The 57,671-nt window shown below is 49.6% G+C and carries 44 protein-coding genes, 1 tRNA gene and 3 pseudogenes (1 of these 48 running past the window's edge); 17 read left to right on the top strand and 31 right to left on the bottom strand.

Annotation, left to right across the window (positions count from 1 at the left end):
- The 5 genes from BZG75_RS07580 to BZG75_RS07560 all read right to left on the bottom strand — a co-directional run.
- Positions 1-51, bottom strand: partial view of a propionyl-CoA synthetase gene (locus BZG75_RS07580; RefSeq protein WP_077576612.1) — the 5' portion only. 1,833 nt of this gene lie to the left of the window's left edge; only the first 51 of its 1,884 coding nucleotides appear in the window; the start codon lies at positions 49-51; the stop codon falls past the left edge of the window.
- 65 nt (positions 52-116) lie between these two features.
- Complete coding sequence (locus BZG75_RS07575) at positions 117-1,568, bottom strand: bifunctional 2-methylcitrate dehydratase/aconitate hydratase (RefSeq protein ID WP_077461087.1); 1,452 nt, start codon at positions 1,566-1,568, stop codon at positions 117-119.
- Between the two features lie 43 nt (positions 1,569-1,611).
- The gene (gene prpC, locus BZG75_RS07570; protein ID WP_077461086.1) at positions 1,612-2,763 is read right to left on the bottom strand and encodes a bifunctional 2-methylcitrate synthase/citrate synthase; all 1,152 of its coding nucleotides are present in this window, start codon (positions 2,761-2,763) and stop codon (positions 1,612-1,614) included.
- A gap of 114 nt (positions 2,764-2,877) precedes the next feature.
- Entirely contained in the window at positions 2,878-3,747 is an 870-nt protein-coding gene (gene prpB / locus BZG75_RS07565) for a methylisocitrate lyase (RefSeq protein ID WP_077576611.1), read from the bottom strand.
- Positions 3,748-3,818: 71 nt separating this feature from the next.
- A complete protein-coding gene (locus tag BZG75_RS07560) occupies positions 3,819-4,532 on the bottom strand; it encodes a GntR family transcriptional regulator (RefSeq protein WP_077461084.1) in 714 nt (237 codons plus the stop codon).
- 229 nt (positions 4,533-4,761) lie between these two features.
- On the opposite strand from BZG75_RS07560, the gene BZG75_RS07555 reads away from it, so the two are divergent.
- Both BZG75_RS07555 and BZG75_RS07550 read left to right on the top strand, forming a co-directional pair.
- Positions 4,762-5,364 (top strand): YitT family protein, encoded by a 603-nt coding sequence (locus tag BZG75_RS07555; RefSeq protein ID WP_077461083.1) that lies wholly within the window; start codon positions 4,762-4,764, stop codon positions 5,362-5,364.
- Positions 5,365-5,539: 175 nt separating this feature from the next.
- A complete protein-coding gene (locus BZG75_RS07550; protein ID WP_077576610.1) occupies positions 5,540-6,412 on the top strand; it encodes a (2Fe-2S)-binding protein in 873 nt (290 codons plus the stop codon).
- Here BZG75_RS07550 and BZG75_RS07545 read toward each other — a convergent pair.
- Both BZG75_RS07545 and BZG75_RS07540 read right to left on the bottom strand, forming a co-directional pair.
- Entirely contained in the window at positions 6,409-7,524 is a 1,116-nt protein-coding gene (locus BZG75_RS07545) for an endonuclease/exonuclease/phosphatase family protein (RefSeq protein WP_108742897.1), read from the bottom strand. The two genes, BZG75_RS07550 and BZG75_RS07545, sit on opposite strands and share 4 nt — an antisense overlap.
- Positions 7,525-7,552: 28 nt before the next feature.
- Positions 7,553-8,038, bottom strand: a complete 486-nt coding sequence (locus BZG75_RS07540) for a hypothetical protein (protein ID WP_077576609.1) — start codon at positions 8,036-8,038, stop codon at positions 7,553-7,555.
- Between the two features lie 314 nt (positions 8,039-8,352).
- Between BZG75_RS07540 and BZG75_RS07535 the strand changes: the two genes are divergently transcribed.
- The gene (locus tag BZG75_RS07535; RefSeq protein WP_025744664.1) at positions 8,353-8,808 is read left to right on the top strand and encodes a methylglyoxal synthase; all 456 of its coding nucleotides are present in this window, start codon (positions 8,353-8,355) and stop codon (positions 8,806-8,808) included.
- Positions 8,809-8,873: 65 nt separating this feature from the next.
- Here BZG75_RS07535 and helD read toward each other — a convergent pair whose 3' ends face one another.
- Positions 8,874-10,949 carry a DNA helicase IV gene (gene helD / locus BZG75_RS07530; protein ID WP_077576608.1) on the bottom strand — a complete coding sequence of 692 codons (2,076 nt, stop codon included), beginning with the start codon at positions 10,947-10,949 and terminating at the stop codon, positions 8,874-8,876.
- A 243-nt stretch (positions 10,950-11,192) separates the two neighbouring features.
- On the opposite strand from helD, the gene yccS reads away from it, so the two are divergent.
- Together yccS and BZG75_RS07520 are read left to right on the top strand one after the other, a co-directional pair.
- The gene (yccS, locus tag BZG75_RS07525) at positions 11,193-13,454 is read left to right on the top strand and encodes a YccS family putative transporter (RefSeq protein ID WP_077461080.1); all 2,262 of its coding nucleotides are present in this window, start codon (positions 11,193-11,195) and stop codon (positions 13,452-13,454) included.
- Between the two features lie 236 nt (positions 13,455-13,690).
- On the top strand, positions 13,691-14,860 hold the full coding sequence (locus tag BZG75_RS07520; protein ID WP_077461079.1) for a Card1-like endonuclease domain-containing protein: 1,170 nt from the start codon (positions 13,691-13,693) through the stop codon (positions 14,858-14,860).
- Between the two features lie 118 nt (positions 14,861-14,978).
- Here the strand turns inward: BZG75_RS07520 and udp are convergent, their stop codons facing one another.
- The 5 genes from udp to BZG75_RS07495 all read right to left on the bottom strand — a co-directional run bounded on the left by udp (position 14,979) and on the right by BZG75_RS07495 (position 21,347).
- Positions 14,979-15,740: a uridine phosphorylase gene (gene udp / locus BZG75_RS07515; protein ID WP_077461078.1), complete on the bottom strand. Its 762-nt coding sequence runs from the start codon at positions 15,738-15,740 to the stop codon at positions 14,979-14,981.
- A 228-nt stretch (positions 15,741-15,968) separates the two neighbouring features.
- The gene (locus BZG75_RS07510; protein ID WP_077461077.1) at positions 15,969-18,227 is read right to left on the bottom strand and encodes a zinc/cadmium/mercury/lead-transporting ATPase; all 2,259 of its coding nucleotides are present in this window, start codon (positions 18,225-18,227) and stop codon (positions 15,969-15,971) included.
- A gap of 156 nt (positions 18,228-18,383) precedes the next feature.
- Positions 18,384-19,610, bottom strand: coding sequence for a sodium/glutamate symporter (gltS, locus tag BZG75_RS07505; protein WP_077461076.1), 1,227 nt, complete (start codon positions 19,608-19,610; stop codon positions 18,384-18,386).
- 400 nt (positions 19,611-20,010) lie between these two features.
- Positions 20,011-20,427, bottom strand: a complete 417-nt coding sequence (locus tag BZG75_RS07500) for a CBS domain-containing protein (protein ID WP_025744667.1) — start codon at positions 20,425-20,427, stop codon at positions 20,011-20,013.
- Positions 20,428-20,564: 137 nt separating this feature from the next.
- Entirely contained in the window at positions 20,565-21,347 is a 783-nt protein-coding gene (locus tag BZG75_RS07495) for a DUF2927 domain-containing protein (RefSeq protein WP_077576607.1), read from the bottom strand.
- A gap of 184 nt (positions 21,348-21,531) precedes the next feature.
- On the opposite strand from BZG75_RS07495, the gene BZG75_RS07490 reads away from it, so the two are divergent.
- The 4 genes from BZG75_RS07490 to BZG75_RS07475 all read left to right on the top strand — a co-directional run bounded on the left by BZG75_RS07490 (position 21,532) and on the right by BZG75_RS07475 (position 28,791).
- The gene (locus tag BZG75_RS07490; RefSeq protein ID WP_077576606.1) at positions 21,532-23,538 is read left to right on the top strand and encodes a M4 family metallopeptidase; all 2,007 of its coding nucleotides are present in this window, start codon (positions 21,532-21,534) and stop codon (positions 23,536-23,538) included.
- A gap of 198 nt (positions 23,539-23,736) precedes the next feature.
- Positions 23,737-25,536 carry a Na/Pi cotransporter family protein gene (locus BZG75_RS07485; RefSeq protein WP_242413588.1) on the top strand — a complete coding sequence of 600 codons (1,800 nt, stop codon included), beginning with the start codon at positions 23,737-23,739 and terminating at the stop codon, positions 25,534-25,536.
- Positions 25,537-25,660: 124 nt separating this feature from the next.
- A complete protein-coding gene (locus tag BZG75_RS07480; protein WP_077576605.1) occupies positions 25,661-28,096 on the top strand; it encodes a M9 family metallopeptidase in 2,436 nt (811 codons plus the stop codon).
- A gap of 137 nt (positions 28,097-28,233) precedes the next feature.
- Positions 28,234-28,791: a sugar O-acetyltransferase gene (locus BZG75_RS07475; protein ID WP_077461072.1), complete on the top strand. Its 558-nt coding sequence runs from the start codon at positions 28,234-28,236 to the stop codon at positions 28,789-28,791.
- 75 nt (positions 28,792-28,866) lie between these two features.
- Here the strand turns inward: BZG75_RS07475 and BZG75_RS07470 are convergent, their stop codons facing one another.
- Entirely contained in the window at positions 28,867-30,357 is a 1,491-nt protein-coding gene (locus BZG75_RS07470; RefSeq protein WP_077576604.1) for an aerolysin family beta-barrel pore-forming toxin, read from the bottom strand.
- A 337-nt stretch (positions 30,358-30,694) separates the two neighbouring features.
- Positions 30,695-31,477 (bottom strand): transcriptional regulator, encoded by a 783-nt coding sequence (locus BZG75_RS07465; protein WP_077576603.1) that lies wholly within the window; start codon positions 31,475-31,477, stop codon positions 30,695-30,697.
- A 331-nt stretch (positions 31,478-31,808) separates the two neighbouring features.
- On the opposite strand from BZG75_RS07465, the gene BZG75_RS07460 reads away from it, so the two are divergent.
- Positions 31,809-32,858, top strand: coding sequence for a hypothetical protein (locus tag BZG75_RS07460; RefSeq protein WP_077576602.1), 1,050 nt, complete (start codon positions 31,809-31,811; stop codon positions 32,856-32,858).
- 122 nt (positions 32,859-32,980) lie between these two features.
- Complete coding sequence (locus tag BZG75_RS07455; RefSeq protein ID WP_077576601.1) at positions 32,981-34,036, top strand: hypothetical protein; 1,056 nt, start codon at positions 32,981-32,983, stop codon at positions 34,034-34,036.
- Positions 34,037-34,064: 28 nt separating this feature from the next.
- Here the strand turns inward: BZG75_RS07455 and BZG75_RS07450 are convergent, their stop codons facing one another.
- Positions 34,065-34,958, bottom strand: coding sequence for a LysR family transcriptional regulator (locus BZG75_RS07450; protein WP_077486300.1), 894 nt, complete (start codon positions 34,956-34,958; stop codon positions 34,065-34,067).
- Positions 34,959-35,139: 181 nt separating this feature from the next.
- Here BZG75_RS07450 and budA point away from each other — a divergent pair, with 181 nt between their 5' ends.
- From budA to BZG75_RS07435, 3 genes are read left to right on the top strand one after another with little or no spacing between them, the layout of a single operon-like run.
- Positions 35,140-35,916, top strand: coding sequence for an acetolactate decarboxylase (gene budA / locus BZG75_RS07445; protein WP_077461066.1), 777 nt, complete (start codon positions 35,140-35,142; stop codon positions 35,914-35,916).
- A 41-nt stretch (positions 35,917-35,957) separates the two neighbouring features.
- The gene (alsS, locus tag BZG75_RS07440) at positions 35,958-37,640 is read left to right on the top strand and encodes an acetolactate synthase AlsS (protein WP_077576600.1); all 1,683 of its coding nucleotides are present in this window, start codon (positions 35,958-35,960) and stop codon (positions 37,638-37,640) included.
- 26 nt (positions 37,641-37,666) lie between these two features.
- On the top strand, positions 37,667-38,425 hold the full coding sequence (locus BZG75_RS07435) for an SDR family NAD(P)-dependent oxidoreductase (RefSeq protein ID WP_077576599.1): 759 nt from the start codon (positions 37,667-37,669) through the stop codon (positions 38,423-38,425).
- Between the two features lie 78 nt (positions 38,426-38,503).
- Here BZG75_RS07435 and yqfB read toward each other — a convergent pair whose 3' ends face one another.
- The 7 genes and pseudogenes from yqfB to ubiU form a co-directional block, all read right to left on the bottom strand.
- Entirely contained in the window at positions 38,504-38,818 is a 315-nt protein-coding gene (gene yqfB / locus BZG75_RS07430) for a N(4)-acetylcytidine aminohydrolase (protein WP_077576598.1), read from the bottom strand.
- 93 nt (positions 38,819-38,911) lie between these two features.
- Positions 38,912-40,279: an anaerobic C4-dicarboxylate transporter DcuC gene (gene dcuC, locus BZG75_RS07425; RefSeq protein ID WP_021023954.1), complete on the bottom strand. Its 1,368-nt coding sequence runs from the start codon at positions 40,277-40,279 to the stop codon at positions 38,912-38,914.
- Positions 40,280-40,453: 174 nt separating this feature from the next.
- Positions 40,454-42,637: pseudogene (gene katG / locus BZG75_RS07420) on the bottom strand (catalase/peroxidase HPI).
- A gap of 194 nt (positions 42,638-42,831) precedes the next feature.
- Positions 42,832-43,230 carry a VOC family protein gene (locus BZG75_RS07415; protein WP_021023952.1) on the bottom strand — a complete coding sequence of 133 codons (399 nt, stop codon included), beginning with the start codon at positions 43,228-43,230 and terminating at the stop codon, positions 42,832-42,834.
- A gap of 174 nt (positions 43,231-43,404) precedes the next feature.
- A complete protein-coding gene (locus tag BZG75_RS07410; RefSeq protein ID WP_077576597.1) occupies positions 43,405-44,733 on the bottom strand; it encodes an anaerobic C4-dicarboxylate transporter in 1,329 nt (442 codons plus the stop codon).
- 47 nt (positions 44,734-44,780) lie between these two features.
- Entirely contained in the window at positions 44,781-45,656 is an 876-nt protein-coding gene (locus BZG75_RS07405) for a U32 family peptidase (protein WP_077576596.1), read from the bottom strand.
- A 9-nt stretch (positions 45,657-45,665) separates the two neighbouring features.
- A complete protein-coding gene (gene ubiU, locus BZG75_RS07400) occupies positions 45,666-46,661 on the bottom strand; it encodes a ubiquinone anaerobic biosynthesis protein UbiU (protein ID WP_077576595.1) in 996 nt (331 codons plus the stop codon).
- 219 nt (positions 46,662-46,880) lie between these two features.
- On the opposite strand from ubiU, the gene ubiT reads away from it, so the two are divergent.
- Positions 46,881-47,387, top strand: coding sequence for a ubiquinone anaerobic biosynthesis accessory factor UbiT (gene ubiT, locus BZG75_RS07395; RefSeq protein WP_158009969.1), 507 nt, complete (start codon positions 46,881-46,883; stop codon positions 47,385-47,387).
- 12 nt (positions 47,388-47,399) lie between these two features.
- Here the strand turns inward: ubiT and BZG75_RS07390 are convergent, their stop codons facing one another.
- On the bottom strand, positions 47,400-48,308 hold the full coding sequence (locus BZG75_RS07390; RefSeq protein ID WP_077576594.1) for a LysR family transcriptional regulator: 909 nt from the start codon (positions 48,306-48,308) through the stop codon (positions 47,400-47,402).
- A 107-nt stretch (positions 48,309-48,415) separates the two neighbouring features.
- Between BZG75_RS07390 and BZG75_RS07385 the strand changes: the two genes are divergently transcribed.
- On the top strand, positions 48,416-49,054 hold the full coding sequence (locus BZG75_RS07385; protein ID WP_077576593.1) for an NAD(P)-dependent oxidoreductase: 639 nt from the start codon (positions 48,416-48,418) through the stop codon (positions 49,052-49,054).
- Positions 49,055-49,061: 7 nt separating this feature from the next.
- Here the strand turns inward: BZG75_RS07385 and BZG75_RS07380 are convergent, their stop codons facing one another.
- Positions 49,062-50,081, bottom strand: a complete 1,020-nt coding sequence (locus BZG75_RS07380) for a S66 family peptidase (RefSeq protein WP_077576592.1) — start codon at positions 50,079-50,081, stop codon at positions 49,062-49,064.
- Positions 50,082-50,211: 130 nt separating this feature from the next.
- Positions 50,212-50,844, bottom strand: a pseudogene (locus BZG75_RS07375) (cation transporter); the annotation flags it as partial.
- Positions 50,845-51,114: 270 nt separating this feature from the next.
- Here BZG75_RS07375 and BZG75_RS15320 point away from each other — a divergent pair.
- The gene (locus BZG75_RS15320; RefSeq protein ID WP_021023946.1) at positions 51,115-51,261 is read left to right on the top strand and encodes a hypothetical protein; all 147 of its coding nucleotides are present in this window, start codon (positions 51,115-51,117) and stop codon (positions 51,259-51,261) included.
- Positions 51,262-51,282: 21 nt separating this feature from the next.
- On the opposite strand, the gene BZG75_RS07370 is transcribed toward BZG75_RS15320, so the two are convergent.
- The 5 genes and pseudogenes from BZG75_RS07370 to BZG75_RS07350 all read right to left on the bottom strand — a co-directional run bounded on the left by BZG75_RS07370 (position 51,283) and on the right by BZG75_RS07350 (position 57,328).
- On the bottom strand, positions 51,283-52,209 hold the full coding sequence (locus BZG75_RS07370) for a YeiH family protein (protein ID WP_077461055.1): 927 nt from the start codon (positions 52,207-52,209) through the stop codon (positions 51,283-51,285).
- A gap of 232 nt (positions 52,210-52,441) precedes the next feature.
- The gene (locus BZG75_RS07365; protein WP_021023944.1) at positions 52,442-53,320 is read right to left on the bottom strand and encodes a LysR family transcriptional regulator; all 879 of its coding nucleotides are present in this window, start codon (positions 53,318-53,320) and stop codon (positions 52,442-52,444) included.
- Between the two features lie 86 nt (positions 53,321-53,406).
- Entirely contained in the window at positions 53,407-55,356 is a 1,950-nt protein-coding gene (locus BZG75_RS07360; RefSeq protein ID WP_199878867.1) for a methyl-accepting chemotaxis protein, read from the bottom strand.
- A gap of 311 nt (positions 55,357-55,667) precedes the next feature.
- Positions 55,668-55,754 (bottom strand) — tRNA-Leu (locus tag BZG75_RS07355).
- Positions 55,755-55,952: 198 nt separating this feature from the next.
- Positions 55,953-57,328 (bottom strand): annotated as a pseudogene (locus BZG75_RS07350) (multidrug transporter).
- Between the last annotated feature and the right edge of the window lie 343 nt (positions 57,329-57,671).

The raw sequence follows: 57,671 nt of genomic DNA, 5'->3' as shown, positions 1-57,671 counted from the left end.
GGGATCACGGCTAGCCCAATCCGCGTGGTGTTGATAACTGGCTTCTTGCATAAGCGGCTCCTTATCGCCCGCTATCAGCGAGCGATGAGTTAGCAAGCAACGTGTTGAGAACGTGCTTAGTTAATCACAAACAGCGACATAAATTCGTGCACCGGGGTTTTCTCCAGCGCGGCCTGGTCGTTACATAAGGCGGCAATTTTATCGCTCTGTGCTTGCGGGAACCGGGTTGCCAAGTTGGAGCGGAATTTTTGCTCCAGCACAGGGATCCCTTCCTCGCGGCGACGGCGATGACCAATCGGATATTCCACCGCGACTTGTTCAGTGTGGCTACCATCGGTAAAGAAGATTTGGATCGCATTGGCAATCGAGCGCTTGTCGGCTTCTAGGTATTCCGCGCTATAGCGTGGGTCTTCTTTGATCACCATTTTTTGCCGTAGCGCGTCAATACGCGGGTCGGCGTAATGGAAGGCATCTTCATAGTGCTCGGCCACCAGATTGCCGTATAACAGCGGCACCGCCACCATATATTGCAGGCAGTGGTCACGGTCGGCCGGGTTGGCCAACTCCCCTTCTTTAGAAATGATGCGAATGGCCGATTCATGGGTGGTGATTTCAATACGTTCAATCTCGTCAGCCCGGTCTTTAACCTGTGCATGCAAGGTAACGGCCGCTTCCACCGCGGTTTGAGCATGAAACTCAGCAGGGAAGGAAATCTTAAACAGCACGTTTTCCATCACGTAGCTGGCAAAGTCTTGTTTGATACTAAAGGGATTACCGTTAAACAGCACATCGTAATAGCCCCATTTGGGCGCGCTGAGTACCGACGGCATTCCCATTTCACCTTTCATGGTGATCATCGCCAAACGCACCGCGCGAGAAGTGGCATCGCCCGCCGCCCACGATTTGCGTGAACCGGCGTTCGGCGCATGGCGGTAGGTGCGCAGTGCACAACCATCGACCCACGCTTGTGAAACGGCATCAATGATCTGGTCACGATTACCGCCCAGCATTTTGGTGACCACCGCCGTCGACGCCACGCGCACCAGTAAAACGTGATCGAGCCCGACACGGTTAAAGCTATTCTCGAGTGCAAGTACGCCTTGGATCTCATGCGCTTTGATCATCGCAGTCAGCACATCGCGCATGGTAAGCGGCGGTTTGCCTTCGGCCACGGCCACACGGCTTAAATAATCGGCGGTGGCCAAAATTCCACCTAGGTTATCGGACGGATGGCCCCACTCGGCGGCGAGCCAAGTATCGTTAAAATCGAGCCAGCGAATAATACAACCGATGTTAAACGCGGCAGTGACCGGATCAAGCTCATGAGAGGTGCCCGGCACACGCGCACCATGTTGCACTGTAGTACCCGGCACCAGTGGACCCAGGTGTTTGGTGCATTCAGGGAAACGTAACGCCAGCAAGCCACAGCCAAGGGTATCTATCAGGCAGTTACGCGCGGTGTTGTAGGCTTCTGCTGAGGCAATCGGCGTGCTATCGACATAGTCAGCAATTTGCACCAATAACGCATCGGGGTCGGGGCGCTGGTTCAGTTCTACGTTGTTGCTCATGGTCAATTCCTTCTGTAATTTCAATCGGGTGAATGCGCGCCGATTAGGGGCGCTGATCGATAGGTAGCCAATCTTGGTGTTCAGGGCCGTCGTAATCGGCACTTGGACGAATAATGCGGTTATTGGCGCGCTGCTCAAACACATGCGCCGCCCAGCCCGTTACTCGGCTCATCACAAAAATCGGGGTAAACAATTTGGTCGGGATGCCCATAAAGTGATAGGCCGATGCGTGATAGAAATCGGCATTGGGGAACAAGCCTTTCTCGCGCTTCATCACTTGCTCAACCCGCTTAGACACATCATAAAGCCAAGCGTCTGGTACGTTCTGCGCCAGCTGTTTCGACCAATGTTTAATAAGGGCATTGCGGGGATCTGACTCACGGTAAATTGCATGGCCAAAACCCATCACCTTGTCTTTATTGGCGAGCATTTGCATTAACCCGGCTTCGGCTTCGTCAGGTGTGCGCCATTGTTCTAGCATCGCCATCGCCGCTTCATTGGCACCGCCATGCAATGGGCCGCGCAAACTGCCGATGGCCGCAGTAATGCAAGAGTGCAAATCGGACAAGGTGGACGCGCACACTCGGGCGGTAAAGGTCGAAGCATTGAACTCATGCTCGGCATACAGCACCAGCGAGCAATGCATCACAGATTCATGCAGTGGCGACGGGGTTTCATCGGTCAGCATTTTGAGGAAGTAACCACCAATGCTTTTCACCTCTGGCTGATAGGTATCGACCCGCACGCCATCATGCGAATAGCGATACCAATAGCAGATAATGGCCGGTAACATCGCCAACAGCGTATCGGTTTTATCCGTTTGCTCACTAAAATCGGTTTCTTGATCCAAATTACCCAGCATCGAGCAGCCAGTACGCATCACATCCATGGGGTGCGCATTGGCCGGGATCCGTTCCAGCACCGCTTTTAAGGCGTCAGGTAATCCCCGCTTGCCAACCAAGGTTTCGGTGTAGTCAGCCAGTGCTTGGCGATTGGGAAGTTGACCCTTGAGTAGCAGGTACGCCACCTCCTCAAATTGGGCGTGATTGGCTAAATCGGTAATGTCATAACCCCGGTAGGTTAATCCAGTGCCGGTTTGCCCGACCGTACACAAGGCGGTGGTGCCGGCACTTTGGCCACGCAGGCCTGCGCCAGAGGTTGGTTTCTCGTTAGGTGCGACGGCGACATTTGTCATGATTGGCTCCTTTCCTTTGATGCCATCAGATTCAACCGCTGCATGAATCCGTGAACGTGATGATAATTCCAGTGGTGTAACCGACGTTTTCACACCGTGGGTGTGCGTCTGTGATCACTCTTTGCCAAATAGGCGATCCAATTGCTGTTCGTAGGCGTGATACCCCAAGAAGTCATAGAGCGCATCACGGGTTTGCATGGTGTCGACCACGTTTTTTTGGTGGCCATCATCCAGTAGGTGTTGATACACATTGAGGGCGGCTTGGTTCATGGCGCGAAACGCAGAGAGCGGATACAGCACCATGCTGACTCCCACGCTCGCCAGCTCTTGGCTGGTAAACAGTGGGGTTTGCCCAAACTCGGTGATATTGGCCAATACCGGCACCTTTACTTGCTCGACAAAGGCTTGGTACTGCTCGAGCGTTTGCATGGCTTCGGGGAAAATCATGTCCGCGCCCGCTTCTACGTACGCTCTGGCGCGGGCGACGGCACTGTCCATGCCTTCCACCGCCAACGCATCGGTGCGCGCCATGATCACAAACTCAGGATCGGTGCGCGCATCCACCGCCGCTTTAATGCGATCGACCATTTCAGCTTGGCTGACAATTTCTTTGTTGGGACGATGACCGCAGCGCTTTTGCGCCACTTGATCTTCCATATGCACCGCGCCCGCGCCGGCACGTTCCATTTCACGAATGGTACGGGCAATATTGAGCGCGCCGCCAAAACCGGTATCAATATCTACCAGCAAGGGCACGTCGGTCGCTGCGGTGATCCGGCGAACATCTTCCAACACATCGTTGAGAGTCGTGATCCCCAAATCCGGTAAGCCGTAAGAGGCGTTAGCAATCCCGCCTCCGGATAGATAAATAGCTTGATGCCCCACCCGCTCTGCCATCATGGCGCAATAGGGGTTAATTGTGCCGACGACTTGCAGCGGAATATTGCTGCTCACCGCTTGGCGAAAACGCGCACCTGCACTCATCGTATTCTCCTTGTAAATTCGTGGCTTAGCGGGGATCACCGCCGCACTATTTTTAATTCGTCAGTGACTATTCAATCTGCTATTCGCTGTTCAATCAGTTGGCGGCTGCGCTGAATGTGACGACGCATCAGCATTTCCGCCAGCTCGGCATCGCGCTCGCGAATTGCCGCCAAAATTTGCATGTGCTCTTGCAGCGCTTGCTGGGGGCGAGAATGCGCCCGGGGCGATTGAAAGCGGTACATACGCAGCAAGTGGTATAACTCACCACATAACAGGTTGATCAGTTTCTGGTTATGGCTGGCTTTGATGATGCAATAATGAAAATCAAAGTCGCCTTGTTGATGAAAGTAGGCCGCCCCCTCCACCCGCTCGATATAGGCATGGTGGGTGGCGAGCACCTCACTTAACTGATCGATCTCGGCATCGGTGATGTGCGCGCACGCCAGTCTTGCCGCCATGCCCTCTAAGGCTTCTCGCACTGCGTAGATCTCGGCTAATTGGCGATGTGTCAGCGTCACCACTCTCGCGCCCACATGAGGCACCCGCTCTACCAGTCCTAAGGCTTCGACCCGCATCATCGCCTCGCGCAGTGGACCTCGGCTGACGCCAAACGCGGCGGCTAATCCCGCTTCCGATACCTTGGTGCCTGCTGGATAGGTACCGGTGACAATCGCCTCGATAAGCTGCTCGGTCAGGCTGGCTGACTTGGTGGGCTCACGTGACTCAGCCGGAGTCGATTGCGTGTGTTGATCGAGAGCCTGGTCATTTGTCGACAATAAAGACATAAATACCGCCTAAAAACTTTAATACAGCCAGAATAGAATAAGATTGTAGACAATGTAGATTAGACTTTGGTCTGTAGCGCCGTATTTTTGTCGTGATCTCGCCCACAACGTAAATGATAATGTACGCATTGATTTGTTATTCACTTGTTATCAAACGGATGTTTGACTCGACCTCATTGAAAAGCAGCGTATTGTGTAGCGGTCGTTTTTATAGGGATAGAACGCAAGTATGGATAGAAATCATTCCAAGCGTGAAAACGCATTGGCGCTACTCATTGGGAGTAGTCTGGTGTCACTTGGTATCTTCTTTTTCAACCAAGTAGGCCTACTCACCGGCGGTACCGCTGGGCTGGCACTCTTTTTACAACGTGTCACCGACTTTAGTTTTGGTGAGCTTTTCTTCGTGATCAACCTACCTTTCTATTGGCTCGCTTACACCCAAATGGGTAAACGCTTCACCTTAAGTACCTTGGTCGCCGTCAGCATTGTGTCTTTCTGTGCTGATCACTTACATCACGTGCTCACCATTCAAAGTATTCATCCCGTCTATGCCGCTTTGATTGGCGGTGGCCTCATTGGTATGGGCATGCTGGTGATGTTTCGGCATCAATGCAGTTTGGGCGGGTTTAACACCTTAGCGCTGTTTTTGCAGCAACGGTTTGGCATCCGCGCCGGGAAAGTGCAAATGGCGCTGGATTGCTCGATTGTGGTGTTGTCACTGATGGTCGTTGAACCATGGCTAATTGCCTTATCTGTCGCCGCGGCGATTACCACTAACCTCGTGCTGGCGATGAATCACAAGCCTGGGCGCTATCAGGTCCAGCCGGGATAGGCGCATACCCCTTATATCGGTGCAGTCGGATCCGCTGCACCGATCATTTTTTCTCGCCAAGCTACATTTTTTTTCTCGCCAAGCCATACTCTTAAACCAAATACGAATCACTCTTACAATTGGTTATATCACGTGGTAAATTCTTTTTTTTAGGCGCCAACTCAAAGGAGTGTTGATGAGCGCAGCTAACCCTACCGTTGATGCATTACCATTACCCGCCACAGTGACACTGCCCTCTTTTCCGCCAGCCCTGGGCTTATCTATGGTGCCTGATGCGGTGAAAGGCGTTTCGCTCCGTAAGCAACTCACCACCGCGCAAGGGCTGGCGCATTGTTTTTCTGCAGTGAACGCCACCTATGGCGATGCGGATAACCGCGCACAAGGCACCCTTTTTATCGGCGCCTATGCCTATGAGTTTTTGCTGCCGGTGCTGGCAAGCTGGCTACAAGGCGGGCAGATCCCATCACTGGACTTGGATAATTGGCAGGTGAAATACGAACCTACCCGTGTCACTAAACCCAATGGCCAAGAGCTTGTTTATCACAAGCCGCATTTTTATCTCAGCGCCCTTGAGGGATGGAGACGGCAAGATCACCAGGACTGGCGAGCGATTTTGCATGGTGCTTTATTGCATCACTTTTCGCCCATCGTCGATGCGATTGCCGAGCAAAGTGGTATGCGCGAAGGACCGCTTTGGAAAGTGATCGCGGATTCAATCTGTATTGCTTTCTTAATGGTAGGGAAGCATCGCGATTGTGAGCAGGCCGCGCGTGAAGCCGCGCTGTCGATCGTCCATCAACGCGGCACCCCACTTTATAGCAAGCGCAGTGGCTTTCACGATGTCACCGTCTACGATCCGAATGACACCCAAACTGTGCTGCAAACCCACAACTTCCGTTTGCGCGGCGGCTGCTGCCGGATCTTTACCGTCGATGATCACAGTTATTGCTCAACCTGCTGCTTTTTAAAGCCGGACGAACAAGCTAAACGCCTCGCGGAAGTCGCGTGTCAGCGTGAAGGCGTGGCGCTGGACTCGCAGCCTCGCTAACTCAGTGCCACATCGACCCAGACAAGACGATGATCGGAGTGAGCTCGCGCGTTTTCTTGGCCGTTTTTATCACAAATCAGTGGGTAGTCGGCATCATCAGGGGCAGGCCAAAATACGCCGGAGGCTAACACCGTAAGCTCTCGCGAAGGCAAGACATAATCGAGGCGCAGCCCGCCGTTATGGGTAGCGATTGCCCGCCCTTTGCCATCGATAAAGCGAAACGCGTGAGACTGCGCCGCCTCACTTTTTGGCACCTGCGCACCAGTGGCGACATCAGGGTGCACACGCGGATGGTTAAGCAAGGCACCAATGGCTTGTTTATCCCCATCGCCGTAGCTCGGGTCCGCATTTAAATCGCCGATCACCACAAAAGGTATCTCGGAAGAAAGCCCGCCACAAACGCCCTTGTCGTCCACCAGCCAATCCGCGTTATCCAAAAGGCCAATTAGTTGGTGAATTTCATCACTGTTGCGCCGCCAATTACGCTTTTCAGGCCCATCAAACACCGGCGGCGTGGGGTGACACGCTACCAAGCGTATCTGCTGATCGCCGATACTGATCGGCACAGAGACCAGGTTTTTCGAAGCTAAATGTAGCTTTTTTTTCGCCGCTTCGGTGTAGTAGTCAGACGGAATTTGATGGTGAGGCAGCTGATGCCACGCAAAGTGTTGCCAAGTGCAAATCGCGGTGTCTTCAATGGGGTAACGCGATATGATCACAAAGCCAAACTGACCATGATAGTCGCCAAAGCCATGACACTGCTGAGCATCCGTTAAACGTGGATGCGCGCTGACCGGCACCGTGAGTTTTAAACCCGTGTTGGTGGCAGGCAAATAGCGATACGGATAATCAATCGGGGGGTCGCCGTCTTGCGATTTAGCTAAGTGGCGCTCACAAAATGCGGCCAGTGCACCATCATCGCCACCATCGCCTGGGTGATCAAATTCACACAGCACCACCACATCAGGTCGCACGCGCTGTAAGGTGGCCGCGAGGTTTTTAATTTGCCGACTCGGCGTTGGTGCCTGCATCTGCGATTTAATGTCGCCAGCCTTGCGCCCTGCCAAAGACAGGTTAAATTGCGCAAACCTCAGGGTTGATGGTGCTGTCATGATAGCCTACTCGTGCGCTGAAAAGCGACTATTTTAACAGGCTCTCAAGGGCACGACGAATTTGTAATGCATCTTCGACGGCACGATGGGGGGCGGGTCCCAGTGCTTTCATTTCGCGACTAAAATCACGTCGGTCGAGATCACTGTGCTTTTTTAGCCACTGGTTTACCTCCATTAACGTAAATGAAGGACGCATATAGCAGGCTTTATAAAGCCGCCCCATCCAAAATAGGTCCCACTGGCTGTCGCACAATACATGCTCAAACGGTGCGAGCGTTTGGTTAAGGTGCTGGCATACTGCCAATACACTGGTGCCTTCTGTGGCTAATGTCTTTTGCGAGATACCATGAATACGCGATTCAGCTTCGTGGTCCCAGTGATGCCAATGGCCACTGGCGGTGGAGGGATCAATTAAAAAACTTTGACTATCGCCATTTGGCAATACGTATCCTACCTCAATCGGGTAAGACACTAACGACAAACCGGATGCTTCAAAATCCAGTGTCACCCACATACGCGTACTCCTTGCTCATAAACTCTCCTGTATAACGAGGCGCTTCCCTTGCCTAGTTAGTTAACTGTAGCCTTTTTGTTGTCACTTCGATGGACTGTCGCGCCACTTTTGCGTGCTTGATTAACAACTGGCTGTAAAAACAGACTTCATTTCATGTGCTTGGAGAGTTTTTATTGATAATGTGATAACTCTAACAGCCTATGTTCGGCGTTTGTCAGGTGTACGCTATAATTCGATGCAAGATTGGCGTAGGCTTCAATACACTGTTCATTCGCAGTTTGGCGTTAATCGCCTTGTTTTAGATGGAATCGATTATGAAACAAACGTCTCGCACCATGCTTGCACGCAAACACGTCGCGTTAGTGGCGCATGATCACTATAAAGATGCCCTGAGCGACTGGGTAAAAGAAAATAAAGAAATACTGAGCCAGCACGCGCTTTATGCCACCGGCACCACGGGCCACATCCTTGCAAGAGAAACGGGGCTAAAAATAACACCTTTGATGAGCGGCCCAATGGGCGGGGATCAGCAACTCGGGGCGATGATTTCTGAACAAAAAATCGATGTGATGATTTTCTTCTGGGATCCCCTCAATGCGGTCCCACACGATCCAGATGTTAAAGCGCTACTGCGCGTCGGCTCTGTATGGAATATTCCGATTGCCACCAACCGCTCAACCGCCCGCTTTATGATCACGTCGCCGCTATTCGGGCAGGATGTCGATATCCAAATTCCTGATTATCAAGCGTACTTAGACGAGCGTTTGTGATCTTTTTTCCCACACTGTCTGTCGATAACTAACGCCGTCTATGGCTAATAGTGTGGGAGACCGCCTCAAAGGTTTCCTTTCAGTTCCTCCACAAACGATGAGGCATGACCTTTTTGGTGCACCAGCCACACTTGTTTTTGGGCTCGCGTCAGGGCGACATAAAATAATCGCCGTTCTTCCGCGTGTTCAATTGGCTCTTCATTTTTCCCTAATAAGGCCTCATCGAGTGACAGCGAGCGTTGCTTGGCCGGAAACACTCCCTCATCCATGCCGAGAATAAACACATAGTGGGCTTCTTGCCCCTTGCTGGCGTGCGCGGTGGTATAACGAAGCGCCAGTGATGGATAAGCTTTCTGCCAAGTTTCTAGATCGTTAGGGCATCGAGAGTGGGTGCGACCAATCAGCATCACAGTCACGGGTTGCGTCGTTTTGGCGTGCTTTTTGGCAAGGCTTGCCAGTGTCTTTTCTAACTTATCGTCAGTGATTACTTTAATCGCTTTGGGCGTTTTCGCCGATGCTTTGTCGCGCGCGTAATCCAATTGCTTAGTGAGCTGTTTGGGGTTTTGGCAAATAAACTGCTGCGCAATATCCCCCAACGCTGCTGGATAGCGATAACAGGTGGTCAGCCAGCAAATTTCACTATCTCCAAAGCGCTGAGCAAAATCCGTGGTTAAACTGACATCGGCACCGGCAAAACGATAAATGGCTTGCCAATCATCCCCGACGGCATATAACGAGGCGCGTGGCGTTAAGATTTCACTGTCCGTTTTGCCGTGACACAAGGCCTCGAGCATCGCCAATCGTGCCGGCGAAATGTCTTGGTATTCATCGACCATCACAAACTGGATGGGCGTGGCGAATTTTCGCTGTTGGAACAACTTGGTCGCTTTTGCGATCAGTCCATCAAAATCAACGGCGCTCTCCGCTTTTAGTGCTTGTTTATAGGCTTGATACAACGGCCAAATCACCGCCAGTTCGTTTTTTAACCCGATCTGCTCCTCAAAGCTTGCCAGTTTATCGGTCAGCGCACGCTTGGTGGTATTGGCTTGGATCACCCGGGAGAGACGCGACCAAACCCAGCTGTGCAACCGACTTTCATGGGCACACGCGGTGAGCTCGGCCTGATCATCAATCGGCAGTGCGCGCTGCTGATGCAGTTTTTCCCATGCTTTATGTGTGTTGGGCTGCTGCCACTGCTCGGCGAGTGCTTGAGTCAGCCAGGCGGCTTTGGCGGTCTCATCACTGGCCAGCGAGGAAATGATAGGCGCCTGCCCTTGGTGCTCAGCAAGTTGCTGGCGGGCAAAGCCATGAAAAGTGGTGACATTCACCTCATGGCCGGTTTTGGTCTTGATCCGAGTTTTAAGCTCAGTCGCGGCATCACGGCCAAAGGCAAGCAATAAAAGCTGCTCAGGCTTGGCTTGCCCACTTTCAATTAAGTAGGCAGCCCGTGCCACCAGTACGCTGGTTTTGCCGCTACCGGGCCCCGCCACCACCAAGGTATGAGATTCATCGGTAAGCACAGCCTCACGCTGCGCCGGATTCAGTGGTGACGATTCAATCTGATCAAACCAGGTTTGCCACTGGTTGAGCATCGCCGCTTGCCATTGCTGGTTACGGGTTTTCAGCCAATGGGTATCGCCTTGCAACACCGGCGTCAACGTGGTAGCGACGCCTTCATCTAACTGGGAAAGGAAAGCGGCTGGGATCCCCTCGCTTTCTAGCGTATCCAATAACGTTTGCTGGGCAGTGCGTAATTGCGCTATGCGAACGTATCCTGGTTCGTTCACCAGCGCCTCATAGTCAGCCAGCAAGCTCGGTCGAATGAGTGCTAACTGTTTTTGATAGCGTGCGACATAGGCTTGATAACGCGCGTGAATGGCTTTACCGGCCTGTTTAGCACGTCGCCAAGGCAGGCCAAACACATCAAATGGATAAGCATCTCCTTGCTCTGTGAAGCCAGTCAACGAGATGGTTCCCCAGAGTAACCCACGCGAAATAGTGAGCTGTCCATCCCAGGCAGAAAAGGGAATATATTGACGATGGTGGCGAGATTCGAGCAGTAAGCCATCATTTTCTAGCTGTAAACTATAATGATCGCCATAAACAAGCCATTGTGCCCAGCGATTTGCAGAGAGTTTCATATCAATACGTTAGTCAGCCAATGAGGGATAGGCGCGGCCTTTAAAAGATGCTTGGCATGCTACTGCTCACCACCCTAGAAATCAATTCACTCGCCCACAAAGCTTGTTCTCAGCGTCGATTCTCTTAAGGAATTGACCTACCGCAACCAAACGATAAAAGCGGTGCTTAAAGACGCATTCAGGGTTAGTTTCTCGGGCCGTTTCTGGTATCTTGCCAGCATTGTTGGCCGATAACGTTTATTTATGTCTTTTTCTCTGCCACGTTTTCCCACCGTGCCACTCACGTTGCGTGAGTATTGGGCCAATCACCGGATTAATGACAGCCTTCGTGTGCTGATTGCGCTGATGGGCGTTGCCTTGTATGCCAGTTATGCTGGACGTACCGATATTGTCACCCCGCTCGTCCTTGGCGTCATCGCCTCGGCACTGGCAGAAGTGGACGATCATTTTTGGGGCCGAGTACGCGCACTTGGTGTCACCTTGGTCTGTTTTACTGTGGCGGCGTTTTCCGTCGAGCTCTTATATGACACGCCATGGTTATTTGCTATCGGCCTCACCGTGTCGAGTTTTGGTTTTATCATGTTAGGGGCCATTGGTGAACGCTATGGCACCATTGCGTTTGCGTCGTTACTATTGGCGGTCTATACCATGCTAGGCATGGAGCAAGGCAGTGATATGTGGTTACAACCCATGATGCTGCTATCAGGGGCAGTCTGGTATGGCCTTTTGTCGCTGATATGGATTGTCATCTGGCCTCATCGTCCGGTACAGCATCGGCTCGCGGCGGTATTTCGCCAAACCGCGACCTATATGGAAACCAAATCGAACCTATTTCACCCTGTGACAGAATTGGTCCCCCAGCCGACCCGCATCGCCGCCGCGAACCGAAATGCCCAAGTCGTCGCCGCACTAAACCAAGCCAAGGCATCTTTGCTGGCCCGTGCACGACGAGGGCGATTGACTAAACGGCATCAAGCGTTGCTGCAAACCTATTTTATTGCCCAAGATATCCATGAACGTGTCAGCTCTTCGCACTATCGTTATCAAGATCTTGCCGCGCAGTTTTTCCATTCTGATATCTTGTTTCGCTTTGAGGCCTTGCTCAATGCCCAGGCCAGCGCCTGTCGTAATGTTGCACAAGCGTTATCGATCGGGGCGCGCTACCAGCACCCAAAAGCGGGTCAGCAAGCGTTACTGGCCATCCAGCAATCGATGCAATATTTATTGGCTGAACAAACCCAAGATGCCTCACGCATGGCCTTACTTCATCAGCTCGATTTTCTCTATAAAAACCTAGAGACCGTTGAGGAGCAGTTGGCGAGCCTTAGTAATTTAGCTGCCAATGATGGCACACAAGAAAGCGAACTGGCCGACCCCGATGCGCGCTCTCTGGGCGAAATGGTGTATCGGATCCGTCGTCAGATGACACTCAAATCGCTACGTTTTCGCCATGCGGTGCGCCTCTCTTTGTCACTACTCGCCGGCTATGGGGTGATTCAAGGGCTATCGCTTGAACATGGGTTTTGGATCTTAATGACGATTCAATTCGTTTGTCAGACGAACTACTCGGCGACGCGAAACAAACTCAAAGAACGGATCCTAGGGACCGTGGGTGGGTTGCTATTAGGTGTGCCCGCTTTGTATTTGTTCCCCGATCCGAGCAGCCAGTTAGCGTTAATGGTGATCACGGGGGTACTCTTTTTCGCTTTTCGTACCGTGCAGTATACGCTCGCGACCCTGTTTATCACCCTGCTGGTACTCATGTGCTTTAGCCAATTTGGTCAGGGCTTTGCGGTTATCTTGCCACGGCTGGGAGATACCGTGATCGGCTGCCTGATTGCTGTCGCCGCCGTTCGTTACGTGCTCCCCGATTGGCAAGCGCACCGGTTGCGTGGGATCATGACCGAGGCGTTACAAGCCAATCGTGATTACCTTGCCCATGTGATCGCACAATATCGTGTCGGTAAACGCGATAATCTCGCCTACCGAATCGCACGTCGCCATGCACACAATGCCGATGCCGAGCTCACCACCGCCATCAGTAACATGTTGGTCGAGCCCGGACGCTATCGCACCAACATTGAAGAGACGTTCCGGTTTTTGTGTTTGAACAATGCGATGTTGAGCTATATTTCTGCGCTTGGCGCTCACCGCCGTCGCATGGACGATGAGGTTAATCATCAGAAAGTGGCGCAGCTGCATCGTGACATTCACCAATCACTCAATGCGTTAACCGAACGACTCCGGCGCGAGCTGCCGACCGAGCAACCCACTCAAGTGGCATCAACCGGTGATAAAACCCTCTCCGGCGACCTGGCAGACACTCACCCAGACGTTGTGTATCACGACACCCCAGAGCCTAACGTCGCCGCTCATGATAGGGTCGATAACACACCGTTAAGCATGGTGCTGCAACAGTTAACATTAATTCAGCGTATGATCCCTGAGTTAAATATGCTCACTGCGACATTGCGTCAGCAAGCACTCAAACAAAGCCGGACTTAGCGTCTCCTCACACGCACGTGCCCAGCTATCGAGCCGTCGTTGGCTGGGCTTGCGGTTAAAACACTGACACTGACGCCTCAAGGTCAGCACTCTGTCAAATTACACTTATTTACGCGATCTACGGTTGAAAGCCTGACGTTGAAGACGGATATTAGATCCATGTCATCTGTTGAGTCTGGCAACTATACTTATCATTTAGCGGCTTGTTGTCGCCGCATAGCCCGCCTGGAGCATTTATGGCTATTCATGTAGGAATCATTGATTCGGATCCAGTCCGACTCGTTACCCCGGTTTTACATCAACAATTGCCTGTCAGTAAGTTGGTATTGATTGGTACGCTTGAACAAGATCTCGAGTTTGAGCGACTCACTCGTGTGTTAGCCCCGAAAGGCATTGAAACGGAGTTTTTTGAAATCTCGGATGATATCAATATCCGAGAAGTCAAAAGCCAAGTAAAGCGTCTTGCCGAACAGCTCACCCAATCTTCTGAAGACATTCTTTTTAATGCGAGCTGTGGCCTACGCCACCAATTATTGTCTGCTTACGAAGTGTTTAGAACCTATCAATGGCCCTGTTATGTGATTGAGCCCTACAGCGACGAATTGTGCTGGCTCTATCCCGACGGTCTTCCACAGCAACAGGTTGAAGATCATATTAGTTTGACCGAGTACATGACGATTTTTGGTGCCCGTTGCGCAGATCACGATGAAGAGGAAACCGGCTGCCTCACCAATGATATTTATCGGTTAGGAGAAAAATGGGCGAGCAATGCGTATGAATTAGGCCCAGGCTTAGCCACTTTAAATTACTTAGCGACCACTTGCCGAAAAGAACAGTGCCTGGATGTTGCATTGAGTGAAAAACAGCAAGGCTATCGCGAACTTGGGATGCTGCTCGACGATTTATCGGATGCGGGATTAGCGCGCTACGAAAATGGTGTGCTCACTTTTAGCTGTGAGGAAGCCCGACGTTTTGCCAACGGAGAATGGCTGGAAAGCTACGTGCACCACACGGTCACTTCTATCCAAAAAGAGTTACCGACCATTCAAGACAGTGCGCTTTCTATGCAGGTTTATCGCCAAATTGGCGAGCGAGAAGTCCGCAATGAGTTAGATGTCGCCATGGTGGTTAACAATAAGCTTCATATCATTGAGTGCAAGACAAAAGGCATGTCTAGCGACGGTGATGACACCCTGTATAAATTAGAGTCTTTGCGCGATTTACTGGGTGGCTTGCAAGCACGTGCGATGCTGGTCAGCTTTAGACCATTACGTCATCACGATATTACACGGGGTACAGATCTGGGTTTAGCTTTGATCGGCCCTGACCAGCTGGCCAACTTACGCACCCATCTTTACGATTGGTTTATTGCCGCTGGCGGTACTATCGAAGTAAGAACAAGTTAATCGCTTACGCAAGGCGATACGACACGTTCGACAACCTTGTCGGCAATAAAAAACGCGGTGCTCATCAGGGCACCGCGTTCAAGGATAACGATATCGCGCTAGCTGATATCGCGCTAGCTTATAGTAGCTTACGGGCCGCTTCCACCACCACTTTGATCGAACGTGCTTCCGTTTCTTTTAAGGTCGCGTGATCTGGGATTTCTTTTTGCGTACGGTTGATAATCACACCCGCGACACAACCAGCACGTAAGCCTGAGCTGGCACACATGGTCAGCAAAGTGGCCGATTCCATCTCAAAGTTCAACACACCCATCTCTTGCCATTCTTGCATTGAGCCTTGGAAACGACGCACAACGCGACCGCTAAAGGTGTCATAACGCTCTTGGCCAGGGTAGAAGGTATCACTTGATGCGGTCACCCCTGTATGTACGGTAGCACCATCTTCATCAACGGCGGCTTTCATCGCGGTCGCAACATCAAAGTCAGGCACCGCTGGGAATTCCATCGGTGCAAAGTGAGTACTGGCACCGTCAAGACGTACAGAGCCGGTGGTCACGATCATATCACCGACGTTAATGTCAGGCTGGATAGCGCCTGTAGTACCAACACGCAAGAAGGTATTCACGCCTAATTGCGCCAATTCTTCTACCGCAATAGACGTTGACGGTCCACCAATGCCGGTTGAGCAAACCACCACGGATTTGCCATCTAGCCAACCGAGGTACAAGGTATATTCACGCTGTGAGGCGAGAAACGTTGGGTTTTCCATCAAGTTCGCGATTTTTTCAACGCGAGCAGGATCACCAGGAATGATGGCAGTGGTTGCGCCTTGTAGATCGGCTTTTGTGACGCCAAGGTGGAATACAGGGGTATCAGACATAATCAGTCTCCTCGCTGGATGCTATCATCAGCATTTAAAATAATGTAAGGCCTACCGAGGTAGGCCTGAACTCGTTATTGATTATGTGTTTAGGATACCCAAATCTGCTCCTTTTTATGTGACCATAATCGACATATTGCACTATCATCTCTTACAGATTTCAGGATTTAGAGATCGACATCACTTTATAAAGGTAAAAGCAGACATAGGGTGTCCTCATTTTTGGTCCTAATCACGCAACAGGCGTAATGCATTCAGTGTCACCAACGCTGTCGCCCCACTGTCTGCCAGTACAGCCACCCATAAACCGGTGATCCCTAACACACTGGTGACCAAAAACACCCCTTTTAGTCCTAGCGCAATCGTGATGTTTTGCCGCACATTGGCTTGCGTCGCGCGCGCGAGCTGAAGAACGCGAGGCAGCTCAATTAAACGATTATGGCTCAATGCTGCCTCGGCAGTTTCAAGCGCAACATCCGTCCCACTGCCCATCGCGACCCCCAACTGAGCGGCTTTCATTGCAGGAGCGTCATTAATGCCATCGCCAATCATGGCGATCCGATACTGACTCGCGAACGCTTCAACCGCCGCAACCTTGTCTTCAGGTAATAGTCCAGCACGATAATCAACCCCTAACTCGTCGGCAATTTCAGCAGCGGCTGTCGGGTTATCCCCTGTCAGCATCACAGGATGGATCCCCATCGCGCGGATCTGCTCAATCGCCTCACGTGCGTCCTCGCGCAATTTATCGCGCCAGCCAATCATGCCATAAGGGCGCTCATCGACCATCACTACCGCAACGGTGACTCCGCGTGCCGCGATCTGACTGGCCTGTTGATACTGCGCATGCTCGAGCGTGGCGTCCGAGAGTTTGTCGAGCGCAACCATCCGAACAAGCTGGCCGTCGACTGTCCCTTCTACGCCTCGGCCTGCATTGGCTTGAAGCCCTGTCGCATCGGGGATAGAAAGACCGCGTTCCGTGCTGTAGAGCACGAGTGATTTAGCCAATGGATGATGACTACCGCGTTCGATCGCTGTCGCCAGTTGCAACAGCGTGGTTTCATCGCCTTGCCACACGCAAACATCCGTGACCATGGGCTTACCTTCTGTCAGTGTGCCCGTTTTATCAAAGGATACTGCGTTGATACTTGCCAAGCTTTCTAGCGCCGCTCCCCCTTTAATTAACGCGCCTCGACGTGCTGCCGTGGCCAAGCCCGAGGTGATAGCCGCTGGTGTGGAAATCACTAGCGCACAGGGGCATGCAATCAATAATAGTGCTAGGCCACGGTATAACCACTCTTGCCAACTGGCAGCAAAAAAGAGGGGGGGAACGACAACCACTAACACGGCTACGCCAATCATCGTCGGGGTATACCAACGACTGAATCTATCGATAAAGCGTTCAATCGGTGCTTTTTTTGACTCGGCTTGCTCAATCAAATGCAGGATTCGGTCAATGGCGTTTTCACCTTGGGCAGAGGTCACCGTCAGTGTCACCGTTTTATCGGTGGCTAAACTGCCTGCCATCACGGTGTCGCCTGCTTCAATATCGACCGGAATCGACTCTCCCGTCAGGGCGCTTTGATCAAAACTCGCCACCATTTCCATCAACTTGCCATCCGCCGGCAAACGCTCACCGGCGCTAATCTCAATCACATCACCGGGCGTTAATGTGCTCGCCGCAACGGCTTCACGTTCACCGTTTTTGCCCACTCGCGTCACGGTTTCTGGCACTAACGCCATTAATGATTGAATACCGTCACGGGCACGCGTCGAGGCATAGCCTTCCAGCCGCTCGCCAATGAGAAACAGTACCAACACCATGGCCGCTTCCGTCGTTTCTCCTAGGTAGAGGGCACCGAGTGCGGCAATACTCATCAGTGTTTCAATGGAAAACGGGGATCCCTGACGTGCCAGCCTGCCCGCTTTGAGTAAGATAGGCGTTAATCCGACCACGGTGGCGCCGGTAAATAACCAGTCTGATAGTGAGGGAGACCAATAATGCAGGCCCCAGGCGATGAGCATGCTGCCAATCAATCCAAACAGTAGTGCATCATCGCGCCACTTTTGCCAGCCAGAAGGCTCTATAGCGGGTTGATTTAATGCCAGCAGTGGAAAGCCCACTTTTTTGGCCGCGTACTGAATCGCCGCAAGCGTATCAGCGGGTGCATTGTGGGAGAGAGACACCCGTAACTTTTCAGTCGCAAACAGTACTGTCGCACTTTCAACACCCGGTGTGGCGTGAATCGCCTTCTCTAGTTTGGCAGCACAGCTTGGGCAGTCCATTCCCGTCACCGCCCATTCATGAGTCACAGAAGAGGAAAAGCGATGCCTGTCAGGATCGTCGTCACCCGCATTGCCCTCGCCATCTTGATGACTCGAACAGCAACTTGTTTCTTGACATGTGTTTGTCACCGCCTCTGTGGACTGAGAAACGGTTTGGTGATGGGGTTGGTGACAATGGTGGTGTCCGCAGTGTTTACACATAATCGACTCCTTTGTTGGTCGTTGTGTTTATCATTTACGGACAGTATAAGGGTTGGAGCCCACTCCAGAGTCAAGGACGGATGTATCACTATAAAAACACCCAGCCGTTGAATGGCTGGGCGTTAATTTTAATTACCGCGACGTACCCGCAATGGGTTACTGAATCACAAAAATATATCCTTGCAGAATAATGAGATTCACGATGTCGATAAAGAACGCACCGACAATAGGAACGACCATAAAGGCTTGAGGCGCTGGCCCAAAGCGGTTAACGATCGAGCCCATGTTCATGACTGCCGTCGGTGTCGCCCCCAAGCCAAAACCACAGTGCCCACCAGCAATGACCGCACTGGTATAATCGCTTCCCATTAGCTTAAAGGTGACATAATAGCTAAACAACCCAATCACTACCGATTGAATCGCCAGAATAATCAGAAAGGGCACGGCTAAGTCGAGAATATTCCATAACTTCAGCGTCATTAAAGCCATCGCCAAGAATAGAGACAGAGAGACCGTCCCCACCATATCAACCGTTTCTGATTCAAGCTTGCGTAAATTAAACAGCTCTAACGTATTGGTGATGATCACACCCAAGAATAACGCATAAACAAAGTCAGGGATCATGAGCCACTGAATGTTGAACTGACTAACCCATTCAGATAAATGACTTGCACCTGTAATACACAATAACAAAATAAACAAGACTTCAATCACTTTTTTAGCAGTGACTTTATCTTCTTCATTTTCATTATATGTGACTAATTCAGGATATTTTTCGTGCGTTGTTGTCCCACGTCCATACTCAGATTCGAGTTGGTGTTTATTAATCAAACGCTGAGCAACAGGGCTACCAATAATCCCGCCAATAACGAGGCCGAGTGTGGCTGAGGCCATTGCGATCTCAAGCGTGCTTTGAATCCCATATTCATCGGTTAATATCTGTGCCCAGGCTGCGCCAGTACCATGGCCACCTGATAGCGTAATTGAACCGGCGACTAAGCCCATTAACGGATCAAGGCCTAGCAGCGAGGCAAAACTAACGCCAATCGCATTTTGAATGATAATATAGACAGACGCGATCGCTAAAAACCAGAAAACCTTTAGCCCACCTTTGACTAACTGTTTATAATTGGCTGCCAAGCCAACGGTGGCAAAAAACATTAGCATAAAGGTGTTTTTTAACGGTAGATCAAATTTAAAGTTTATACCGTTATAATGTAAAACTGAAATCACACAAGCAATGATTAACCCCCCAACAATAGGTTCGGGAATATTAAACTTACGTAATGCGGGAATTTTTGAATTAACGAAATGGCCTAGAAAAAGTACACCAATAGCAATCAAGAATGATTCTAGTGCACCAATTGAATTGAGTTGATACATATAACCTCTTTGTTTCTCTCACCTCGTCCTCCCTGATCGTCCAATTTAACCTTTTTTTCTACCTCATTTGATATTGTCGTAAAGTCAATGCTGGCCTCCACACCCACGATATTCCCGCATCCTGCTTATCGTATTCACTGCATGACAGGGGCTAACCTCTGTATCCGCACGGCAGGCCACCAGCTTGCCAATGGGCAGCACAATAGCAGAAAACCTTAAATCTGGCATCAAAAATCGCACGATCTATCACGATCATCGCTTTAGTTATTGAAATATCAATATTAAAAGGCAGGATAACAGCAGAGTATGCTGATTAAAAAATAGACGAAAAACGAGAGAGGGTGCTCAATCCAACCACCCTACTGACGGCTCAGTAGGGTGCGTGCGTATCGTACTGTGGTCACACAGGGTGGGTTAAACATTCGCCCATCTGCATCCCAATGGCGCGCAGGATGTCACGACGCGTGATGATCCCAACTAATTTACCTTCATCGACGACCGGATACAGTTTAGGTTTGGTCGGTGCCATCATTTCGGCCAGTTTAATGATACTGTCTTCTGATTCCACCGCTAACGCGTTGGGCGTCATGCAATCTGAGACGGTGTGTGAGTCTTGACAGTGGTAGCTGTCTCGTAACAACTGCTGCAACATATCTTGCTCGGATATAAAGCCCACCAAACGCTTATTAGCATCAATGACTGGTCCTCCCGTTTGCTGGCTACGAAGTAACTTTTCGAGCGCACTAGACAACGGCATGTCCTGCGAGAATGTAACCGGTCGTTTGTTCATATAATCTTTGACTGTAATCGACTCCATGTCGCCTCCCCAAATCGTTATGACATTATTAGTCCACCCTTTAAGTGTCGTCTAAGTTGGCGAAATGTCTAAATCACTTTCAACAATTTTTGTTATCGGGCAGACCAATCATCAACACGTTGGCATCTTCGGCCAGGCTACCATCCGAGTAACGGATAGAGTTTTCCGGTTTTTACTGCTCGATGGGCGTTATTAATGGTGCCATCTTGCGCCCACTTTGTGATCACGGGCCGAATAATTGCCTGGGTGGTTTCCCAGTTTTGCCCTGGTTTTACGGCATCGAGATATAACAGCTGCAACAGTAGGCTATCGAGTCCAGTCAGTAACTGCTGCGAGCTCTGATCGTTAAAAATAGACGGATAGACTCGGTTATCGTCATTGGGTAACCCCATGACTTGCGTCAACTCTTCCACCACGCACGCCACCAGCTTACCTTTTGATCGGGCGAGATCGACGGGGATCACCACCGCCGCATACTGAATTACCCCGTGTCTATCCACTTTAATGTTGGCAGCACATATCGCGTTCTCTAATGGCGAGACATCGTCCGTCGCAAACTGTTTGCGTGCATCGTCTAAAAAACGGGCATGATTAGTAAATACGATCGATAGATTGGCGCGTTCAGGCCTTTCGGTTGGGGTAAAGGCTACCCCAGTGATTGATTGCAAATGACTAAGATGGTACGCCACTAAATTATCATGTAGCTCACTGTTATTGATTGGATGGGCAATATGATACCGAATCGGCGCTTGCCACTTTCGGATGCCCTGCTCCCCTTCAATATATTCGCTTTTTATTGCTATTCGGTAAAAAGCGTCAAGGATATAAGCAGGCGATTGCCACGCCTGATCGCTCGCCTCGGCCGGAACGGTCCATAAACATCCTATCAACATCAAAGCCAGCCATCCTCGGCGATACACAGCATCACTCCTTTGTTTTCATTACGTTATCTAGCGTCGCTGCAAAAACGACAGAAAAATGGAAGCCAGGTACCATTTTTCTAGACAGATTTTGAACCGGATCGACACTATGACCCCAATCACATTTTACTCTAGCAATGGCTGTGGATAGTAACCAGGATCTTTCCTATCTAACGAGGATATTATGCGTAAAACGTTACTTGCCTTATTTATTCCACTTGCGTTGCCCGCTTATGCCGCCAATATTGTCGATGCGACCAGTATTGATTTGAGCGAAGCACTCGCACCTGAGCAATCTCGCAGTGCCATGGTGAATGGCTCTCCATTAAGTTACCAAGAGCAATCTCGCCTTAACATTGGTGGCCAATCTCTGGTTCGCAAACAACAACTTCATTACGGTATTCCTGTTTATGGTTACTCGGTGGTTGAGAACACATCGGCGCGCAATTTTGCGCCGGATGTAAAAGGCGAGGTCGTCACCGGTATTGAGTCTGATATTGGCAGCACGCTGCCGATGTTGAATCAGCAACAGGCTATTGCCATTGCACAGGGCGAATCTACCCCAAATGCGCGGCAATTTAAGCAACCAGATGCGAACACACAGTTGTTGATTTGGCTTGATGAGCAGCAAACTGCGCGCCTGGTGTATAAAGTCGACTATTTAGCCAGCGATAATGGCCATCCGTCACGCCCGATTAAAATTATCGATGCGAAATCCGGCACTGTTTTAGATAGCTGGGAAGGCATCGCTCACCTAGAAGCGAGTGGCCCAGGAGGGAACCAAAAAAGTGGTCGGTTTAACTTTGGTCCGAACACGCAGCTCGGTGGATTCCAGGTGAATAGTCGCTGCCAAATGGACAGCCCCGACGTGAAAACCATTAATATGAACAACCGTGAATGGGGCGGACAAGTTCATCAATTTAATTGCCCTCAAAATACCTATCGCCAAGTCAACGGCGCCTATGCCCCGATGAATGATGCGCAGTACTTTGGTCAGCAAGTTTTCAACATGTATCAAGATTGGTTAGGTGTTCGCCCTATTCGCCAGCAGCTCACAATGCGTGTTCACTATGGTCAAGGCTACGGTAATGCGTTTTGGGATGGTCGCCAGATGACATTTGGTGACGGAAATCGCAGCATGTACCCGCTTACCACTTGGGATGTGATTGCACACGAAGTCAGTCATGGTTTTACCGAGCAAAACTCTGGCTTAGAGTATCGCGGAATGTCTGGTGGCATGAATGAAGCCTTTTCAGATATCGCTGCCGCAGCGCTAGGCCAGTATGTATTCGGCGACTTTAACTGGAAAATGGGTGAAGATGTGATGAAGCATAGCGAAGCCATGCGTTATTTCATTAACCCCAGTAAAGACGGTCGCTCTATTGGTCACGTTGATCGTTACTATCAAGGCATTGATGTCCACTTAAGCTCGGGGATTTATAACAAAGCCTTTTATCATTTGGCCACCAGCGAACAGTGGAATATCAAAAAGGCCTTCCGCGCATTTGCCACCGCTAACCAACTTTACTGGCGTCCTAACGCGAGCTTCCAACAAGGCGCGAATGGGGTTTGCGAAGCAGCTAAAGACCTTAACTACCCTGCGGGGGCAGTGAGTCAGGCCTTTGCAGAAGTCGGTATCGAGATGCAAAACTGCCAAGGTGGCGGTGGCACACCGACACCAGAGCCTGAACCACAACCCGAGCCGCAGCTAAGACCGCTCACCTTAGAGCAGCCCGTGCAAATTCAAGGTACAGCGGGAAGCACACAGCAGTTTGTGGTTCAATCCGCACCACGCGGTACGGTTTGGCTACAAACCTATCGCGGCCAAGGCGATGTCGATTTATATGCCGCTGTCGGTCGCCCGGCAAGCGCGAATGATCATGACTGTCGTTCAACCAATTCGGGCAACGATGAGTATTGTGGCTTTAGCCAAGTTCAAGGCCAAGACATTTATGTCACGGTAACCAGTAATGGTAACTACACCACGAATGTCTTAGCCCGGGTTGATGACCGCGGTGTAGAAAAAAATCGCTGCGCCAATATGCCTAGCTGGAGTCAATACAATTATTACTCGGCCGGCGTACAGGTTCAGTATCAAGGACACTTTTTCCAAGCCTCACAAAACAATTGGGGCATTGATCCTATGTCCAACCAATGGGTTTGGCGCTACCAAGGTCGTTGCCAAGGCTAGTTTCCATGGCGGCTGGCATCATGCCAGCCGCTTCATTTGTCTGTTACTGATCATGCGCCCTATCCCTTGCCAGTGAAGCGATGACGTATTGTGATCCCCGCGCGATTCTCGCCGATAATGGTACCTATCTCTCGCATTACTGATTTATTACATCTATGTTAATGATTATTGGTAACAATTAAGTTATGGATGGATTGGATGCAAAAAAAGGTATTTCCCACAATCGGACGCTGGCATCACCTCGCGCTGCTCCTTCTCCTCATCCCTACCGCTGTCTGGGCCGCTGAGGCCAACACATCGTCGATTCATTACCCGACCATGCTCATGGGGCTGCTCGGAGGTCTTGCTCTGTTTTTATACGGCATGGATAAGATGTCCAATGCGCTTAAAAATGCCGCAGGGAGTCGGCTCAAATCCTTGTTAGCGCGACTAACGACTAACCGGGTGGCTGGTGTATTCACAGGAGCCGGTGTGACCGCAACCATCCAGTCTTCCTCTGTCACCACAGTGCTATTAATTGGCTTTATTTCTGCAGGTTTGATGTCGCTGACACAAGCAACAGGCGTGATCATGGGGGCCAATATTGGCACCACGGTAACGGCCCAGATTGTGGCCTTTAAAATCACCCAAGCCGCGTATCTGATGGTCGCTATTGGCTTTTTTATTCAATTTACCGCCAAGGCCGATAAAACCAAGCAATACGGCAAGATGCTGTTTGGCTTAGGTCTTATCTTTACGGGCATGAATATGATGAGTGAGGCGATGTCACCCCTGCGCGGCTATCAGCCATTTATTGATGCCATGGCCCAAATGCGAAACCCCTTCCTCGCTATCTTGCTTGCAGCCTTGTTTACTGCATTAGTACAATCCTCGTCGGCCACCACCGGGATTGTGATCGTATTAGCGGGACAAGGCTTTATTTCGTTGGAAAGTGGGATCGCACTTGCCATGGGGGCTAACGTCGGGACGTGCGTCACCGCATTATTGGCCGCCATCGGCAAATCTCGCGAAGCCAAGCAAACCGCCAGTGTTCATATTCTCTTTAACATTATTGGCGTATTCATTTGGTTGCCAATGATCAGCACGCTCAGTGATTGGAGTGTCGCGCTTTCGCCGATTCACCCTGATTTAACCGGCGTTGAACGATTAGGAGCTGAGCTCCCGCGCCAAATCGCGAATGCGAATACGTTATTTAACGTCGTGAATACGCTTATTATGCTGCCATTCGTGGGAGGATTTGTTTGGCTGGCGAAAAAAATCATACCAAAAACGCCTAAACCAACGATCAGCGAACGGCCGATTGTCGCACCGAAATACTTGTCGAAAGAACTATTGATGACGCCAGACATTGCCATGGACCAGGCACAGCTTGAGATAGGTCGCGTTGGGCGTAGAGTTTGTAACATGATGAATGCCCTACCGCCTCTAACCTCAAAACTGGCCACGCAGCAAGAACAAAGCGCTGCCGTGGAGGCGCTGGGGAAAATAGAGACTCTAGAGCAACAAGTAGATATTCTACATGGGCATATTTTGTTTTACTTAGGACGACTGCGTAAAGAGCCACTTTCACAGGTACAAAGTGATCGTCAAATCATGCTGATCAGTGTGACCGACCAACTCGAAAGCATTGCTGATCTGATTGAAGACACCTTAGTTCCCATCATGGATAAATCACTTCATGCGGAGATTAGCATCAGCCCTGAAATGCAATCTACGCTTGATGAAATCCAAGATAAGGTGACGCATGCGTTACTTGATAGCGTGAATGCGATTCGACGTGGGGATACGCAACGGGCTAAGCGGGTACTAAACACCAAACGTACCCTTAACGCGCTATTGGATAAAGTACTGGCTCATCAAGCAGAGCGTTTGGTCGAGCATAACCCCAATCGTCTTCAACTGTTTAGTATTGAAATGGAGTGGACCGAATCGCTGAAGCGCGTCTATACCGTGACCAAACGTATTGCCAAGTTGCACCTGCGTGAAAAAGAAACGTAATGATGAACAAGTAGCTGATAAGACAAACAAAGTGGAACTAAGCCCTAATATTTGGGCTTAATTCGCCAAAAATATCGAGAAAATCGTTATAAAAGCTCCGCCCAAATTAAACTAGGAGCTTGAAATGTCTTATGAATTTCCTTCCCGTCCCAAGCCTCTTTCGGCACTTATCGCGCTTGCCGCGCTAAGTAGCACCAGTGCATGGGCTAGCGAGTCATGCGAGGTCGCCGATTTAGCAGCCAGTGCTAGCCCTATCCAAGTGATTGCGAATGCAGATCGCAGCTGCTTTACAAGCTGGTACGATACCCAATCAAGCCGTTATGATTCCGTTTACCAAGAAGCCTTTGTCCGCAAAGTCGCTCAGCGACTAGAGCAAACCGTCACGCAATATCAAGGTCAAGCAACGCAAGCACGCCAAATCGCCAACCTCACTGAATATATTCGCGCAGCTTATTACGTCCGCTTTTATGGTGACACAGACCAAGCTGATTATTCTGATAAGCTTGATAAAGCATTGGCGCATACCATCGTCCAGTTTCTACAATCCCCTTTTGCAACCGAAGATGGCCGTGCGCAAACCGATGCATTACATGGCCTGACGTTGATGGCCGATAGCATTAAGCAATTACCACAAACCTTTAACCAACAACTGCGACTGCTGGAAAACCTGAATCAAGCGCGCTTACAAGAGCGTGGCTATGTCAACGCGCTGAACAATCTATTTGTCGCCATGGCAGGTCATCAATCGCGTCAAGCCTTCTACGATGTGCTTGCAGCTGACTTGTCTTTGATCGATCGTCTCTACCAGTTTGTCATTGATAATCCTCAGTTATCACAAACTGAAAACGGTGCTTTATTGGTGTCGAATACGGTCCGCGAGATGGGCCGATTACTCATGGCACCTCAGCCAAGTATCCGTGCACGGGTTCTGACCCACTACCGTGATCTTCTGCCTCGTTTTCCTCTGGGTGGCGCCAACGATGCCGTTTGGGTCGGACTGGTTGAAATGGTCGATGCGTTTGCCCCAGATAAAATGAAGGAGTTAGGCCTCATCGATGCCAAATCGACGTTAGCCACCAAAATCGTTCCCTATCGTTATCAATGTGATGGTCCTGCCGTGATCCGCTCACAAAGCATGACACAAGCGCAGTCTCAACAAGCCTGTGAAAGCCTGCATCAAAAAGAAAACGCATTTCATCAAACCGTTCGCTCCGGTTATCAAGCGGTGGCTGATGATCTAAACGACAGTGTTGAAGTGGTGGTATTTGATAACCCGTCGGACTACAAAACCTATTCATCGTTCTTGTTTGGTAACTCGACCGATAACGGCGGCCAGTACTTAGAGGGCGACCCAGCAAGCCCTGACAACCAAGCTCGCTTTATTGCCTACCGCAATGACGAGGGTAAGTCGCTCTCCATTTGGAACCTCGAACACGAGTACGTTCATTATCTTGATGGCCGTTTTAACATGTACGGCGACTTCAACGACGTGCTGCGTCATGGTCATACCGTGTGGTGGCTGGAAGGCTTTGCTGAATACATGGCTCATGGCGATGACTATGCCGAAGCAATTCACTTGGGCAAAGAAGGCGGTTATTCACTCAGTGACGTGTTTGCTACCACCTACCAACATGATGTTAATCGTGTGTATCGTTGGGGGTATTTGGCCGTACGCTTCTTATTTGAAAAGCACCCAGAAGCGGTAGATGCGTTGCTCGCAGCCGGGCGAACTGGACAATTTGAACAATGGGCAAGCTTAGCCAAAGAGTATGGTGAACAATATGGCCCCGCATTTTCGCAATGGCTGACGACGCTGGATAGTTCAGAGGGCGGCGAGCCTCCTCGTCCAGATCCAGATCCTGAACCTGAGCACCCAGACGTTACAACCCTGTCCCTGGGACAAACCGTCACCATTAGCGGGCAGGCATACAGTGAACATCTCTATCAGATCGACCTGAACCGTGCCGCCACTGCGCTTACCTTTAGCATCGCGGGCCAAGGCAATGCTGATCTCTACGTCGCTAAAGACCGCCAGGCGCACTATTATGACTTTGACACCACCGAGTGGAACCAAACCAGTAATGAAACCGTGACCCTGAACGATGTGGAGCCAGGCCGGTATACCTTAAGTGTCACCGGACGCGGAGACTTTACCGATGTCACTGTCGCGGTAAATGCGGAAGGCCAAGTCGATCCCGAGCCAACGCCAGAGCCACAGCCTGAAACACCGGCTGGCACCGATGACTTGCGCCCGGCTCAGCTTAAGGTCGCAAGTCCCAATAGCATCAGCGTCTATCAACGCCGTTACCTGTATGCCGACGTGCCTGAAGGCGCAACCAAAGCGCAAGTGTGGGTCATGGCAGACGGTGATACAGGTGATTTGAACGTGTTTGCGGCTGAAGAGTATTGGCCAACGCAAGCGCAAAATCAGGCAGCCTCTGAAAGACCCGGCAGCAATCAATACATTGAGATCGACTTACGCAACCAGCAACATTTGTACTTGCTACTCGCTGGCGACGGCAGCCGGAGCCAAACCGATGTTCGTGTTTACTTTCAATAGCAACTAAGTAACTAAGTAACTAAGTAACTAAGTAACTAAGTAACGATAATATTATCAAGCGCTACCCCAGGTGGCGCTTTTTTACGTCACCTAGAACTGCAACATCCGTCGTTTTGGGGTTGATAAGGAGATAAATAATGACCGAATGGGAAAAGATGTGCCAAGGACTTGTGTTTGATGACAGCGATGGATCCATTGATATCAGGCGAGACCATGCCACACGAACCTTATTAGCATTCAATCAAAGCCTAGATACGACGACAAGAAAGCAACTGCTTACCACGTTATTACGTACCATCGGCGAAGGTTCGGTCATTCAACCTCCGTTCCATTGTGAGTTTGGCGAGACCATTGAGGTTGGCAGCAACACCTTAATCAACATGAATGTCACTATGCTGGATGGTGCACCGATCACGATTGGCAACCATGTGCTGATTGGCCCCAATACGCAGTTCTACACCCCTACCCACTCCCTCGACTATCAAAGCCGCCGCGCATGGGAGACATGGTGCCAACCCATTGTGGTAGAAGACGATGTGTGGATTGGCGGTAATGTGGTGATCTGTCAAGGGGTCACTATCGGGGCGCGCAGCGTCATCGCCGCCAATGCGGTGGTTAAACACGACGTGCCACCTGACAGTCTTTACGGCGGCACCCCTGCACGTTTCCTAAAGGCACTTAATGGCAATAGATAGAAAAATGAATCTGGCTAATCAATTAAGGCCGCACCTTTGGGAGCGACCTCTTTACTGACAGCTTGGTCTTCCTGCTTACTTCACAGGTTTGATGGTCAATTCGGCATTGTCGAAACCGAGGCTCGCAAGTTCATCGGAGTCAAAGTTAGAAATCAATTCTACCCCATTCGCTTCGCCCGTCGTGGTCATTGGCGAAATAGATCGCTTGACGCGAGCGGAAGCCGCTTTGCCAATCGGCTTCGCTTGGCCAAGCTCTATAGTCCCTGCATACTGGGATTCCGCATAAAAATCACCCGACACGTAGGAATAGAACGGACGTAAGCTTTTTCCTGTTGCCCACTGCATGCTTTCTATGCCATACTTTTCAACCGCCCAGCTCCAGTCACACCATTTCACTTCGCCAGGAATGTAGCGGTGATGCCATTGATATGCGATATCTGCAGACGGCTCACTACTACGTCCCATCGTAAAGGTGTGGTGTACTGTAGGACGATTTTCAGGGTGCGAGTGCCATGCGTTACCGCTCCAGCGCAAGAAGCCGTCAAAAGTCACGTCATAACTAATATCGGCGCCAAAGCGATACGGATAAGAAATGCTCGACCGATAAAGCTCGACGCGAATAGGTATCTCGGAGTTCGCCGGAACAAATGGACGTGCTTGTAACGTCACCTGCTCACTGCTCGAGCCACCATTGCTATTGGCAAAGCTTTGATTCGCCTCAAATGAAATAGTGAGCTTGGTATCGCCAACCAATGGCCATTTAAATTCGTTTTCTGTTTGTACTTTTTGCGCAAAACCATAGGTGTTGGTTTTCGACCAATTAGTGGCCTTATCGACTTTGAGATCAACGACCACTTGTTGAGGCTCGTCGAGGTTGTTGCGGGCGACAGCAGAAATCGTTTTGACTAACTGTTTATCGGACTCAACCACATCACCATGCCAGAAATCACTGTCATTTAAGGTATAAGCAAAGTTATCCACTTTGATGGTGGTTTTATCACCACAGCGGTAGCCATCACACCCGCCATCATTATTGCCCCGAATCAACCATTGATCACCGGAACGCCAAACGTTCATATCTTCACCGACGTAATCACTGTGATTACCACCTACCCATGCGTAACCCAGGTAATGCGCGAGATAGCTCAGCGGTTTGACAAATTCACTGCGATTATTGACCAGTGAATATTGGACATCGAGCTCAGTCCCTTCTGGTACGCTTTGAGCGGCGTAATCCGGAATATCGCCCTTATCATTGATGGGATAACACCATGTATCTTTCGTTTGACCGTAGTGTTTGATTTCACCGTTATAGCCGCTACCCATGATCGCCCAATCGCCTTCGAGCCCAGCGATTTGCCATTTCCCCATGCGATCGTTCAAAAAGTGGCGGTGGGTACTCGCCTCGTCTGCCGTTAAGGGCCGATAGTTGGCCCGGCATTGGTCATCGCCTAAGGTATCAAGCACAATTTGGTCAGGATAGACTCTCGCCTGTGCAACTCCCGCACTGACGAGCACTGCGATGGTGGAGAGAGTCAAGGTTGTTGTACGTGAGATTGTCGCCATTTGACGTCTTCCTTTTGTTAGGTGTTATTAGAGTCTGCCAGCTATTCGAAAGCTGACCTTTTTGACCTTTCCATAGCCAACAATAAAAACAAAATGAAAAACGATGATTTAAATTCCCCTTATAGTTCATTACTTTAGGTTAAATTCATATTTATTCTCATAAAGTAAAACGTGATATTTATTCAGAACTAAAAATCACGCAAAACATAGCAAAAAATATATATTAGAGTTAAGGCTCTATTATTTGATTAAGGGTATCTATGAGAGGGATCTAAATAATAAGATGTCGCAAAACACACTCGAAAAGGCTCATAAAAATAAAGCAAATACTCTATTTTTATTCCTCAGCAAGAAATTGCTCAAGTTTACTAGTGGCATGCTTGATATTGAAAGGCGAATAGCGGATAAACACACTACGGTTGGTCTTTCTTGATACAAAAACCATCGTTGCTATCTTGTGCCTGTTTTCTACATATACAAGGCAATCACATTGACTGTGGCTCAAAAACTGCTCAATCGGAAAGTCAAGCCGTGTTTCTTGAGGGTAAAAAACATAAAGGCTACCGACACGTTTCTGTGTCAGCCCGCCTCGCTGAACCACATCACTCCAACGCCAGCCATTGATTTTTCCTACCACAAACACGCTGCTCGCCACACAGGCAAATAACATCAACGCCATCATGACACACTGGCGTATCGGTTTACTCGATACTGCCTTATTGTCAGCATCATGCCTCGATTCAGCAGCAGAGAGACCCGTTACCGCATTCGTCGTGACGGGGGCTACCTTAGTTTGCTCTACGGTTGTTAGTGACTCGCCGACAGTCTTGGTTTCTACCATGCCAGCGACCATGCGATAGCCTTGCTTCGGCACGGTGATCACTAAGGTCGGGTCTGCGCTAATCGTCATTAAGCTTCGTCTTAGCGCACTGATCGATTTGGCTAACGATGTTTGACCAATGTATTCATTTCCCCACGCATAACAAATCAAGGTTTGCTTACACACGGTCTCAGGCGCATGCAACAACAGGCATTCCAGTACCAAGGCTTCTCGGAAGCCAAGTCGAGTAGATTTGTGGTCTTGATGGAGTTTCCTAGCAACGGCATCGAAGTAAATCATAGGCTTTTTCTTTTGATTATAAAAAACTCAATAATTCATTGCGATAGTAAACGTTTTAATTAGAAACAAGATCACACTTTACATAAAAGTGAGATCCAATCTATTAATAGAAAAAATAATAACCACACTAAAAACAAGCCATTAAATGAATAAAAACGATAATAAACAGCCCAAAAGTGTCTATTCTCTATACAAAACAGACAAATAAATCAGACAAATATTTTTCAATAATGTCAAATTACTGATTAATGAAAAAATTATCATTGTGGCACTTATTGTACAATCCGCTATATAATACTGAGTGTTTACTCAAAACAAGTTGGCTACAACAATGAAAAATATATATCGCGCATTACTCATGCTGGCGGCCATATTTTCCGCTTCAGCCTTCGCCGCAATCGGCCCCTATAAGGTGGTACTGATTCACGGTTTTCAGCCTGATCAACTACAAAGCCGCCCCGATCACGATCAAGTCGTGCAAGATGGCGCTAACTATTGGCAAGATTACTGGCTGCAGTACGCCGATGCACGTATAGATTGGCCGGCCAATGAGCGTATTGAAGGAAAAATCGCCTCAGATTACCTTTGGCCTGCGCTAAAAACCCTTTCAGAGCAAGAAACCTGTTTGTCCGGCTGCCTTTTAGTCACCCACTCTACCGGCGATTTGGTTGCACGCTACCTGTTAGATAATCAAGAAAATTGGCTGATTAACGCAGGTCTTGAGCCGCTCAATATTGTAGGGACTTTCGATTTTGCCGGTGCCGGTGGTGGTGTCGAAATGGCAGACATTGCTGTCAATGTGGCACAGGGAGGCGGTTGGCTTAATCACACAATGAAAAAAGCGGTATCGCTTTGGATGGGTCAGTTACCGAACAAAGACAATATTGGCGTTCTGAACGATTTAAAAGTCGCCAACGCACGCCAATTATCGAACTGGCCTGACAACCGTGTCCCTCGTATTCGCTTTGTTGGCAATGGCTCTGACTTCTTGGGGGCGACATCTCCCTTTATTCCAGGCAGTGATGACGGTGTGGTTGCCGCGCATTCTGCATGTGGCGCTGCCGATGTCGATGCATTTGATAGCTGTTCGACCGCGATTGAGTTCGATGGCAAGTTAGATTATGTCCATAAAGGAGTGAGACGCTTTATCCCCATGCACTACCCGTTGCTAATGGGGAATAAATACAGCCACCTCACGATCTTTAAGTCAGCGCATCGAGGTAAAGTTACCGCCACCGATCCAGAGCTCAAGCTTGGCGATCAATCACGCATCTCAGTTGAAACCTTTGATAAGGATGGTTGGTTTGGCAAAAAATATCGATATGTCCGTGATTCGGACCGTGACACATTGTCAGAGATCGTGTACGCCCTACCGCAATAAGCACAACACACTGTGACAAAATCGGCAAAGCTGCTTTTTTATGGTGAGGAAGCAGCTTGTCGGATTTCTTCACTTTTCTCACTCATGATAGTTTGTTCGTTACACGTTAATTAGGGGTTGCAATGACAAGACTGATCCTGGCAGTCACTCTGATAAGTGCTATCGGCATTACCGGCTATTTGTGGCTTGATACACCAGAACCAGCGTCTATGGCGCTGGCGACCAACACGATAGTGCGTACCAACGAACAGAGTGCGTCATCATCGAGCCAAACAACAGACGAAGAGGTCACAACGTTCGCACAACAAACCCAACTCACTGAGCCAGATATTGTACCGGTTAGCATGCGAAACTCGCTTAGCTACATTGCATCGGATTATGCAGAAAAAATCCAACATCCGCCTTATTCAATGCCCATCGCCTCGCCGCAAAGCCCTTATTTGCACTGGAATCGGCATATCAGTACACCCGTTCCTATACTTGATGGCACCGAGAAAGCAGCGCTCAAATTAAGTCAATACCGCTATTTTTATCCCAAGCCGATCCAAGCGTCATTGGTTGCCTCTTTACCTGTTAATCAAACCGTCTTAGAGATTATTGATGTCAGGACCAACCAGGTGATTGAGACAAAGACCGTGTCGGGAGACACATGGCAGATTGAGCCAGACGAAAGCTGGCCGATGGAGTTACGTCTCAAGGCGATCCTAGACTTTGATTCTGGGCATGATGTGCTCACTGCCGATTTTAGGCTATATCAGCCGATTGCCCAGTTAGCGCAAATAAACCCCGTCTTTGGTCGTGATGCCGATATGATTATCCCTTTACAACTTAATGTCGATAAGGGCGGAATCTATCGTTTTCGCGCCAATCTGTTCACCCAAAACGACGAACCCGTTGCGTTTCTCACCACCAAAAAACGGCTTCAGGAAGGCGATCACACTGTTGAATTAAAAGCGTTTAAGCAAACGTTACTCGGCTTCGATAAGCAGTGGCAGCTAAAAAATATCGTGATTGAACGCATGTCAGGCTCCCCCGGCGAGCGAGCACAATTTGGTATCACTCCGAAAGACACCTATTCATTGGGCGTCTTTGACATTGACCAATTGTCGGACACACCCTATCAAATGTCCGAGCAAGAGCGTATGCAACTCGAATTTTTACAACACGCCGCACGTTAGCGTTGAACGCGATGACGATCTGGGTGGCTTACTGAGCATTCGCCCATTCGCGTGCCGTTGCAATACAGCGACGCACCACTTGGGCAGTATTCGTGCGTTGCCAAGCCAGCACCACTTGGCTACTCAAAGGCATCTGTACCAGCGACAGCACAGACACGTGGTCGCTCAACTGGGTGGTTAGCGAAGCGGGAACCAAGGCCACGCCAAAACCCGCGGATACCATTGCGGTTGCGGAATGGAGTTGTGGCGCAAGCGATGCAGAAGATGGTGTCAATCCTGCGCTTTTTAATGCATCAGATAACGCATCATGGAGCCCAGGCCCGATATCACGAGGGAAGAGAATGATCGGATCATTGCCGAGCTGTGACAACGTCACGCTGTGACATGTCGCGAGAGGATGGTCAGCCGCGACAACCAGTTTAAAGGGATCATCAAATAAGGCGGTATGCGCCACATGTTCACTGGCATAACAAGGCAAACGTAAGAAAGCTAAATCCACCTCTTGTTGACGAAGTGTCTCCACTAATGATGGCATGGGCTGCTCGACCGGCTGAAAATCAATATCGGGATGATGTTCTTGTAACCCTCGCACCAGCGCTAACACTTGTTGGCTGACGACCGTCGAGCTGGCAAAACCGAGGCGTATTTGATTACGTTCTCCGCGGGCAACCTGCTTTGTGCGCTGCACGGCTTGATCTAACTGACTGAGAATTTTTACCGCATCTTGATAAAGCACCGCTCCTGCTGGTGTCAACGACACACCTCGCGGTAGGCGCTCTAATAAGGGCACACCTATCTCTTGTTCTAGCTTTTTAATTTGCTGGCTCAGTGGCGGCTGAGCAATACCCAGTTTCTCAGCCGCGCGCGTAAAGTGCTGACACTCGGCCACTGTGACGAAATACCGTAAATACCTAAACTCCATCGTCATGCCTTAATGCTGCGCATTATCAACTTTGTTGGATTCAATATCTTACCACGTTTTCCATGTGCCATATCTTTTAGATATCAAAACCAACGTTATTTGTATTGGTGTCTCCTTCTTCAACCTCGCATCATCAAGATTCGGTTTTAACCTAACTGACTTCGGTTTATAAGGACGCTTTATGAGCACCCAAACCTGCCACTGTGCAGAACATGTCGCCGCCGCCTATCTCAAGCATCACCAACAAACAGGAGAAGGTGAGATTTATCAAACCTCATTGATGAGTGCCTTGATTGATGGCGTGTATGAGGGCGAGACCACCATGGCCGACCTGCTCGAGCATGGCGACTTTGGCCTAGGGACCTTTAACCAATTGGACGGTGAACTCATCGCCTTTGATCAGACGATTTTTCAACTACGCGGCGATGGTTCGGCAAGGCGCGCGGATCCTGAGCAAAAAACACCATTCGCCGTTATGACCTTTTTCAAACCAGACATTACACAACGGTTTGATCATCCCATGTCGCGCCAAGAGCTGCACGACGTAATCGACACACTGGTACCAAGTGACAATCTGTTCTGTGCCGTTCGAATTGATGGTGCCTTCGAGCATGTGCGTACGCGCACCGTGCCCAAGCAAACACCGCCATACAAGCCCATGCTCGAGGCCATCGATGCCCAACCAGAATTTCGTTTTGATCATGTGAATGGCGTGATTGCTGGTTTCCGTAGCCCGCAATATACCCAGGGCATCAATGTCGCAGGCTATCACGAGCACTTTATCACTGACACTCGCGCAGGCGGCGGCCATGTCCAAGACTACGAGTTGGCATGCGGCACCTTGCAAATCGGCCGCGTCTCCAAGTTGGTGATTGACCTCCCCACCAATGCGGAATTTTTGGGCGCGAACTTAACACCAGACAATATTCACGCCGCTATCGAACAAGCAGAAAAATAATATCACCTCCCATAGGGAGCTAACCTCACGAGGAGCCCAACATGACAACAACAACGCATTGGGACACAGGCGCACAACTGGTCGCAACCCACTTAGAACGCCAAGGCGTCGAGTATATTTTTGGTATACCTGGCGCAAAAATTGATCGCCTCTTTGATGCGATTGAAGATACCAATATCAAAATGATCCCGGTCCGCCATGAGGCGAATGGCGCCTTTATGGCCGGTGTTATTGGCCGCTTAACCGGTAAAGCGGGCGTCACCATGGCAACGTCCGGCCCGGGCTGCACGAACCTGGTGACTGGACTGGCGACTGCTAATTCTGAAGGCGATCCTGTGGTTGCTTTAGGTGGGGCGGTGAAACGTGCCGATCAACAAAAACAAACCCACCAAAGCCTAGATACCGTCAGCATTTTCAATTCGGTTACCAAATACAGTGCCGAAGTCCAAGCCGGTTCAGCGACCTCTGAAATCCTTGCCAACGCTTTTCGTGCAGCGGAAAGCGGTCGCCCGGGTGCCGCGTTTGTCAGTTTACCTATGGATATTCTTAACCAACCGGTCGACAGTGGCGTGCTTGCGCCTTCATTTCCGGCACCATTAGGGATGGCTGATACGCGCGCTATCCGCGAAGCGGCCAACAAAATCAAAGCGGCGCATAATCCGGTATTCTTACTGGGGTTACAAGCCAGCCGTCCTGAAAATGCCGCAGCCATTCGCGCCCTACTCAATCGTACCCAGCTTCCCGTCATCGGGACCTACCAAGCCGCTGGTACCGTCGACATCACCTACTATCAGCGCTTTGCGGGTCGGGTCGGCTTATTTAATAATCAGCCCGGTGATCTCTTGTTAGCGAACGCTGATCTGATCGTCACCATTGGTTTTGGCCCAATTGAATATGATCCAGAGCTTTGGAACACGCAACACACCGATATTATCCATATCGATGTGGCACCAGCAGAAATTGAGCACTATTACCGCCCTAGCGTGGAGCTCGTTGGCCAGATTGAGCCCACCCTTAATGCGCTCACCGAACAACTCGACCATCAATGGCTGATGCCCGCATCAACAGTTGATTTACTTGAAGAAGTGGCCCACCAGCGCCAAGCTATTCGAGCATACAGTCGTTCACACCAAGATTTTGCCATGCATCCACTGCATTTGATTAAAGCCATGCAGGATGTGATCACGCCAGACACCACCTTGTGCTTAGACATGGGCAGCTTCCATATTTGGATTGCGCGCTATCTTAATTGCTTCCGCTCTCGGCAATTATTGGTCTCTAATGGCCAACAAACCATGGGCGTCGCCTTGCCGTGGGGAATTGGCGCGAGCTTGCTCAACCCCGACCGCAAAGTGGTATCCGTGTCCGGAGACGGTGGATTTATGCAATCGAGTATGGAGCTAGAAACGGCAGTGCGTCTCAAGTGTAACTTGCTGCACATCATCTGGGTCGATAACGCCTATAACATGGTGGAAATGCAGGAAGTTAAAAAGTACCAACGTTATTCAGGGGTGAAATTTGGTCCGATTGATTTTAAAGCCTATGCCGAATCCTTTGGCGCCAAGGGCTATGCGGTCACACGACAAGAAGATTTAGTCACCCAACTTAAACAAGCCATAGATACCCAAGGCCCAGCTGTTATCGCCATTCCCGTGGACTACAGCGACAACTTTAAGCTGATGGCCCCCCGAGAAGCCGGCAGCATGGATCCGGTATTTGCTTAATTCAATAGACAAAAACGGAGAACACAATGAAAGGTATTAACCAAAAAGTGGCGTTAATTACTGGCGCAGCCAACGGTATTGGTGCAGCGATTACCGACCGCCTCTATCAAGAAGGTGCAAAGGTTGCGATTGCAGACTGGAACAAGACAGCTCTAGATGACACAGCAGCAAAATACGATGCTGATCGCGTCTTGAAACTCTCTGTCGATGTGTCAGATCCAAAAGCAGTAGAAGCAATGATACAAGACGTTGTTAACCACTTCGGGCAACTTAATATACTGATAAATAACGCAGGCGTGCATACTCCTGGCTCTGTTATTGACGGCACTCTAGCCGATTGGGAAAAAGTGTCTGGTGTTGATATTGATGGCGTAGTCTTTTGCGCAAAATATGCAATGCCTGAATTGATTAAAACAAAAGGCTCTATGGTAAACACGGCCTCCGTATCGGGTTTAGGCGGTGATTGGGGCGCTGCTTTTTACTGTGCTGCAAAAGGCGCTGTCGCGAATCTAACGCGTGCCATGGCACTGGACCACGGTTTACAAGGAGTACGTGTCAATGCGGTCTGTCCAAGCTTGGTTAAAACCAACATGACCAATGGCTGGCCTGACTCAGTTCGAGAAAAGTTTAATGAGCGTATCGCTCTGGGACGCCCAGCAGAACCAGAGGAAGTTGCCTCTGCCGTGGCATTTCTAGTCAGTGACGATGCGTCGTTTATCTCTGGTGTCAATTTGCCCGTAGACGGTGGTGCAACAGCATCAGACGGCCAACCCAAAATTGTTTAATCAACCACTCATAGTAGTCAAACGCCCGTATTATCGGGCGTTTTTTATAGGCGAGCCGCTCAGTAAAATAGCGGGTGTTTAAGCAAGGTGAAAATCAATCACAAACAACGGGGGACGCGCTGGGTAGATTTGCAAAATCAGCGCCTTCAGCTCGGTAAGCGACATCCCCTCTTGTTCAGCATGACGGGCATTAATGTCCTCGAACGCTAGCGGAGCAACGCTGTCGATCACAATGTCACATACATAATGATCAGTTTCTAGCTGATATACCGCGACGCGCGAACCGGGTTGATAGTGACTTTCAGATTCATCGCGAATGGTGATGGTTTTAACACCGGCGGCCACCATGGGCGTCAAGGTGGAGAAAAAGGTGATTTTGGTCGGGGCAATCATGTTGTTTTCTTCCAAAACTGTGTTCGTCTATAGTGCAATACAATTAAAAAAGCCCGCGAGCACCTGCACGCGGGCTTTTTATGTCTTGCGACGTTACGCCATCATCGGCACCAGCACAAGTGTGCCAATAATCACGGTAATTAACCCGCACAATACCGGCACCGAGGTGCGCTTAACCACCTCAAACGGGCTGAGTTTTGCCATCCCAGATGTCGCCACAATCACTCCAGACACCGGCGATATGGTTCGGCCTAAGTTAGAGGCTTGCAGCATAGGGATAATCAAAAATGCCGGATTGAGACCCATTTTCGCTGCCAAAGACGGTGCTAATTCAACAAACGCATAGAAAGGTGCATTTCCAGAGCCAGTGGCAACAGCGGCTGCGACGGTGAGTAAAGTAAGCAGCATCATCAATGCAATACCCCCTGCCCCAGCGCTTTCTGCTAAGCCGAGTAAGTTGTCAATCGCACCAATTGACATAAGGCCTTGTGCAAATACCCCTGCAGCGACTAACAGCATCACCACGCCTTTAAAGGCATCCGCCATCCCTTCATAACACGCATCCAGATCTTCTAACGTTTTGCGACCATTAAAACGTTTGGTGGCGAAGTCGACGAGCGCACCTAAAAAGATAGAGAGCACCACAATGGTGTAGATATCTAGATAGAGGCCCGGAATGGTTTCACCGTTAAATAAAAACACCCCAATGATAGGCAGAAAAGGTAAGGCGGCGTAATAACCTGGCGCGTGAGTTTCTATCTCGGAGACGTCCACACGCTCCATCGGCGTGTTTTCTTTGTTATCTAGGTATTTATTCCAAAAGTACGCCGCGGCGGCCATCACAATAATCGCACAAATAGAGACCGGCAATACGGTTTCGACCGCAAACACGTGGAGCGGTAAGCCTGCTTTTTCCGCTGCAATCACCACATCTCCCGAGGTGGGTGAAAGTATAATCGCTGCAGGAGACGCGCACACTGCAGTCGCGGCGGGACGAGAAATGCCCATCGCAGTCATCATCGGGAATAAGGTAGCCATTAAAAGCACACCTAAGCCAGTTGCAGAGCTGACCGCCAGTGACATCAAACAAGCGACAATGTAGGCTGCAACCAACAACACATAGGGCGACTTGATCACCGACAACGGCTTAGAGAACTGCTTCACCACCACGTTGTTGGCACCAATATGCGACATATAGGCCGCAAAACCACACAGCAACATTATTTGCATCCCGAGGCCGCCACCACGGTATTGCAGCATGTATTTCACATATTCCAGCGAATCAGTAAAAAGATTGCCCGTCGACGTTAATTTAGCCGGCAGAACACTGTGCCCTAATATCCCTGTGATGATCAGTAATATAATCCCTGCAGTCAGCAAAGTGCTTGCAGGACGATAACCTTTGACAATGAAGTAACCCACAGCCACGGTTACAACTAGCCCAATGAGAAGTTCTAGCATAATTCACTCCGCCAGATGGTAAAGATAAAAGAATTGGATGGAATTTACTCAGCTCACTGTACTAAAACCCTGCCTGTAGCACGACAACAACCAAGCCCTGACTTGATTTAAGACAAATAAAAAGCCGCCTATCAATGAAAGGCGGCTTGGTGATCACAATTTGTAACGATTAAATCATTGCTTAGCGACCAGATCAAAACGATCAGCGTTCATCACCTTCACCCACGCTGCAACAAAATCGTGCACAAACTTGGTTTGGTTATCATCTTGCGCGTAGAACTCTGCATAGGCGCGTAAAATGGCGTTAGAGCCAAACACTAAGTCGACGCGGCTCGCCGTCCACTTCACTGCCCCCGAATTACGCTCAATGATCTCATAGCGGTTACGGCCGACAGGTTTCCACTGATACGCCATGTCCGTCAGGTTGACGAAAAAGTCATGACTCAGCTCACCGACCCGATCGGTAAATACGCCTTCCGGGGCACTACCATAGTTGGTGCCAAGCACACGCATACCACCCAGTAGTACTGTCATTTCAGGTGCGGTGAGTCCCATCAATTGGGCGCGATCAAGCAAGAGCTCTTCGGGCTGAACGTTGTAATCTTTTTTCAGCCAATTACGGAACCCATCTGCGACCGGCTCTAGTACTTCAAATGAATCCACATCAGTGTGCTCAAGCGTGGCATCACCACGGCCCGGCGCAAACGGTACGTCGACGACCACACCAGCCGCTTTTGCTGCTTCTTCAATGCCTTGGTTTCCTGCCAGCACGATGGTGTCAGCGAGACTAATCTGGTGTTTCTGAGCAATATTACTCAGCACGTTGACTACCTTCGCCAGACGCTCCGGCTCGTTCCCCTGCCAGTCTTTTTGCGGTGCTAGACGAATCCGCGCGCCGTTCGCCCCACCCCGCTTATCGGATTGGCGATAAGTCCGTGCGCTATCCCATGCGGTGGTCACTTTCTCTGCCAGCGTCAGGTCACTATTGGCAATATCTGCTTTTACCGCTGCCACGTCATAATCGGTACGTCCTGCAGGCACGGGATCTTGCCAAATCAAATCCTCACTCGGCACATCTGGGCCGATGTAACGTGACTTGGGCCCCATATCACGGTGCGTTAATTTAAACCAGGCTTTGGCAAAGACGTCTGCCAGGTAGTCAGGGTCTTGATAAAAGCGTTCAGAGATTTTGCGATAGGCCGGGTCCATTTTGAGTGCCATATCGGCATCGGTCATGATGGGGTTACGACGAATCGAGGGGTCTTCAACATCAACAGGTTTATCTTCTTCTTTGATGTCGATAGGCTCCCACTGCCAGGCACCCGCAGGGCTTTTCTTCAATTCCCACTCGTAGTTAAACAGGAGATAAAAGTAGCCGTTATCCCATTGCGTGGGATGGGTAGTCCAAGCCCCTTCAATGCCACTGGTGACCGTATCACGTCCAATGCCGCGCGCTTGGTGGTTGTTCCAGCCTAAGCCTTGCTCATCAACATCAGCCGCTTCAGGCTCAGGTCCTAATACGCTCGCATCGCCATTACCGTGACATTTACCCACGGTATGGCCACCGGCAGTTAGCGCGACGGTTTCTTCATCGTTCATCGCCATGCGCTCAAACGTGACACGCATATCATGGGCAGTTTTGAGCGGATCTGGGTTGCCATCTACCCCTTCAGGGTTAACATAAATCAGCCCCATCATCACTGCGGCAAGTGGATTTTCGAGATCGCGTGCGCCAGAGTAACGGCTGTTCTCTGCATCACTTGGGGCCAACCATTCTTTTTCTGCGCCCCAATAAGTATCCTTCTCTGGATGCTAAATATCTTCACGCCCAAACGCAAACCCATAGGTTTTTAGCCCCATCGATTCATACGCCAGCGTGCCCGCGAGCAAGATCAAATCTGCCCAACTAATTTTGTTGCCGTATTTTTTCTTAATCGGCCATAGAAGGCGACGGGCCTTATCGAGGTTGGCGTTATCCGGCCATGAGTTCAAAGGTGCAAAACGCTGGTTACCTGTTGCGCCGCCACCGCGACCGTCAGCAATGCGATAGCTCCCTGCCGAGTGCCATGCCATGCGGATCATCAATCCGCCGTAATGTCCCCAATCTGCAGGCCACCAAGACTGACTGTCGGTAAGTAGCGACTTAACGTCATTTTTAAGTGCGTCAATATCGAGTGTTTTTAGGGCTGACGGGTAATCAAAATCGTTATCAAACGGCGTTGATTTTGTGTCGTGCTGATGAAGAATGTCGAGGTTAAGTGCATTGGGCCACCAGGTTTTGTGTGCCATCTCTTCCGATGTTGCGCCACCATGCATCACGGGGCATTGACCGCCCGACGTTGAGCGTTGCTGAGACATTGCTTTCTCCTTATGTTTTATCCATCAGTGCGAACGCTAAAACACCTGACTAGGCCGCACTGACGCTATCATTAGTTATTGCTAACTAAACATGAGTAACGTTAATAGACAATCACACAAAGTGCTAATCTGTTATGCCAATAATGTTAATAGCCAATAACTTATGAGCTTATGAGAGACGCGCTAACTCACATTCACCATGCCCATTCGCGATTTTGAAGCACCACACGATAACCATCCAGATCTTCAAAAGTGCAGCCGTCTTTATCCCAATAACTGTTATAACTTGAAACCGGTGTAAATCCGGCCGCTTCGATTTTTTTGCACGCGGCTTGCCATGCCGAGTGATCCGGCAAATAAAAAACCAATAAATTCTCTTGTGAGGGGGCTGGTCCAACATGGGTGCCGCGGTGGTGGGTAAACTCAAGGTGATAATTGTGATGCGGATGACCAATAATGGCACCATCAAAGTCATTGTGGCCGGAGAAGGTCCCGAGCAACTCAAAACCTAATCCTTCACAATACATATTCGTAATATCGGCTAAGTTATCAGTTGGCCGCGCAACCCGCATCACGGTATGTTTATCAATCATTATGTTGGCTCCTTTGGCTTAAAACGCCCGACTACTTGGCCAGGCGTTGCAAACAGATGCGGCGCATGTTGATGATGCATGTCACCAATTTGTACATTCAGGCAAAATTTACATCCAAGCCCTCAACCGAGGTACGCCCCACCTGCACCCTTGTTCTTCGTATCCTTTTGCGTATTAGGCGATAAAAATCTGCCCCAACACGTAACCGAACGCACAGGCGCTCACCACACCAATTAAACCAACCGCCATGAATGAATGGTTGAAGTACCATTTACCGATTTTGGTGGTGCCAGATGCATCGAAATTCACGGTCGCAATATCAGAAGGATAGTTGGGGATAAAGAAGTACCCATACACCGCCGGCATAATACCGATAAGCAGTGCAGGGTCGAGCCCTAACCCAAGACCTACCGGCAACATCATCCGTGCGGTTGCGGCTTGCGAATTAACAACTACTGACACGATAAACAAGGCCAGAGCAAAAGACCATGGATACTGAGTGACCATATCCACAATTCCAGACTTAAACTGCGGCATCGCGTATTGGAAGTAAGTATCTGACATCCAGGCAATCCCAAAAATGGCAATGGCCGCTACCATCCCAGATTTAAACACCACGCCACTGGGCACGTTGCGCGGATCGGTTTGTGTCGCCAGTAGGATGATGCCGCCAAAGCAGAGCATCATCATTTGAATGACGACTGACATGCTGATGGCCTTACTCTCCCCTGCCACTGTGCGAATTTCTGGCCACATAGCGATAATCACAATGGTAACGATGGCACTAATGAACAATAACACCGCATTGCGCGCGGAACGGGGTAATACCTCATCTAACGAGGTCGCGGTGGTATTTTCGATACGCTCACGCCATTTCGGGTCTTGTAAGCGCGCTTGGTAATCCGGATCGTCATCCAGCTCTTTGCCGCGGCGCAAGCTGTACAGAGACATCAGCAAGGTACCAAACAAGGTGGCGGGTACGGTGACCAACAAAATCGAGACTAGCGTGATGTTATGCTGAATGTCGGCAAGCTGCGCCAAGTAATACACCACCGCGGCAGAGATCGGTGAGGCGGTAATCGCGATTTGAGAGGCAACGGATGCTGCGGCCATGGGGCGCTCCGGGCGGATACCATTTTTTAGCGCGACATCACCGATAATCGGCATAATGGAATACACCGCGTGACCGGTACCAAGCATAAAGGTCATGGCATAGGTGACAAACGGCGCAATCAAAGTGACGCGTTTTGGATTTTTACGCAATAATCGCTCTGCCACTTGCAGCATATACTTAAGGCCTCCTGCCGCTTCCAAGATAGAGGCACAGGTGACGACAGCAAGAATAATCAGCATCACGGTTACGGGCGGTGACGTTGGCGGCATCTGGAAGATAAACACTTCTATGACCAAGCCGATTCCCGAGACCACGCCCAGCCCAATGCCCCCGTATCGGGAGCCGATATACAGCATTAGCAGTAAGAACAAGAACTCTAAATACAACATACCTTCACCTCTCTACCCGATTACGCAGGCTGTTTTTGTTATCGCGTTTAATCTAAAACTTGTGTCATGCCCGCCAAATGGTGCCAATAGCCATTGCAATCGTGGTTGAGCGGTTGCGGCTGGGTGCCTGCTTGGTTAGCACGGAATTTGTCTACCCATTGCAAGGTGTCAAGCGACAGTGGGCTTAACCGCACCACGTCCACCAGCCCTTGCATCGACGGTAAATCGTTAACGAGATTGGCGCATTGCCCGGACTGGGTTTGAATGCCGTTCAGCACAAATACCGCTTGACCCTCTTGGGATTCCGTTAACCGTCCATTGGGGTATTTTAGGCAGCACAGCTCGCAGTCATCTTTGGCACGGTTTTCTGAGCGCGCGGTAAAACAGCGTGCCGAATAAGCCAGTGGCAAGTAACCATAGCCAGTGACCTCCACCTCAAACTGGTCGCGAATACCCAATGCATCACAGCCGTTCAACATATTCACCAACCAATCGCGCGAAAGCTCCACCGGCATCACCCAGCGTGTCATGCCAAGGTCAACAAATTGCTTTAATGTTTGCGGGTTATAGCAATTGATGGCCGCCCCCACCACAAAGGGCTGCCGACGCTCGCTTAAAAATTGCACCGCGCTCACGTCATTCGCTTCAATGCGAATATCATCATTATCACAGTAGCGTTTTAGCATGGTCAGCTCTGAGGGCGCTTCAATCAGCGCCATGGTCGAGAGCACTACTTGTTTACCAGACTCAGCCAGCTCACGCGCGAGCCCGATCCAGTCTTTGGTTTTCAGCTCTCGCCGCTTAGCACAGACGGTTTCACCGAGATAAATCACATCGGCTTGGCTGTCTGCCGCCGCTTGATAAAAGGCTTCAACCTCAGCCTTGGGCCAGTAATACAGGATTGGCCCGAGAGAAAATTGCATCATAATTCCTTATTGCCACTTGCGATGGTAAGCACCCAAACTGGTTTGCACCCCTTCAGAAAGGCTATCGAGCGAATGCGCCCAATCCGGTGCAATATCAAACGCCTCGGGGTTTGCGACACAGCGATCAATCGCTTGACGCCATACCCGTGCAACTTGCTCCACATATGCAGGGCTGCGCTGACGACCTTCGATTTTGACCGATTTGATCCCGGCGCGATAAAGCTCAGGCAGGACACTTAAGGTGTTCAAACTGGTGGGCTCTTCCAGTGCGTGATAGCGGTTGCCGTCGACACAGAAACGACCTTTGCAGAGGGTGGGATACCCCGCTTTTTCGTCGGCTTGATACCGATCAATCAAGACACCATTTAAGCGCGACTCCAGCCCTTGCTCAGTATCTTGCCAGCGCACGAATGCCGCCGGTGAGCAAGCGCCCACGGTATTGGGCGACTGGCCGGTAAGATAAGACGATAAATAGCAGCGCCCTTCGGCCATAATGCACAGGCTGCCGAAGGCAAATACCTCTAAGTCAACATCGGTATCGCGTGCTAGTTGTTTAACCTGATGAATAGACAGCACCCGTGGCAATACCACTCGCTTAACGCCATATTGCTGCTGATAGAAACGGATCGCCCCAGCGTTAGTGGCGGATGCTTGAACAGAAAGGTGTATATCCAAATCGGGATAGGTGTTGGCGGCGTAATCTAAACAGGCCATATCAGCAAGGATCAGTGCATCAGCGCCATTTCCGGCGGCGCTATCAATCGCATATTGCCAGCGGCGCCAACCATCGGGGTGAGCAAAGGTGTTAATAGCAACGTGCAAGTCTTTGCCGTGGTCATGCACATACTGACTGGCACGCTGCAATTTGCTGTCGGTGAAGTTCAGCCCAGCAAAATGGCGCGCATTGGTATCATCTTTTAAGCCGACATACACCGCATCGGCGCCATGCTCGATCGCTTTTTTAACCGCCGGAATATTGCCCGCCGGACAAAGGAGCTCCATAACATTGCATTCCATTTTATGATTGTCCGGCTAAGATAAGGGCGTTGCCAGTGTGGGGGGTTGATATGTATCAAGCTCACTTCCCCATGAGGATAAAAATCGCGATAAATGACGCTGTTGCCACAAAAACCCTCCTCATTTTTGACTCGGATCCAATGGCAGCGCCTCCAACCTCGCTACTCTAGTGGTACTCAACCATTGGCACCAAAGGAAAGCCAAATGCTCGTTAACCCAATCACACAACAACCCCTTGCTCTGCCACTGCCTCAGCCCAATCTGATTACACCAGGCCTAAAAGCGATCACTCAGTTACCACAAGGGCTACAGGCCCAGGTGTTGACTAAATTGATGAATACCGCTTTTGCCGTGCCGCTGGCGGAGGAAGAGTTCGACTTTCTTGCTGGCCGTACCATTCGCATTGGTTTGCGCGATCTCAACGCCAATTGGTTCGTGTCGCTGAACGAAGACAACCAATTATTGGTGCGCTTGTCTGGGGAGGAAGACGCCAGTATCGAGGGAGATTGGTTAGCGTTTTTGAAAATGGCGACTCACTATTGCGATCCGGATACGCTGTTTTTCCAGCGCCAACTCAGTATCAGTGGTGATACCGAACTCGGGCTGCATGTGAAAAACCTGCTTGATAGCCTCGAAATCGACACCCTACCCAAACCACTGGCACGCTCACTGACGTTAAGCCATCACTACCTCACTAAACTCGCGTTGTAGTTGTCACGCTTTTCAAGCATCTGACCCATCAATGGGAGCTTGGATATCATGCTGCCAACAGCTTGCCAAGTGATCGATAAAGTGGCGCACGACAGGCTGTTGATAACTACGCGATAAATAGACCGCCCACAGTGCACTGGGCGGTAAGCGGTAATCGGTCAGCAAAGGTATTAATTCCCCCTGCTCCACATAGGGATTGGCTAAATCACATGGCACACGGACAATCCCTTTTCCCATTCGCGCCGCATTGACCAAGGTGCCTAAGTCGTTGGCGTGAATCGGCCCACTCACTCTTATCTCTTCTCGGCGACTGTCTTTAATAAACTGCCAATGATCACCGCTGACATGAATTAAGCACGGGTGATCACTGAGATCGCTCGGGTGATTAGGCTGCGACGCGTGGGCTATATATGCCGGTGATGCACACACTATAGAATCGATGGCCATGAGTTTGCGGGCAATTAAATATTCATCTGGCTGAGGTGTGAAGCGCAGCGCAATATCGACCCGCTCATCCACTAAGGGCGTAAATTGGTCGGAGGCAATCACTTCAATGACGACCTCTGGATGCGCATCGGTAAATTGCGTTACTGGCGCAACAAGGATCCCTTGCGCTAACCCGATTGGCGCAGCGACTCGAATGCGACCGGTTAAGGCGCCCTGTAATCGTCCAGTCGTCAACGTTAACGCCGCCGCTTCGTCCAAAATACGCTGGCAATGACCATAGGCTTGCTCACCGGCATAAGTTAAGCTGACTTTACGCGTTGTCCGATGCAACAGACGCTGCGCAAGCCATTGCTCGACCTCTTGCACATGTCTTGAAACCTGCAAACGCGTTAGCCCAAGTTGTTCGGCAGCCCGCGTAAAGCTTTTGCAATTGCCCACTTCTACAAAACTACGTATTGCCGTTAGCCTATCCATATTGTCTCTTTAATTGATACAAACTGTATCTATTATGATTGTTTATCCAATAAATGAAAGCTAATAAGCTACATCCATCCAAGCAATCACAGCATGAGGAAGACAATATGAAAATCGCAATTATTGGTGCAACAGGTTGGATTGGTAGCCAAATCGTCGAAGAAGCGCGTCATCGTGGGCATGAGGTTATCGCTCTTGTCCGTCAGCCAGAAAAAGTGACCCGCGACGATGTCGAGGTGCGTCAATTCGACTTGCTGAATAACCACCACTCTGTACAACAGGCCGTTGCTGACACTGACGCAGTCATTGCCGCCGTGGGCGGGCGCGCTGCAGGCAACCATGAGATGGTGGCAAACAGCGCTAAGCGCTTAATTGACGAGTTACCCGCCGCTAACGTCAAACGTTTACTTTGGGTCGGCGGTGCTGGCTCACTAGAAGTTTCACCGGGAGTCGAGCTGGTCAGCCTGCCCGACTTCCCTGACGCTTACAAAGCAGAAGCGCTAGCCCAAGGCGAAGCCTTAAAGGTATTCCGTGAGCACGCCCATATCCTAGATTGGACGTTCGTCAGCCCTGCTGCGGAGATTTTCCCGGGCGACAAAATAGGCCGCTATCGCGTTGGTGCGGATACCTTGCTTACCGATGACCATGGTGACAGCAAGATCAGCGTTGCTGACTATGCTATCGCGATGATCGACGAACTGGAAAGTGGCGCCCACCGTCGCCAACGTATCGGTGTGGCTTACTAATCCAAGCTCATTGCCCAGCATGCTCACCCGCCAACCAAGCTTGCGTGAGTGAGACCGTCTGGGCATCAAAATCAATACAGGCTTGAGCCCCCAAAGGTATGGTTAACATCGGATGCGTATGGCAACTGTCAAAACCATCAACCACAGCGAGCGGCTGGCCATCGAGTATTTCTTCAAGAACATCATAGGTTGAACGTCCCGTTCCTTTGTCATCAAACAGCTCGTGTTTACCAAGTAACACCGCACCTACCGTATCAAACACTCCGGCCAGTTTTAGGTGTGCGAGTGAGCGCTCAACCGTGGCAATATCAAGCAAAGAGTCCTCAATCAGCAGAATATCGCCTGTTTCAATCGCTGGCATATAAGGCGTTCCCCAAACCCCATTCAGCGTATTGAGATTGCCACCGATAATACGCCCATTTACCTGACCTTTACCCATAAATTGCCATGCATTCTCATAGGTCAGTTTTGCCTCTGTCTGTTCACCCCAATCAATCATGACATCCGTCCATTGGGCAGGCATCTTATAGGTCATCGGCAGCGTTACATTCTCAGTTGTTACGGCTCGAAACGCGTCAAAGGTTTCATCGACCAATGGCGGGAACTCCCCTAAAGACGCCACTAAGGCTGGTCCATAAAAGGTGATTAATCCCGTTTTGGCATAGATACCGAGCAGTAAAGCAGTGAGGTCCGAATAACCCACGATAATCTTAGGATCATCAACCAAAGCGGCATAATCGATATGGGGAAGCAAAGCATTGCTGTTCATTCCACCAATCGTGGACATGATGCAGCGCACATTCGGATCACGGATCAACTGGTTGAGCTCTTCCGCACGCGCCTTGATCGAGGCTGAGCGATAGTGATCCGATTGCCCTGTCAATGCCCCCGCCTTAAGGTCAAAGCCTTGTGCTTTGACATAGCCCATCGCGCGTTCAAACCTTTGCGGAGCAAATACGGTGGCAGGTGATGATGGCGAGAAAAAGCCCATTGTCTCGCCTTTTTTAAGAGGTGGTGGCAGTAACATATTGTCTTCCTTGATATTTAATACATCTACGATTAAATCAAACAGTAGAGACAATCACAATCCTTCGATAAAACCGCAGCAGTCAAACTGTCATCGTTCGGGTGCGATACCACTTTACCGTGACAGGTGCGAGCTCTTTTAACGCGTTACGCACCATGATGAACGGCACTTTGATAAAGTAGAACGACATCAATACCATCATCATAGGGTCCGCATAAACCGCATAATCCGACCAAGGTGAATGCGCCACTAACCAAGCACCTAAAAAGCCTAAGGTGACTGCGAGACTTAATAAGGTGTCCATTTGCCACTGGCGCGATTCCGCCTCCACCAACTGGCTTTGCCCTGCTTGATTTTTACGCGCAATCATCCACCATCCGTAACCGCAACCCACCACGTTGACGATACCAAATAACACCGCCAATGACGGATTAACCGCACGTCCGCCCTCGACCAAGGATGATACCGCTTCGTAAAGGGAATAACTCACCAACAGCATAATCACGGCACCTTTAATGGCGACAACAAGCGGAGTGAGCAGCGCACGTGTGATCGGCCTTGCATAGCGCGAGTGGATATACCATGACGCGCCCAGTGACAACAAAGTTAACACTAGGCTAATCAACGAGTAGATACCGTCGAACATAATCACTAAAGAGCCAGCAAACCACCCTACGGCCAGGCCGGTGATGGCAAACCCTAATGCTAAAAGGGCTGAAAACACTAAGACTGACTTTTCATTGATCACGTTTTGAGGAGACATAAAACACCAAAAGTAGAAAACACGCACACATTCTTGGTGCTACTGCGCCGCTTTACAAATGCGAACTTGCAGGCGTTTTCACCATCCCGTTAGGTGGAAAATGAAACGCATTTAATTTCAATAATTTATAACACAAATCAGCTGTCAGCATTTCTGACACTCAGTGTCCCAAACACATTTTAGTTATGAGATAGCGCAAAATCGCATTTTGCTCTTATATAACTATTGCGCATACTAAACGCACATTTATATTCTTTATGGACTAAGAAGATGAGAAAAGGTATTTTGCTTGCTGCCATTACCTTGCAGCTTTTTCTCGCAGTGACCAGCACGGGATGGTGGCAGTTTGCTGCGGCACTCAGTGCTTTTTTATTGGTCGCGGTACTCCGTTTGCCTCAGGACACACCGCACGAGTGATCCTGAAGCAAAACCGGACAACTAAGCAGCAAAGAGCAGCCAAGCAAGCGACGAGCAAGAGATAATCACCCATAGCGCAATGCCAAAAAACAGGGGCTTGGGGCCTGCGGCACGTAGCTGGGCGATAGAGATACTGCAGCCTATCAAGAACAAGCACACCACCAACACTTGCTTAGCCACCGCGAAAATCACATCGTAAATCGGTTGTGCTTGCACAAACACATCACTGATGCCGATAGCTAAGCAATAAAAGACAATAAAAAATGGAATAGTGATTTTTTTGGCGTGACTACGAAACATCAGTGCACTGACAAAGGCGACAGGCACAATCCATAATGCACGTGCAAGCTTGAGTGTCGTGGCGGTGGTTAATGCTTGCTCACCATAGGCAGACGCCGCCCCCACCACCGATGATGTATCGTGAATCGCGATCGCCGCCCAAGTCCCAAAGGTATGCTGATCAAGCCCTAACGCATGCCCAATCATCGGAAATACAAACAGCGCTAGCGAGTTCAGTACAAACACGGTGCCCAGCGCGAGGCCAATTTGTTCATCATCGGCATTGATGGCGGGCGAGACGGCCGCGATGGCACTGCCGCCACAAATAGCTGTTCCCGAGGCAATTAAATGACCCGTTTTTCGATCCAACCCGATCAGCTTGGCCAGTATCGTGCCAAACACCAGAGTGCCCGTAATGGTGGCAATAATCAGCCCTATCCCATCGCCGGTAACCGCCAACGCCTCTTGCAAAGGAATACCAAACCCCAGTCCAACGATAGAGTACGCGAGGAGCTTTTTAGTGATCTTAGTGAGCGGTAATCCGCTGGGTACCCCGCCCAAAGACGTAAGTAAAAAACCGAGTACTAAAGCGATGGGCGAAGTGACCCAGGGGGTTAAGCACGCGAGGACCGCGAGAGAAAAAGGCAGATAACGAAGATAGGCAGTCATAATTAGGCTCGATGACAATAAGTGGGCTAGATGAAAATAAGTAGGCTCGATGACAATCAGCCGGGTTGATGACAATCAGCCGGGTTGATGAAATCAAGTGCAAGCATTCTAGCGCTATGTGTGCGCTCAGAAAATCTTAAACTTCTTTAAGTCAGTTAAAAAGGCCCGAAAAAGCAGCCTAAGACAATGATATAAATCACTTTTAATAGACGATTTAGAAATTAAACAAGATCTAGAAATCAAACAAATAGTTAGTAATGCTATCGTTCAGCCATTGGATCCCAGGGTGTTCGGCCATACCAGACGCCGTAAACAGGCAATAGTCTTCTTGCGTGAGGCCGTAAGTATGCTTGATCACAGCCAAGCGCTGCTCGCGGAGGTGTTTGCGGATCAGCGGCTCAGGTAGCACGCCCCATGCCTCTTCTTGCAAAATGGTATTGAGCATATATTCAAAGCTAGAAAAGCCAATATAGCGGCGTGAGAAGGGTTGAAGCTCGGGATTGTCTTTTTCATTGAGGTAGACCATTACCGCTTGCATGGCGTTACGTAGTTGATCATCACTGACCCGACGTAGTCGACTCAACGGATGCTCACTGTTACATACAGACATCATGCGAATTTTACCCAGCGGTTGGTAGTTGATACGTGGGTCGTCAATACGCTCGTAATCGACCCCAAACGCAAAGTCGACTTGTTGGGTTTCAACCAAGTTGGCCAAATCACCGCTCGAGGCCAGCACAAGGTTAAAGGAGGTCGCGGTAAAGCGCTTGTTAAGCTGATGGGCCCAATCCTGCCAAAGTTGATCGGGAATGGCATCATCACGCGCAATCCACACTTCGGCATTAAAGCCCGCATTCGCTTGCTCGCACGTACGACGAATACGTGCCGCCGTGACCGATATACTCTCGAAATCTTTGTACACAGCTTTGCCGATTTCCGACAGGGTTAGACGGTTACCGGTGCGATAAAACAATTCGGCGTTAAGTGATTGTTCTAGCGCTTTAATCGCCATACTCAATCGTGAACGATTCACATCCAGCTGACGTGCTGCTTCAGACACTGATCCGGTGTCTGCCACTGCACAAAACGCATCAATTTGGGTTAGATTCATGCCGCCCTCCTCGCGCTATCCTACCGGAGCACGGCAAAGACACAAGCAATAAAGGCGTTAGCATTTGTGTGCGACACCTCGTATAGTTACTTGCTCAACCCATTAAAAGCACTGACTTTTTTGGTTAACTCCTTCATGCGTTGATCAAAACTGGTCACTGCTTGTTCACTTTGTTCAAATACCTCTTGGGTGCGACTTCCCTGCTGCGCTAACTCTTCAATACTTTGATTAATCTCATTCACGGCGCTGCTTTGTCGATTAGCACCATCAGCGATCCGCGCATTGTGCTCAAATAATGTTTGTAGGTTGCTATCCAAGGTGTCCATATTCGCAACCGCTTTTTGGTGAGTATCAAGACTATTCTGACTATCTTGGCTCACCTGATTAATTTGTCCGGTTACATTGTCGGATGCGGCACGAAGCTGATTGATGATTTCTTGGATCTCACTGGTCGACTCACCGGTACGTTGTGATAGCGAGCGCACTTCATCAGCAACCACCGCAAAGCCGCGGCCATGCTCCCCCGCGCGTGCGGCTTCTATCGCCGCGTTAAGTGCCAGTAAATTGGTTTGTTCGGAAATGGCACTAATTACTTCAAGCACTCGAAGAATATTCTCAATATGGTGGTTGAGCTCATCCAAGCTAGTTTGGCTCGAGGTCATGTTTTCACCCAGTTGCTCAATATGCCGCAAACTGGTATGCATACCACTTAAGGCCTCTTTAAGCGCCGCATTCCCAGCCTGAGACAACTCGCCGGCGTGATTTGCCGAATCCGTCACCTCAGTGGTAATTTCAGTAATATCTTGGCTGGCCGCAGAGATAGTTTGCAGCGATTGTTGCTGCACCATCCCTGCCTGATTCACTTCATGGGCTTGCTGTTTTAGTACCCCAAATGCGGATTGCGACTCGTCAACGGTATGGTTCACTGCCTGCAATGCGTCACGAATACGCGCTAATAGACCATTAATTTTATTGGCAAGACGTCCGACTTCGGCCTGATCTTTTACTGATATCTGATGACCCAAATCGAGTTTATTGGCAATTTCATCGACTTCAGCTGAGAGTTGCTTGATCGGTTGGGTCAAATTACTGATCACCCAGTGCGTGACAAGCAACGCAATGGCAATAAACACCAAGGTTACTAACAAAGACTGGATAAACTGATTCAAGATGGGTTCCGTTATTTGTGCTTTAGGGATTTCAACCACCACAAAGCGATCTAAGTCTGCTAGCCAGTAAGATCCAACAAAAAATGCTTTATCATCAATAGTTACTTCGCTAATAACCGGTTTATTGGCCCCTTTCGTCACCGCTTGCTGAAAGCGATTGGCGTTGTCTGCATTCAGTGCGGAGTCCGTTGGTGCCACCTCTACGCTGCCGTCGCGCGCGGCTAACATCGCACGCCCTTGATCTCCAATACGAAAACCCTGCACAAGATTAACCAAACTGCTGACATTAAAGCCGACACCCGCCACCACATAAGGCTGACCGGTAGCCGCGTTGACAGGGACACTCCGATAATTAATAAAAATCACATACTCGCTGTTATTCACATCGCGATTCATATTCAGCTCATAAGGTTGATTTTTATTCAAAAAATTGGGGTAGAAATCACGATAAGGGTAGGTCTGCATCGAGCTGCTCCGATGCTCACCATCATAGGTAAAAATATACTTGCCTTGCTCTGTGTCTATCGTCGCAAACGCATTATCTGCACCAAGACGCGTTTTCGCGTTGGAAAGTGCCTGATGGATTGGCGCGAGATTAGATAAGTCTCCGCCATTATCCACCCAATCGATTAGCCCCGAATGGTGAGCAAGAAAGTTAGAGCCCGTAATTGCTGGCTGCAGTTCATTACTGATCTCAAATGCCAACCCACGTAACTGACTAGGCAGAATGATATTTTTTAAATCATCAAGCTGTTTGTTTGCTGATAACATCGCTTGTTGCACCATCGCAATCAGCGTGCTGAGCACTAAAATGGTGGAGAGAACGATATAAATCCGCTTTCTGATTGAAAGAGTTTGCCAACGCATACACTGTTCCTTTTTATTATCACTACTAACCAACATATCAATATTAGTCAGCAATCTAGACAGCGGTGCCGATTATGATAAAAAAATAGAATATATCGCTTAATGAGCGTATGAGGCTTCTTTTTAACTAGTTTATGGGAGAAAATGGAGCAATAAGGAACGATAAAAGCGAATAAGAAGCACAATTAATGGCCTAACAACATCATGGCAATACAGCTGATTTGTTGCTTAATATGAATGAATGCTTCGATAAAACAGAAATGGAACTTGGAAGGGATATGACATGATGATGTCACAGGCTATGAGTGCTATGGTGCCCCGGGCCGGACTTGAACCGGCACAACGCGAACGTCGAGGGATTTTAAATCCCTTGTGTCTACCAATTCCACCACCGGGGCGCACCTCATAGACGCGGTTTAATTTAATGATTTGCCAATATAAATCAATCTTTTTTTTGCTAAATCGATATCAGGCGAAGACAAAAGCAGCAAACTGTTCAAACAGCCACCAAATCGAATGTCCTATGCGGTGGTTTTGTGCGCCAATGAAAAAAGCTGAGCACAGGGCTCAGCTAAAAGGCAGTATTAAAAAAGACGTTATTTAATTGAAAAAGGAATCGCTAATGTTAGCTTAAAGTCATCTTCATCTTGGAAGAGATTGGTGTAAGGTGCCCAGTTACCGACATCCGTATCATTGAAGTACTGCGTGAAGTAAAAGCTAACTTTTGCGTCTTTAAGGGCACCGGCTTGAATCGCATAATCAGCAAACAAGCTGTACGAGTACTCAGTTAAATCCTCATACCCCTGAGCCGATGACCCAAACCCATAAGCACCGCTCAATCCTGCGCTAAAGCCAGTCGCGCCGATATCAGAGAAATCACGAGACAATGAACCAAATACTGCTAATTCTTCGTCATGGTTAAAATCGGAACGATTATTCCACCAAATGTCATAAGTACCGTTCGAACCACCGTATTGACTTGTCAGACGATACGCTAGATTTTGCACAACAGCAGGATCTCCAGAGTCGGCTTCGGTATAAGTGGCCTCTGCACGATAAGAGTATTGACCTGATGACATACTGGTAAGCATAGCTAGCTGGAATGCCGTGCTATCATATTGTTCATCGTCATCAACCACATAGAGTTGCGGCGACCAATACACGCCACCCTCTGTGGTACCTTTCACTTTAAGGTGTGCATTCCAACGATCACCATCACTTAACGCGCCGTAGGCCGTATCGAGTGAAATACCGTTATCGAGCTCATAACGCGCACCTAGCGAATACGCTTTGCCGGCATCTTCACCATTGGTCGTTTGAAATTCATAGGTTTCTTTAAACCAAGGCGCTTTATAACGCTCTGACACCACAAGACCCACATTAAGCTTGTCAAAATTAAGACCTAATTCACCCCCAAGATGCGTGCCTGGCGCAAACGACCAGTTAATACCTATGGTACTTGGGACGGAAGGCTGAAAGTAACCAAGCTTCGCGGTGGCTGTGTCTCCAAACTTAATTTTGCTGCAGCCGTCGCCAAAGAAACACCGTTATCTGTGCAGTCTTCCTCCCACGCCCCACTGCATTGACTGTCATCTGGCACTTTGTCGTATGGGTTATTCACGCCCCAGAAGTTCATTTCATGATCAGGGCTGCCGTTTTGCCACATATCAAAGGTGGCAAATGCCATCAGATCTAGACCTACAACATCCGCGGCATAGCCAGAATTAAAGGCGAGATTGGTAAATATAGAACCGTGATCTAGATTGGTTTCCTTTTCTCCATTCTTATCATAATTTCCTCGATCTCTGGCTCTTGTCCAGATATTGAGATTGCCGTTAATTGTTGAATCAGCAAAAAAAGGCGATACATTTTCTGCATAGTCGGACGTTGTATCTTGTGACATTGCTGGTGCCGCCACGACTGCACTCAAGACCGCTGCAGCCAATGTCGATACACTAAACATCTTTTCCATGAAATACTCCTGCTGCCTGCAAGATGAGGTCTTGCCCCGTTGGGTTATTAAGTTTTATCGAGTGCAAAACCGATTCGAAAACATAAACATTCATGTCATGTTTTCACCCCGCTATTTACACATTTCGTGTAACCACATCTCCAGACTAAATACGCAGAGAAAAATATCAATCACGACTTAATTTTTAATACGAATAATATGACGTCGAGCATATTTTAGGCATTTTTATGACATAGATCTGACATTGAAATGTAACACTAAAAACATAAATACCTGAATAGTATATTTTTTTTATTTTTTAGCTCACGAATACACCTTAAAACAAGCGTACCCATCGTTATTC

Origin of the sequence: Salinivibrio sp. AR640 (assembly GCF_001995405.1) — a bacterium.
Classification (GTDB): Bacteria; Pseudomonadota; Gammaproteobacteria; order Enterobacterales; family Vibrionaceae; genus Salinivibrio; species Salinivibrio costicola.
This window is presented reverse-complemented; position numbering and strand designations above follow the sequence as displayed.

Excerpts from the sequence above, each read along its gene's own strand:
- BZG75_RS07575 (WP_077461087.1), bottom strand. The coding sequence starts at position 1,568 with ATGAGCAACAACGTAGAACTGAACCAGCGCCCCGACCCCGATGCGTTA.
- prpC (WP_077461086.1), bottom strand. The coding sequence starts at position 2,763 with ATGACAAATGTCGCCGTCGCACCTAACGAGAAACCAACCTCTGGCGCA.
- prpB (WP_077576611.1), bottom strand. The coding sequence starts at position 3,747 with ATGAGTGCAGGTGCGCGTTTTCGCCAAGCGGTGAGCAGCAATATTCCG.
- BZG75_RS07560 (WP_077461084.1), bottom strand. The coding sequence starts at position 4,532 with ATGTCTTTATTGTCGACAAATGACCAGGCTCTCGATCAACACACGCAA.
- BZG75_RS07555 (WP_077461083.1), top strand. The coding sequence starts at position 4,762 with ATGGATAGAAATCATTCCAAGCGTGAAAACGCATTGGCGCTACTCATT.
- BZG75_RS07550 (WP_077576610.1), top strand. The coding sequence starts at position 5,540 with ATGAGCGCAGCTAACCCTACCGTTGATGCATTACCATTACCCGCCACA.
- BZG75_RS07545 (WP_108742897.1), bottom strand. The coding sequence starts at position 7,524 with ATGACAGCACCATCAACCCTGAGGTTTGCGCAATTTAACCTGTCTTTG.
- BZG75_RS07540 (WP_077576609.1), bottom strand. The coding sequence starts at position 8,038 with ATGTGGGTGACACTGGATTTTGAAGCATCCGGTTTGTCGTTAGTGTCT.
- BZG75_RS07535 (WP_025744664.1), top strand. The coding sequence starts at position 8,353 with ATGAAACAAACGTCTCGCACCATGCTTGCACGCAAACACGTCGCGTTA.
- helD (WP_077576608.1), bottom strand. The coding sequence starts at position 10,949 with ATGAAACTCTCTGCAAATCGCTGGGCACAATGGCTTGTTTATGGCGAT.
- yccS (WP_077461080.1), top strand. The coding sequence starts at position 11,193 with ATGTCTTTTTCTCTGCCACGTTTTCCCACCGTGCCACTCACGTTGCGT.
- BZG75_RS07520 (WP_077461079.1), top strand. The coding sequence starts at position 13,691 with ATGGCTATTCATGTAGGAATCATTGATTCGGATCCAGTCCGACTCGTT.
- udp (WP_077461078.1), bottom strand. The coding sequence starts at position 15,740 with ATGTCTGATACCCCTGTATTCCACCTTGGCGTCACAAAAGCCGATCTA.
- BZG75_RS07510 (WP_077461077.1), bottom strand. The coding sequence starts at position 18,227 with ATGTGTAAACACTGCGGACACCACCATTGTCACCAACCCCATCACCAA.
- gltS (WP_077461076.1), bottom strand. The coding sequence starts at position 19,610 with ATGTATCAACTCAATTCAATTGGTGCACTAGAATCATTCTTGATTGCT.
- BZG75_RS07500 (WP_025744667.1), bottom strand. The coding sequence starts at position 20,427 with ATGGAGTCGATTACAGTCAAAGATTATATGAACAAACGACCGGTTACA.
- BZG75_RS07490 (WP_077576606.1), top strand. The coding sequence starts at position 21,532 with ATGCGTAAAACGTTACTTGCCTTATTTATTCCACTTGCGTTGCCCGCT.
- BZG75_RS07485 (WP_242413588.1), top strand. The coding sequence starts at position 23,737 with ATGCAAAAAAAGGTATTTCCCACAATCGGACGCTGGCATCACCTCGCG.
- BZG75_RS07480 (WP_077576605.1), top strand. The coding sequence starts at position 25,661 with ATGTCTTATGAATTTCCTTCCCGTCCCAAGCCTCTTTCGGCACTTATC.
- BZG75_RS07475 (WP_077461072.1), top strand. The coding sequence starts at position 28,234 with ATGACCGAATGGGAAAAGATGTGCCAAGGACTTGTGTTTGATGACAGC.
- BZG75_RS07470 (WP_077576604.1), bottom strand. The coding sequence starts at position 30,357 with ATGGCGACAATCTCACGTACAACAACCTTGACTCTCTCCACCATCGCA.
- BZG75_RS07465 (WP_077576603.1), bottom strand. The coding sequence starts at position 31,477 with ATGATTTACTTCGATGCCGTTGCTAGGAAACTCCATCAAGACCACAAA.
- BZG75_RS07460 (WP_077576602.1), top strand. The coding sequence starts at position 31,809 with ATGAAAAATATATATCGCGCATTACTCATGCTGGCGGCCATATTTTCC.
- BZG75_RS07455 (WP_077576601.1), top strand. The coding sequence starts at position 32,981 with ATGACAAGACTGATCCTGGCAGTCACTCTGATAAGTGCTATCGGCATT.
- BZG75_RS07450 (WP_077486300.1), bottom strand. The coding sequence starts at position 34,958 with ATGGAGTTTAGGTATTTACGGTATTTCGTCACAGTGGCCGAGTGTCAG.
- budA (WP_077461066.1), top strand. The coding sequence starts at position 35,140 with ATGAGCACCCAAACCTGCCACTGTGCAGAACATGTCGCCGCCGCCTAT.
- alsS (WP_077576600.1), top strand. The coding sequence starts at position 35,958 with ATGACAACAACAACGCATTGGGACACAGGCGCACAACTGGTCGCAACC.
- BZG75_RS07435 (WP_077576599.1), top strand. The coding sequence starts at position 37,667 with ATGAAAGGTATTAACCAAAAAGTGGCGTTAATTACTGGCGCAGCCAAC.
- yqfB (WP_077576598.1), bottom strand. The coding sequence starts at position 38,818 with ATGATTGCCCCGACCAAAATCACCTTTTTCTCCACCTTGACGCCCATG.
- dcuC (WP_021023954.1), bottom strand. The coding sequence starts at position 40,279 with ATGCTAGAACTTCTCATTGGGCTAGTTGTAACCGTGGCTGTGGGTTAC.
- BZG75_RS07415 (WP_021023952.1), bottom strand. The coding sequence starts at position 43,230 with ATGATTGATAAACATACCGTGATGCGGGTTGCGCGGCCAACTGATAAC.
- BZG75_RS07410 (WP_077576597.1), bottom strand. The coding sequence starts at position 44,733 with ATGTTGTATTTAGAGTTCTTGTTCTTACTGCTAATGCTGTATATCGGC.
- BZG75_RS07405 (WP_077576596.1), bottom strand. The coding sequence starts at position 45,656 with ATGCAATTTTCTCTCGGGCCAATCCTGTATTACTGGCCCAAGGCTGAG.
- ubiU (WP_077576595.1), bottom strand. The coding sequence starts at position 46,661 with ATGGAGCTCCTTTGTCCGGCGGGCAATATTCCGGCGGTTAAAAAAGCG.
- ubiT (WP_158009969.1), top strand. The coding sequence starts at position 46,881 with ATGCTCGTTAACCCAATCACACAACAACCCCTTGCTCTGCCACTGCCT.
- BZG75_RS07390 (WP_077576594.1), bottom strand. The coding sequence starts at position 48,308 with ATGGATAGGCTAACGGCAATACGTAGTTTTGTAGAAGTGGGCAATTGC.
- BZG75_RS07385 (WP_077576593.1), top strand. The coding sequence starts at position 48,416 with ATGAAAATCGCAATTATTGGTGCAACAGGTTGGATTGGTAGCCAAATC.
- BZG75_RS07380 (WP_077576592.1), bottom strand. The coding sequence starts at position 50,081 with ATGTTACTGCCACCACCTCTTAAAAAAGGCGAGACAATGGGCTTTTTC.
- BZG75_RS15320 (WP_021023946.1), top strand. The coding sequence starts at position 51,115 with ATGAGAAAAGGTATTTTGCTTGCTGCCATTACCTTGCAGCTTTTTCTC.
- BZG75_RS07370 (WP_077461055.1), bottom strand. The coding sequence starts at position 52,209 with ATGACTGCCTATCTTCGTTATCTGCCTTTTTCTCTCGCGGTCCTCGCG.
- BZG75_RS07365 (WP_021023944.1), bottom strand. The coding sequence starts at position 53,320 with ATGAATCTAACCCAAATTGATGCGTTTTGTGCAGTGGCAGACACCGGA.
- BZG75_RS07360 (WP_199878867.1), bottom strand. The coding sequence starts at position 55,356 with ATGCGTTGGCAAACTCTTTCAATCAGAAAGCGGATTTATATCGTTCTC.